The organism is Bacillus cereus group sp. N12 (genome assembly GCF_016483575.1).
Taxonomy (GTDB): domain Bacteria; phylum Bacillota; class Bacilli; order Bacillales; family Bacillaceae_G; genus Bacillus_A; species Bacillus_A toyonensis.
Genome location: NZ_JAEHBO010000031.1, coordinates 1 through 52,985, shown reverse-complemented (window position 1 = coordinate 52,985; position 52,985 = coordinate 1). Strand labels below are relative to the sequence as shown.

The window sequence follows — 52,985 nt, the reverse complement described above, 5'->3', positions numbered from 1 at the left end:
AGCCATCCAAACTATGAAGCAGCATTAGAAGCAGCTAAATCTGCAAAGTAATAGGAAGGAAATGACCTCTTATAAAGAGGTCGTTTTTTCTCATCTATTGCTGCGAATGGTAACGATAGATGAGAAAAAATGTTATATCATACATAACTTGAAAGGGAGCTCTTTACAGGAGGTCGCTTTTTCTTTTTGGAAAAAATCACTTTGTGGTATGATATAAGTTATGTGTAAAAGAGAGAAGGAGGAATGTACGTGAGTCAGACAGTGGAAACATTATTTTCTATTTTTGATTCTTCTACGGTAGTTTTACGTAAAGAATTAGATGTAACATATTTAGAGGCGCTTGTAGAAACAGGTGATAACTTGTTTGAAGGTGCGATTTTACAAGAGGAATTATCCGAATCAACAATTGAAAGGTTGAATCGTGAATATAGTACGTTTAATGAAGAAACATATAAAGGTGAAGAAATTCGTAAAGCATTTCAGCTAGCCATTTTAAAAGGAATGAAAGAGGGCGTACAAGCAAATCACGAAATGACGCCAGATGCAGTTGGAATGTTCATGAGCTACTTATTCCATAAATTTATGCAAGGCAAAACAGAAATTACTGTTTTAGATCCTGCAATTGGAACAGGTAATTTAATGACTACAGTATTTAATAGCGCTAAAGAAGAGCTAGCAATGAGTGGATTTGGTGTAGAAGTGGATGAAGTGCTAATTAAACTTGCTTTAGTAAATGCAAATTTACAAAAGCATGGAATCGAATTCTTCCATCAAGATGGACTAGCACCACTTTATATTGATCCAGTTGATGCAGTCGTTTCAGATTTACCAATTGGTTATTATCCAAACGAAATCAGTGCGAGTGAATATAAGTTAAAAGCAGATGAAGGAATGTCATATGCGCATCACTTATTTATTGAACAAAGTGTGAAACATACGAAAGAAGGCGGGTATTTATTCTTCTTAGTACCAAACTTTATTTTTGAAAGTGATCAAGCGCCGAAACTACATGCATTTATTAAAGAAACATGCTTTATTCAAGGTTTGTTACAGCTACCTGTTTCCATGTTTAAAAACGAGAAAAATGCAAAAAGTATATTTGTTCTCCAAAAGAAAGGCCAAGGTGTAACAATGCCGAAACAGGCACTACTAGTGGAATTACCTAAATTCTCTAATATGAAGGCTATGGAGAACATTATGGATCAATTAAATACTTGGTTTGCAACACAAAAGTAACACGATATATATGTAACAGGGTTAGTGATTAATGTAGTACAGTTGTATAGAATATGTCATATTTTTTAATATATACAAGATTTAACTGAATTTTTTTGAAATCTGTAATATATTTTTTTTCTTGGTGTTACAATTTTTTCACTTGAAATATATGTCGGACGATGTTTAAATTAAAATCGTGAGTATAAAATTTACTGATGATGAAACGTTTTCATAGTGAGTGAATTTAATTAGATAAAATCGAGCGGTTTGTGGAATGATCCACACAACTACCAAGAGAAAAAGGGGCGAAAGACTAGATGTCAAAAATCATCGCGATTAACGCAGGAAGCTCTTCCTTAAAATTCCAATTGTTTGAAATGCCAAGTGAAACAGTATTAACAAAAGGTTTAGTAGAACGTATCGGTTTAGAAGATAGTATCTTCACTATTACTGTAGATGGCGAAAAACAAAAAGAAATTACAAACATCCCAGATCACGCAGTAGCAGTTAACATGCTTCTTAGCAAATTAACTGAAAATGGAATCGTAAAATCTCTTGATGAGATTGGCGGTATCGGTCACCGTGTTGTACACGGCGGCGAAAAATTTGCGGATTCTGTTTTAATTACTGATGAAGTATTAGCGGAAATCGAAGAATTAAGCGATTTAGCACCACTTCACAACCCAGCAAACCTTGTTGGTATTAAAGCATTCCAAGAAGTATTACCAAACGTACCAGCAGTAGCAGTATTCGATACAGCATTCCACCAAACAATGCCGGAATCTGCATTCCTATACAGCTTACCGTATGAGTACTATGAGAAATTTGGTATCCGTAAATACGGTTTCCACGGAACTTCTCATAAATACGTAACTGAGCGTGCGGCTGAATTATTAGGTCGTCCAATTGAAAGCTTAAGCCTACTTTCTTGTCACTTAGGTAACGGTGCAAGTATCGCAGCAGTAGAAGGCGGTAAGTCTATCGATACTTCTATGGGCTTCACTCCACTTGCTGGTGTAACAATGGGTACACGTTCTGGTAACATTGACCCTGCGTTAATTCCATACATCATGGAAAAAACAGGCCAAACTGTAGAAGAAGTAGTTAACGTATTAAACAAGAAGAGTGGTATGTTAGGTCTTACTGGTTACTCTAGTGACCTACGTGACATCATTGCGAAAGAAGAAGAAGGCGACCACCGTGCGAAAGTAGCACTTGACGTGTTCGTAAGCCGTATCCATAAATACATTGGTTCTTACACAGCTCGTATGAAAGGCGTTGACGCTATCATCTTTACAGCTGGTGTAGGTGAAAACAGTGCAATTATTCGTGAGCGCGTATTAGAAGGCCTTGAGTACATGGGCGTATACTTCGACGCAAAACGCAATAACGTATTCGGTGAAGAAGCATTCATCAGCTTCCCTCACTCTCCAGTAAAAATTATCGTAATTCCAACTGACGAAGAAGTTATGATTGCTCGTGACGTACTACGTCTTGGAGATATTGGTTAATATATGAAAAGAAAGACGAGATCCTATAGGATTTCGTCTTTTTTCTTTTTAATATATTTTAAAATTCCATCTGGATATAATAATTTTTCCTTCTGAATGAATGCAGTAATGGGAACCCATTTTGCATATGACGCTGTTTGCTCATCTTGTATATTCACTATTTCCATTTCATATAGTGATCTGTCTAATAAACGCAAAGAATATAGTTGAATAATCTCATGACCAATTTCCTCATCTAGATGAAAGATGTTTTCTAAGCAACCTAAATAATCGATAATTTCTACTTCTGTATGAAGCTCTTCATTAAACTCTCGAATAACTGTTTCATCTGATTTTTCTCCGAGTTCAATTGATCCACCAAGAGGACGGTAATAGGTTTCATTGTCTATATTATATTCTTGTAGTAGAAGTCGATTGTGATGTATAACAATACCAAAGGATTTTGCACGTGGGTACATGAATATGATCGCTCCTTATTCATTTATATGTGGATAATTATAAGTTGAAATATAGAGAAAATCACCTTTTTATTCACGTTGTTGAGCTAATTGTAATACCGTCTAATAGTTCTTTCCAAAATGCTTCATTGTACTGGTATATATCCATCACTGGGCATTTTATAACGCAAATGTTTTGTAATCCCCAATCTTCTTCAGTGATAGTTGGTACATCGGCAGGAAGTAATAAAAGGACGGAGAAGTTATACTTGACCATTTGAGATAAAATTTGTTCAAGAAAAAGTGCTTCTTCATATGTTCCCCCGGTTCGAATAAACAATATGGATTCTTCCATTTCTACTGTAGTTAGAAAACGATTAATCCGATGCTCATAATTTAATTTAATATCTGTATAAGAAGGCCAAGAAGTTGGTGTATTTACATCTGTTTTAAAGTCATGGCAGGAGTCAATTTCATAAATGTTGTCTCGTAGTCTTAATTTCGCATCATCATCCCAAAATGAGATGAAGGACAAATTTTCTAATTCTAAAAAACGGTGAAAGCGATTTTGTAATAATAAATTTACTTTCTCTAATGAAGGACTTAGCATAAAATCAATAACGCCAAAAAATGGGGATAATCCTAGTTGATATAAAGCCCAAGCAGGCCAGCAGTTTTGTCCTAAGCTAAATACAGCATTATACTTTTGTTTTATATTGGATAGATTCATGTGATTCATCTCATCCTTTTTGCTAATATTTTATGTCATTAAAAAATGGTATGTGAATGGAGATAGACAAGCATATTTGCAAAGAATAAGCAGAAATATGTTACAATAGAAAAAAATCGAACGAGGTGGTTGTTACGATGCGATCGAAGCGAGAACAAGCCATTTTAGACAATATAAAGGAATGGGAAGCGCAATTAGTTGAGCAAGAAGCGACCGATTTTCAAAAAGTGTTTGATAAATGGTTACATACTACAGTTGCGAAATTACCTGAGAAAAAACGAAAAGAATTCTTTACGAAAGCAGATGGATGGCTTTTTCATTTGCATGCACTGATTCAAAGTTCACAATCACAATTAGATGCACGTAATCGTATTTTAGGAACATCAAGATTATTTAATGAATCAATTGAACAACTTGAAGATTTGAAAGCATTATCTATTGATCAGTTAACATACATAGCAGAGCAACAAACAGCACGTCATCGTCTATATTCATTCGTGCAAGGCGGAGCAACGGGTGCTGGAGGATTATTATTATTGACAGCTGATTTTCCGGTTATGATTGCGTTAAATGTGAAGGCTGTCCAACTTATTGCAACATCGTTTGGGCATGATGTGAACAAGCCTTATGAAATGATGCTGGCGTTAAAGGTGTTTCATGCGTCATTATTGCCAGGAAGACTTCAGCAATACGCTTGGTACAACTTGCTACGAGAGCTGGAGCAAGAAGATTCGTTCTTTTATGAAGGAGACGAAGCAGTGTTACAAACAGCCTCTACCGAAGTTTTGTTAAAGCAAATTTTGAAAACATTTTCAATTTATGCTCTTCGTCGTAAATTATTCCAAGGTATCCCAGTCATCGGAATGGCAATCGGATCTACAGTAAATTATCGTTTAACAAGAAATGTTACTGAATTTGCCAATCGATTTTATCAAGTGCGCCACATAATGGAGAAAGAAAAAAAATCATAAAAAAAGCGAGAGGCCGAAGCCTTTCGCTTTTTTAATTTGTTGCATGTTTTTTGGTCATTGGAATAGATACTGGTTGCTTTTCTGCTGATTTTTCTGCTTTTGGATAATAAATTAAATCCAATGTTTTTGCCTGTACGGCAATTGAAAGAATAGTAAAAGCAATTTCTGTCCAATTTAAATAATATAATGAAAGCGCAAGAACAATCGCGTCAAAGACGAAGAAAATTTGCCCAATTGTAAAACGAGTTCGTTTACTTAATACAATTGTTAAAATATCGTCTCCACCGGTTGCACCGCCAAATCGCAATATAAAACCGAGTCCAATACCAGCTAAAGCACCGCCAACTATTGCAGCTATAAATAAATTGTTTGATAAATCTACCGTAAATGGAGAATAATTTTCCATAAGGGAATAAAATACTCCGAATGAAATTGAACCTAAAAATGAATAGCCAATCATTTTTTTACCTAAAAATGAAGCGCACAGTAAAATAATTGGGATATCCATTATTACAGTTGAAATAGATGGTGAAATATCATAAAAATTTTGGATGAATAGTGCAATACCTACAAATCCACCTTCTGTTAAGTGGTTTTGGAAGTGAATGTGATATAGCGCTGCCGCTAAAATAAATGAACCGATTAAAACCATAAAAACTTCTTTAATAATTTGTCGACTTTGGATGTTCCTCATCGTTATTCCTTCTTTCCGTAGTTAGTAGTCCTTTTTGTGTTGTAAACTAACTACGAGCTCACATGTAGCTTTCAGTTAGTTTACGAAAAAACTAACTACGCTATATGTCGCTGAAGAAATAACGAATAATCCTCTCGTCCATCAATTCTCCCTACCTTCGTTTTAGTTTAAGTCTTAAAACGACTAAACAAAACGTGGAGTAGGATTCGTCATTTAGCAATCCTGCTCTTCTTTGTTTTGTTTAGCTAATAACAATTAAGTCCTAAACAAAACGCTACGTGTAAGAAGAGTCTTTTTTTTGCCAAATTATCCTTCGGGCAATCATAATTTCCCCACTCTCGTATTTTTTTCGCTAGACTAAAGTATCTGAGCTGAAAAATACGCTACGTGTATGATTCGTCAATACGATGCCACATGCTCCTTCGAGCGATCATGATATCAAAATCCCTTCCTTCAAGATTTATATTATTATATCATACTTTCAAAAAATGTATGCGGATGGAAACCGACAATAAACGGAGGGAATCTACAAAAATTGTTATGTTTAAATATTTTTGTAGAAAAGCCTAAGTTATTTTGTAGGATTGGACAGTTTTTAGAAGTTTGTCCAATAAGTAAGCAAAGATGGTTTTTTATTCAGTTGTATTGTTTTCGTCACCTTTATCTTTAAAAAATGCATCCCAGCTAATCACACTTAAAAATGTTAAAGCGATAATAATGAAAGCTCGCATCATTTTGAGGCCTCCTTTTGTACATAGTATATGAATATCTTACTTTGTAATGTGTCATTTTTTTATATATTATATTAATATAGATAGATGAAAGGGAGAGTGGAGATATGCTAAAAGACATGTTTAAAAGAAGAGAATTAAAATGCGTTTCATGTCAGAAAAAGATTGAATATGAAGAAGAGCTAGTTGCTTTTGTGAAGTTGCCGAAAGAAAGAAGTATATTAGTAGGTCCGTTTGATGTATGTTTAGCAAAAACGGCGCAAGAAATATATTGCAAAGCTTGTTACGACAAAAAAGCATGACCCAAAGTGAATGAGGGGCATGCTTTTTTCATTGGTGTGCTTTTCCCTCAGATACATTTTGAGTGAGGCGATACCAAAGCCAAAGGTCGTTAATAATAGAGGCTAAATCAGCTATTTCAGAATTAAGCCTACAGGAGATTTCAAAATTATCTTCGTTATTTAAACGATGTTGTTTTTGATTAATGTAATGTTCAAGCTCTTTTATACGATCAGGTATTTTTCCGCGAATTTGCTCCCATTTTAATAAAATACCATGCTGTGTTTTTTCAGAGATGTCTTCCCATTCTTCTTGTATGTTTGGCACTGCAATTCCTAGATGTTCATTGTATATAAAATACTTTTCCATAGACACACCTCCAATTTCCTGCCTCTATTTTACATAAAAAAAGAAAGAAATTCGACGAAATTGTTTGAAAAAAAATTATGAATTCCCCTTGATTCATTTTATGAAAGGTGTTAAAGTTTGAATTATTATAAGAAATAATGAATATTTATTCTTTAGGGGGATGTAAAATGGAGAAGAAAAAAGTTGTATTAGCATATTCCGGAGGTCTTGATACTTCCGTTGCAATTAAATGGTTACAAGAGAAGAATTATGATATTATCGCGCTTTGTTTAGATTTAGGGGAAGGAAAAGACTTAGCGTTTGTAAAAGAAAAAGCACTTTCAGTAGGTGCAATTAAATCGTATATGATTGATGTTCAAGAAGAATTCGCGAATGAATATGCATTGATGGCGATGCAAGCACACACGTTATACGAAGGGAAATATCCTCTTGTCTCTGCATTATCTCGTCCACTTATTGCGAAAAAATTAGTAGAAATCGCAGAACAAGAAGGCGCAACTGCAGTTGCACACGGATGTACAGGGAAAGGGAATGACCAAGTTCGTTTTGAAGTTTCTATTCAAGCATTGAATCCATATTTAGAAGTGATTGCGCCTGTACGTGAATGGAAGTGGTCACGTGAAGAAGAAATTGCATATGCAAAAGAAAACGATGTACCAATTCCAATTAATTTAGATAGCCCATTCTCAATCGATCAAAACTTATGGGGACGCAGCAACGAATGTGGAATTTTAGAAGATCCATGGGCAGCGCCGCCAGAAGATGCATACGAAATGACATTAGCATTAGAAGATACACCGAATAAACCAGAGTTTGTAGAAATTGGATTTGAAGCAGGAGTACCGACGACTTTAAATGGCACTTCATATTCACTGTCAGAACTAATTAAAACGTTAAATGCCCTTGCTGGAAAACATGGCGTTGGACGTATCGATCACGTAGAAAATCGTCTTGTCGGTATTAAATCTCGTGAAGTATACGAATGCCCAGCAGCAATGACGTTAATTACAGCGCATAAAGAGTTGGAAGATTTAACACACGTGAAAGAAGTAGCACATTTTAAACCGGTGATTGAACAGAAAATAACGGAACTTATTTATAATGGCTTATGGTTCTCTCCTTTAAAACAAGCGCTTCATGCATTTTTACAAGAAACGCAAAAGCATGTAACAGGTACAGTGCGTGTGAAATTATTTAAAGGTCATGCGATTGTAGAAGGGCGTAAATCTGAATACTCGTTATATGATGAGAAATTAGCTACGTATACTGCCCAGGATGAATTTAATCATGATGCAGCAGTTGGATTCATTTCATTATTCGGTTTACCGACGAAAGTATACAGTCAAGTGAATCAAAAGAAGGTGGAAGCGTGAGCAAACTTTGGGGCGGACGTTTTACAGAAGAAGCGGAAGCGTGGGTTGAAGAGTTTGGAGCGTCCATCTCCTTCGATCAACAATTAGTCAATCAAGATATAAATGGGAGTATTGCACACGTAACGATGCTAGCAAAGCAAGGGATCGTTACGAAAGAAGAAGCAGAGAAAATAAAGGTAGGTCTTCAGTATTTATTAAAAGAAGCAAAAGAGAATAAGCTTCAATTCTCAGTAGAAGCAGAAGATATTCACTTAAACATTGAAAAAATGTTAATTGAACAAATTGGCGAAGTAGGAGGGAAACTTCATACAGGCCGAAGCCGTAACGATCAAGTAGCGACTGATATGCATTTATATTTAAAAGAAAAAGTAGAACATATTATTAAAGCTACAAAACAATTGCAGACTGTTCTCGTTCATCAAGCGGAAAATAATATTGAAACGATTATGCCTGGCTATACGCATTTGCAGCGTGCCCAGCCAATTTCATTTGCACATCATATTCTCGCGTACTTTTGGATGTTAGAGCGTGATGTGAACCGTTATGAAGATTCATTAAAGCGTATTAACATTTCACCATTAGGGGCAGGAGCATTAGCTGGGACAACATTCCCGATTGACCGAGAATATAGTGCGGAGCTTCTTGGATTTAATGGAATCTATGAAAATAGTTTAGATGCAGTAAGCGATCGTGATTTCATACTGGAGTTCCTAAGTAACTCATCTATGCTCATGATGCACTTATCACGCTTCTGCGAAGAACTTATTTTATGGAGTAGCCAAGAGTTTCAATTTATTGAAATGAGCGATCAATACGCAACGGGAAGCAGCATTATGCCGCAAAAGAAAAATCCAGATATGGCGGAACTAATCCGCGGTAAAACAGGCAGAGTATACGGTAATTTATTTAGTTTACTTACAGTCATGAAAGGATTACCGCTCGCTTACAATAAAGATTTACAAGAAGATAAAGAAGGAATGTTTGATACAGTAAAAACAGTAGAAGGCTGCCTTCACATTATGGCAGGCATGCTGGAAACGATGACTGTAAACAAAGAAAAAATGGGGCAAGCTGTAACGCAAGATTTCTCTAATGCAACAGAAATTGCTGACTACTTAGCGAACAAAGGATTACCATTTCGTCAAGCTCATGAAATTGTTGGAAAGCTAGTGCTACACTGCACACAAAAAGGAATTTATTTAGTAGATGTACCACTTGCAACGTATAAAGAAATGAGCTCGTTGTTTGAAGAAGATTTGTATGAAGTTCTTTCGCCATATGCCGCTGTAAAGCGTCGTAACAGTGCTGGCGGGACAGGGTTTGAGCAAATTGAAAAAGCTTTGGAGAAGGCGAAAGGGTTAGTTGGAGAGTTTGTAGGAATTAAATGATGTATGAGATAGAAGGTAAGGTGCTTTTTATAGAAAGTACCTTACCTTTTTGTATTTAGATTTTTACAGGAGTATTTATCATTCCATAATCATAAAATGATGTTTCTCATGTATGGCTAATAGTTGAATAGATTGAATCAAATTAGGATAGTGAGCAATTGGATCTAAAAATACGATATGCCCTGCAATATTTTCTTCTATATTTTGAATGAGTTTTTTTATTTCATTTGTTTCACGTGTAAGTAATTCTTCTAATTGAGTTACATTCATAGATTGATAGACTTTTTTTGAAGGGGTTAAAATCCAAGGTGCTTTCATTCCTTTGCCATGCTTTTCTTTATATTCGGCATAAATGTCATGTATGTCAGTTGCAAATGGGGTGTTTCTTCTGAGCTTGGCATAAGGGATAAGAGTGAAAGAGAATTTAATCGCTACTTTTAGCATTTTTGCAATTAAATATAGGTGATAAAAATGCTCTCCAATAGACCATTTTCCATTCTTTTGCTGATACCACAGTTGTTCTTGAGATAGTGAATGGAGATGAGGAAGGAATTCGTTCCTTTGTACATGTAATGTATGAAAATGTTTTGAGATATTTTCAGATTTCATATTTTGACACCCTCCACATTTTTCCTAATTATAGCATTTTTCGTGTGGATGTAAGTAGGCCTAGAGCAATTTGCTCTAGGCCTACAATGTATCGATTAATCATACTTATGTCGATCTTCCGTAATTCGAATATACTCAATATCCATTAAATCTCGTAGTAATGCACCATTACTTAGTTCAATTCCGTGTGTCTCTTTAAAATGTGCACGAATCGTCTCTAACATTTCAATTTCTTTTCCATTCACATCTAAAATAATACGTTCAGAATCATCCATGTAGCATCCTCCTTTTTTACACATATATATTTTGTCCGTCTATTTCTAAAAAATGTATGTTAACCTAAAGTTAGGAAATAAGAAAGGGATGAAAAATGAGACGTATTTATTTTATAGGGCTAATTTTGTACACATTAATTGTATTACATGTTGCATTCCCAAATATCTTTTCATTTGAGGATGTAGAAACAGTACACGTTGCGATATTTATTTTTGCTCTATTTGTAGTAGATTGCTTTATTTCTATATGGCTTTCGAAAAGAAAACATGTACAAGATAAAAAAGAAATGGAACGGAAAAAGAGAAAACGTTCATTTTGGATGATGACGTACTGTTTGTCTTTAGTATTTACTGCTGCCTTTTTTAGTGAGTATATTCCATTAGAAAGATTAAATATTGGTTTTGGAGCGTTCGTATTTGCATACTATTTTTTCATGCATTTTCTTCCTTATATGAAAGAGAAGCGAGGAGGAGAGGAAGATCCTCTTGTAGAAGAAGCGAGAGAACGCGAGTATAAGAGAATAGAAGAAGATATACAAAAACTCGGAGAACAAAAATGGTATTTGAAATCAAAAATCATATATGTTTTTTGTTTCATTACGCCGCCAATCGGTTATTTGTATGTTTTCTTTCTTCGTAAAAAAATGACAGAAGATGCAAAGCAATCTTATTTAACGGTAGCTACGATCATGATGGCGCTGTGGTCCTTAAAATTTCTTCCGCCTTATGTATTAGCAATTACTGTTGTTATTGTGGCTTGTCTTGTATTTATAGTAAAATATATGAAATGAAAAACACCAAGCCCATCTGGACTTGGTGTTTTATTTATACATTAAAGATCACCTTGCTCCTCATCACCACGAACAACAAGGACATCGCATTTCGCATAGCGAATAATATGTTCAGAGACGCTACCGATTAAGAAACGCTCAACAGCATTTAAACCAGTCGCACCACACATAATTAAATCTACTTTATGGTTTGGAGCGATTTCTTTTGAAATTTTAGATTTAGGATTACCAAATTCTAATACAGTTTCAATTTTTTCAAGGCCAGCTTCAAGCGCAGTTTTTTTGTAGTCTTCTAATAAGTCTTCTGCAAATAGATTTGCACGTTCAGCAATTGCGCGGCTATAAGCTTCTACTGCTGAGTATGCTTTTACATCAACGATATGAGCAATTGTTAATGTTGCATTGTTTCGTTTTGCGACTTGAATTGCTTTTTTAAAGGCTTTTTCTGCTTCTTTAGAACCGTCCACCGCGATTAAAATATTTGTATATGTATTATTCATAGTAAATTCCTCCCAATCATTTTTATTACCTTTTACAACTTTATTATAAAACAAATTTTGGTAATGTGCTTGTCGGAAACGTTACAGAATTTTGAAAACTTTATTTTAATTCATTTTAGTTGTAATTGGTGCGAGAACTTGTTACATATGAACTATAGCAATTTAAAAGGGGGCAGTTTTGTGAGACATGCGCTCATTACAGCCGGTACGAAAGGTTTAGGAAAGCAAGTAACAGAAAAATTATTGGCTAAAGGCTATTCAGTAACAGTAACATATCATAGCGATATAACGGCTATGGAAACGATGAAAGAAACATATAAAAATATGGAAGAGCGTCTACAATTCGTGCAAGCGGATGTCACGAAAAAGGAAGATTTACATAAAATAGTAGAAGAAGCGATGAGCCGTTTTGGCAAAATTGACTTTTTAATTAATAATGCTGGTCCATATGTATTTGAACGGAAAAAGTTAGTCGATTATGAAGAAGAAGAATGGAATGAAATGATTCAGGGCAATTTAACAGCGGTATTTCATTTATTAAAACTTGTCGTTCCGGTCATGAGAAAACAGAACTTTGGCCGTATTATTAATTACGGATTTCAAGGGGCAGATAGTGCACCGGGATGGATTTATCGCTCAGCTTTCGCGGCAGCAAAAGTAGGACTTGTTTCATTAACGAAAACAGTTGCTTACGAAGAAGCGGAATACGGTATTACTGCGAACATGGTATGTCCTGGTGATATTATTGGTGAAATGAAAGAGGCGACAATTCAAGAAGCACGCCAGCTGAAAAGTCATAACACACCAATTGGTAGATCTGGAACAGGTGAAGATATCGCAAGAACGATTTCGTTTTTATGTGAGGATGATTCCGATATGATTACCGGTACAATTATTGAAGTGACTGGTGCAGTGGATGTTATTCATAGACATCGATAGAACAAAATAAAATGGAGTTTTAAATAATTGGACAGTTTATCCTTCATACTGAGAGATGCGGATAATACTGTCCTTTCATGTAATATTAAATCTATCGGAAAACTTGTGTTATTTTTTTGTCAAATATTGAGATATTATGTTAGAATATAAGGGCGTAGAAAGCGCTTTAAAAAATGATTCAGGGGTCATTTCATAACTCAAGGGGGAACTAATAATGCGTATCGGTATTCCAACAGAAATTAAAAACAATGAAAACCGTGTGGCAATGACGCCAGCGGGAGCAGTACATTTAGTACAAAATGGTCATGAAGTTTTTGTTCAAAAAGGAGCAGGTTTAGGATCTGGCTTTACAGATGAAGAATATGTACAAGCTGGTGCGAAACTTGTTGAAACTGCTGAAGAAGCATGGAACCAAGATATGGTTATGAAGGTAAAAGAGCCAGTTGCAAGTGAATACGGTAATTTCCGCGAAGGTTTAATTTTATTCACATACTTACACTTAGCTCCAGAACCAGAATTAACGAAAGCATTAATTGATAACAAAGTGGTATCAATTGCATACGAAACAGTACAATTAGACAATCGTTCTTTACCATTACTTGCACCTATGAGTGAAGTAGCTGGTCGTATGTCTGCACAAATCGGTGCACAGTTCCTTGAGAAAAACAAAGGTGGTAAAGGTATTTTACTTGCAGGCGTTCCAGGGGTGAAACGCGGAAAAGTAACGGTTATCGGTGGTGGTCAAGCTGGTACAAACGCAGCGAAGATTGCAGTAGGTTTAGGTGCAGATGTAACAATCATCGACTTAAGTGCAGAACGTCTTCGTCAATTAGATGACATTTTCGGTAACCAAGTAAAAACGTTAATGTCTAATCCTTACAACATTGCAGAAGCAGTAAGAGAATCTGATCTTGTTATTGGTGCGGTATTAATTCCAGGTGCAAAAGCGCCAAAACTTGTAACAGAAGAAATGATTCAATCAATGGAACCAGGTTCTGTCGTTGTAGATATTGCGATTGACCAAGGTGGTATTTTCGAAACAACTGACCGTATTACAACTCATGACAACCCAACTTACGAAAAACATGGCGTTGTTCATTATGCAGTTGCAAATATGCCAGGTGCGGTTCCACGTACATCAACTCTTGCATTAACAAACGTAACAGTACCATATGCAGTACAAATTGCTAACAAAGGCTATAAAGACGCTTGCTTAGGCAATTCTGCATTACTAAAAGGTATTAACACATTAGATGGATATGTAACATTCGAAGCAGTTGCAGAAGCACACGGCTTACAATACGCTGATGCAAAAGAGCTTCTTGAAAAAGCTCCTGCTTTATCATAATAGAAATATATGTAGAGCCTTCCTTTTATTAGGAAGGCTTTTATTTAAGGGGAAAACATTGTACAATTAAAATAAGAAGAAATAAAGATGTAAATAGGAGGGGCAATATGGGGTATATTTATGATATTTTGTCAGTGGGTTTGCTTATAGCAGGAATTATTACAATGGTTGTAGGCAAAAAGAAAAATGATCTGAAATTAAGAGGGATTGGTATTGGGATTGTAACTGCAGTACTTATCATTGGATTACCAGATTTTGCAAAAGGTTACATGGAAGGTGTACTTTCTGCTGGAGATAGTGCATTTCCGATAAAATAGAAAGGATGATCTTTAATTTCTCTTATAGTTAGGAGAGATTGGAGGTCATTTTTTATTTGAATTTTCCATATGGAATTTTTTTCTTGTTAGTAAAATGCCTCTTATGCTAATTTAAAGATAAGTATATAAAGGGGTGTAAAGAGGGGGATTCTATGGAAAAGATAAATTTAATAGATTTAACAAAAGATATAAAAGATCAACATAAAAACTTCGTCGTTTCAAATATAAACAGTCATTGTTTACGAATCGCTGTATTTACTGGTGAATATGATTGGCACTATCATTCTAATTCGGATGAATTATTTATTGTGCTAGAGGGAGAATTACTTATTGATTTTGAAGATGGAGAAACAGCGGTTTTAAAGCCAAATGATTCTATCTTAATTCCAGCATGTACGATTCATAGAACGAGAGCATTCAAGAGAACTGTAAATCTTTGTTTTGAAAATATAGAGGCTGATACGATTATAGTGGAGCAATTATGAGGGAATTATCTGTAGCCCAGTATAGAAAAATACTTTCGATTTTAGAAAGTAATACAAGAACCACAACTTTTGCTTATGCAGTATGTGATCAAACGATAGATGGTAGGGTTTTTGCAAACGAGGAGTTAACAGCAGGACTAATTATCACAGCTAATGGCATTTATTATTTATTTGGTAATACGCAAGAGAAAAGTTATAACGAAGATGTATTTTCGTATATAAAAACGGCCATTGAAAAAACAGAGAAGAGATTTACATTGTTCACTTCAAGTGAAGGATGGGAAATGATGTTAGAAGAGCGTTTTAGTAATGTGCTTCGGAAAATCCCGCGAATGAAATTTCAAAGAGTAACCTTTGAAGAGAGAAAGCGAGATTGTAACAAAAATACATATGAAGTGAAGCGTATTGATAGAAGAGATATAGAGCGAAGCAGTGAATTTAAAGAGGAGTACTACAAAGAATATTGGGGATCAAAAGAAACGTTTTTGAATAGTGGTTTTGGATTTTGTATAGAACAAGGTGGGATAATTGTAGCTGAATGCGTCTCAATATTTAGCGGGAATGGTTTTGCTGAAATAGATATTGCAACACATGAAGCGCATCAAGGGAAAGGATTAGCTCAAGCTGTTGCAAAACGGTTCATTGAACATTGCATGCAAAATGATATTATACCGAGCTGGGATTGTTATGTAGACAATATTCCTTCACGAAAATTAGCTAGTAAATTAAGTTTTTATCATCCAATAGAATATAGTTTGTACGTAAGAAAACGGGGGAATAAAAATGAATGTAGAATTAACGAGATTTAAAGTTAAGCCTGGTAAGAGTCATCGAGTAGATGAATGGATGCAGCTTCTTAATGACAATATGAAAGAAGTCCTTTTGACATTAAACGACGAAAAGATGTATGTTGAGACAATTTTCCGGGAAATAAGAGATGGAGAAGAGTACTTATATTGGTATTCTGTGCAAGGAGAAGGCGGGGCTCTTGTCGAAAATTCTCATCATGAAATTGATAAAAAGCATGTAGCGTTTTGGTATGAGTGTATTGATGAAGAAGCACCGTCTGTTGATATGAAAACAGAAGTTGTTATGATTCAAGATGTTGTGAAGGAAGCGATGAAATAATAGAATAGTGTTTTTTGGAGAAGCACATTAAAATAGATGTGCTTTTTATTATGCAAAATTTTAAAAAAGAAAAGCTGTATTTAGATATTTTTCAGTGAAAATAAAGGGGGATTTCAAGAGCATTTTAGGACAAACTATAATGAAAAGACCTACCAATATACGGTGTAGTCGTAACAGGAAAAATAGAGGATTTACAAAGTTTACAAGGGTTACCGTATATTAAGGTTGCTGTTAGAGGTGTAACAGTTGAGAAATATCGATTACAAGTAATTAATGTGAATAATCAGAAAATTTATGTTATAATATGGGAAAAGGAGGTTTATATGAGGCAAATACATGGAGCAATTTATATTTACATAACAATGTTTTTCGTGGCGATATCCTATGGATTGGGGCACGTGTATTCGCATCCTATACTAACTTTTTTAAGCGGAGCATGTATGGCGTTTGCGCTTCTTGTCCACCTTTTCTCAGTTTGGATCGTAAAATTTCAATTAAATATTAGTGAAATAGAAGAAGGCACTTTTTAAAGGGCCTTCTTTTTTAGTAATATTGGCGAAGTCCTTGTAGTAATTTTTCAATTTCGTATTCAGTTTCCTTACATATAGATATTGTACGTAATCTGAAAAATAAGCTACGTAAGAAAGCTTTTATATTTCCGTATAGAAATTCGTATGATTCAATATGTAGCGTTGATTTTTGAACTTGTAATTGAGTTGCTAAATCACGAAGGGCTAATATGAGTACTTCTTCCTTTAGGCCATTTTGCAGCATTGCGACAATTGGATAAACGAGACGCTCATCTTCTTCGTATTTGTAATAGATGGAATGAACACAAACTTTGTTTAATAAAGTTTGTAATATTTCTTCGTAATATAAATTTTCCAGTTTAGGACTATTCACAAGCGCTTCAAATGTATCGGAAGCATGAGCGACACTATGCGCCCAGCCACGTTCTTGGACATAGCCTCGTAAGTCGTGCTCTTTGTTCATATATAAAATTAATTGATCTTTTACATTTAATATATCAGTCTGTGATAAGAAATTATGATTTGTATCTGCATCAATAATGAGCGCAATTAATAATGTCGTAAATGCACGGGTAAATACCGCATCTTCGTCATCCGAATGAATCTTATACAATAAATATTTATCACTGATGCTTTCTAATAATAGTTTCTGCAAGTGTGAGTGTGAAATATAGCCCTTCTTGATGAGATGATAAAAAGTAGAGTAAATAAGTTTATCCCTTAAATAACTATCAGTAACACCGATATGTTCAAGCATATTGGAACTTAAAGAATTGATATGAATTGTGTTGTCCAGTATGTAATTATTATTACGAATTTCTTCTAACTGTTGTTGTAACATATAAACCTCCTATTTTAGAAAATTCTGCATTTTAATAATATAATAAAAGGAAGAAATAGACAATAAAGTGAAACTTTAATCAGTGGGGGGTTCATCCCCCAACTAACTTCTTTGCTTTCACCGAATTTTGAGGTTGGGGTCTTACTGCCCGTTACTGCGGGATAAATAAGTGCTTTTGAATGGAGGGCATTATGAAGAGAGCATTATTCTTTTTTATAAGTATTTTCTTTTTAGGAAGTTGTTCGATTTCGTATGTTACTTTTTCTAGCGAGAGCAAAAGTTGGACGGGGCAATATAAAGGGCATATTAAGGATGACAGTGAAGATGGAATATTTACGTTTCAGTATAAGGGCGGAGATGGAAATACAGAATTTAAAAATTTGGAGATTTCTATTCATGGGACCTTTAGTACAATGACAGAAACGTCAGAAGTTCATAAAGGAGCAAGGATTGAAATGAAATCTTCTTGTGTAAGTTGTGCGCCTCTATCTAAAGATGAACCGATAGAGATTGTGATTAAATGGGATGATAAGTATGAAGAGAAGATGGTTTTAAAGCGGAAATAGCAAACATAGAGTGAGGGATAAAAATGAGTAGGAATATGAGAGTTTCTATGTATATATTTTTTAGTGTATTTCTAATCATATTATCAGCGTGTACTACAAAACAAGTAGAGGTAAAAAAAGTACCTGAAGAAGGGTATGTCATAGTAAGAAATGATGCGGTATTTTTTGTCGGTGATAAAACGTTTAATACAAAAGTAGAGTTGCAACATTATATAGAACAACAAATGAATAAAGAACATCCATCAGATATAGTGTTGAGCTTTAAGGAGAAAAACGCATCTGATCAATTAAAAACAGGAGATAAAATAAAAGTATGGTCTTCTCACATACTTGAAAGTTACCCAGGACAAATGATTGTAGAGAAATTTAAAGTAGTAGAAAAATAGAAAAAGGCAGCAATTAAGCTGCCTTTTTCTTATTTTACAAATTGTAATTCTTTCGGGAATTTCGTTAAAATTTCTGATCCGTCTTTTGTGATGTAAATATCATCTTCAATACGAACGCCACCTACGTTTGGTACGTAAATACCTGGTTCGATTGTGAAGACCATACCTTCTTTTAATAGAGAATCGTTGCCTTCTTTTACATCTGGATATTCGTGAACGCTAATTCCAAGTCCGTGACCAAGTCGGTGTGGGAAGAAGTCTCCGTAACCTGCATCCGCGATAACAGAACGAGCAGCATTATCAATTGCGCCAAGTGTAACGCCTGGTTTACATGCTTCAACTGCTTGTAGTTGTCCAGCAAGTACAGTGTTGTAAATGCGAGTTTGTTCTTCAGAAAGTTCACCGAATGCTACTGTACGTGTAATATCAGAGCAATAACCGTCAATAATTACGCCTAAATCAAATAGTACGAAATCGCCGCGCTTCATTTTGTTAGCACCTGGAATACCGTGTGGAAGAGCAGAGTTAGCACCTGCTAATACCATCGTATCAAATGACATTTTATGTATGCCTTTTGTTTTTAATTCGTGTTCAATAATTGCTAATACTTCTAGTTCGCTGCGGTTTTCTTTAATTGCATTTACCCCAACTTCAACAGCATAGTCTGCCATTTTAGCTGCTTCACGTAAAATAGAAAGTTCTTTTTCATCCTTAATTAAACGAAGCTCGCGAACTTTTTCCTCTGCTGATTTGAAAGCTGCATTTGGGAATAATTTTGTTAATTCTTCGTAACGTTCTACGTTTAAATGTTCTTTTTCAATTGCAACTGCATTTGCATTGATGCCACGGTCTTTAATTGCTTTTGCAATCATATCCCATGGTCTGTCAGTATCAGTAAATCCGATAATTTCATGTGCCCATCCAGCGTTACGTGCTTGGCCTTCTTCCATTTTAGGGCAAATTAAAATAGGCTCTTTTTCTTGGAATACAAACATACCAAGTAGTCTTTCGTGTGGTTCACAGTGGAAGTTTGTCATGTAGAAAACGTTTGGTGTAGAAGTTAAGAACGCGGCTTCTACGTTTTTTTCTTTTAGCCATTGCATTAAATTTTCTAATCTAGCATTCATCGATTGGCACCCCCGAGATATTTAATTACAAATATAACTTTACCTCGGAAGAAAGCGTTATGACAAGTAAATAGATGTTAGAAAAGACAGGGAATTGAAAAATCATGTAGAATAAAAAGTGAGAATGTGAATAGGGGAGGAATGTAATAATGAAAGTATCTTATCATGGGCATTCAGTTGTAAAGATTGAAACGAATGGAAAAGTGATTTTAATTGATCCATTTTTAACGGGAAATCCGAAAACAGATTTAAAGGCTGAAGATGTAAAAGTAGATGCAATTCTTTTATCGCACGGTCATGGTGATCATGTTGGAGATACAGTAGAGCTTGCGAAGAAAAATAATGCAGTTGTTGTGGCGCCATTTGAACTAGCGACATTTTTAAGTTGGCAAGGTGTAGAAACACATCCGATGCATATTGGTGGTTCACATGAATTTGACTTCGGAAAAGTGAAGTTTACACAAGCATTCCACGGCTCTAGTTATATTGATGAAGAAAATAAGACGATTACATATACAGGTATGCCAGCGGGTATTTTATTTACAGCAGAAGAGAAAACGGTTTACCATGCAGGGGATACGGCTCTATTCTCTGATATGAAGTTAATTGGGGAACTGAATGATATAGATATAGCGTTTTTACCAATTGGTGATAATTTCACAATGGGACCAGAAGATGCTGTTTTAGCAGCAAAATGGATTCATGCGAAAACTGTTGTACCGATGCATTACAATACGTTCCCAGTTATTGAACAGGATCCATATCAATTTGTAGAAAAACTACAAAATTGTACAGGGAAAGTATTAGAAGTTGGAGAAAGTATTACGCTATAAAACAGATACCCTTCATTTGAAAAGACAAGTGAAGGGCTTTTTATGCGTGTAGTACAGCTTTTAAAGTCTGTATTTGTTTAGTTGACTCTTCTCTTTTTGAACGCGGCTGTTCAGGAGTTTCATTCAAATCCATTGCAACTTTTTTCCCATCTACACAAGCTAAAAATACTGCGCCTATAACCTCTAAAATTTTTTTCATCATGTATTCGCTCCTTTGTTTCATTTCTTGTCTTAATTGTATATGGAAGTGTGTGGACGAACTATCGAACGAGATGACAATAGCATTACATTGTTGTAATGGAATGACTAGTGGAATGTAAGGGTCATTTTGTTATAAAAAAAATAGTACAGATATACAAAGAGAGAGTGTAACAGTTTTGAAAATATAGTATACTGGGAATACAACACATGAAGAATTTAGGGAAAAGAAAGTATGGTGAAACCATTTGGCTACCAAACATAATCAAATTTTAGAACATATTAATAGCCTACCGGTAGGGCATAAAATTTCTGTAAGGCAAATTGCGAAAGATTTGAGTGTAAGTGAAGGGACAGCTTACCGTGCGATTAAAGATGCAGAAAATAAAGGATATGTTAGTACAATTGAACGTGTCGGAACAATTCGAATTGAACAAAAGAAGAAAGAAAATATCGAAAAACTAACATATGCAGAAGTCGTTAACATTGTCGATGGTCAAGTACTTGGAGGCAGAGAAGGACTACATAAAACATTAAATAAATTCGTAATCGGGGCTATGAAATTAGAAGCGATGATGCGCTATACAGAAGCGGGGAACTTGCTTATCATCGGGAACCGTACGAATGCACATCAATTAGCATTAGAAACAGGGGCCGCTGTATTAATTACAGGTGGATTTGATACAGAAGAGCATGTGAAAAAGTTAGCAGACGAATTGAAGTTGCCAATTATTTCGAGTAGCTATGATACATTTACGGTCGCAACGTTAATTAACCGCGCAATTTATGATCAACTTATTAAGAAAGAAATTGTACTCGTTGAAGATATTTTAACACCGATTGAAGAAACACTATATTTAAAGCCTAGTGATATCGTGCAGAAATGGCATGAGTACAATGAAGAGACGATGCATGGACGTTATCCAATTGTGGATGAAAATAAAAAGGTGTTAGGTATCGTAACTTCGAAAGATATGATTGGTGTTGCGAAAGATACACCAATTGATAAAGTGATGACGAAACACCCTATTACGGTAAATGGAAAGATGTCTGTCGCAGCTGCAGCGCGTATGATGGTATGGGAAGGTATTGAATTACTTCCTGTTGTGGAAGATGGAAATAAATTGCAAGGTATCATTAGTCGTCAAGATGTACTTCAGGCATTACAGATGATTCAGCGTCAACCACAAGTTGGTGAAACGATTGATGATATTGTAACGAATCAATTTATGACGCCGAAAGAAGCAAAAAATGAGCATTTGTATCAATTTTCAGTGACACCACAAATGACGAATTCAATCGGAACATTATCTTACGGTGTATTTACAACAATTGTGACAGAAGCAACAAACCGTGTCATTCGTGCTCAGAAGAAGAGTGATTCAATTGTTGAGAACTTAACAATTTATTTTGTAAAGCCGGTTCAGATTGATAATGTTGTATCCGTTCATCCGAAAGTATTAGAAATTGGCCGTAAATTTGGTAAGGTTGATGTAGAAGTACACCATGAAGGTAATGTTGTTGGAAAAGCATTACTTATGGTGCAATTGATTGATAAATAAAAAGATGGAACAAATCGTTTTGATTTGTTCCATCTTTTTTTATGTAGAGAGTGATTTATATAATATTAAATGACAGAATATTAATTTATTTAGATGGTAGACTATGTTACAATTATATTGTAAGAAAATGGATTTTGAGGAGGCGGTATGCAATATGTCATCAGAAATAATCTTCTTTGGTGGTATCGCACTATTTTACTTTCTTGTAATGATACCGATCCAATATTTATATTTACAAGGTTTACATGAAAAAAGGAAACGTACAGGATTATCTCAGCGAGAACTATATGAAAAAATGTCTTTTGAAGAGGAACAATTACATTTTCATGTGCAAGGTAACCTATTTAATATACCTTCTGCGTTTGTTGCATATATGATTTTAAAAAGTAGAGGATGTAAAAAAGCATCACAATGGTGATGCTTTTTTACGTTGCTTCATAAGCTTCTGCTTCTTTAACTGCTAATGGAAAGAAATGTTTATATTGGCGAAATCCATTAAATGCACTCGCACTACCAAATAGAACGAATAAAACACCGACGATCATACGAGCGGTTGAAAGTTCTAAAAAGAATTGGTTTATCCCGAAGAATAAGACGAATGAACCGAGTGCCATTGCGGATTTTCCTGAGAGCCAACCTTTTTCCATTGGGCGGTTTGTACGAAAGTATTTTGTTTTGTAGAAGAGGTACAACATAAATGAGACGATAATACAGAAGACTAATACTGGCATAATGCACACTCCCATCGCTTTGTGAAAAATTATAGTGAAGAAAAAAGAAATATCTAAACTTTCTAATTTTTATTATAAAGCAATTGTTCGCATGTATGAAATACTTTCCGTTATAATGGAGGATAAAGTGAAGAAGTTGAATAAAAAGGAGATTATACATATGCATGAGCAAATTTTAGGAGCAATTAAAGAATTTGAGACAATTATTATTCATCGTCATGTGCGTCCGGATCCAGATGCGTTAGGTTCACAAGGTGGTCTTGGTACGATTTTGCAAGAATCGTTTCCAGAGAAAAATATTTATACGGTTGGGTACAATGAACCGTCACTAGCATACTTACGAGTAATGGATAATATTGAAGATAGCGTATACGAAAATGCACTTGTTATCGTTTGTGATACTGCGAACCAAGAACGTGTTGACGATCAACGCTATACAAAAGGGAAGATGTTAATCAAAATTGATCATCATCCAAATGAAGATCCGTACGGAGATATTACGTGGGTAGATACGACAGCAAGTTCTACAAGTGAAATGATTTATGAGTTTTATAACTATGGAAAAGATAAAGGATTAAAAATAACAAAAGAAGCAGCTCGCCTTATTTTAGCAGGGATTGTTGGGGATACAGGTCGTTTCTTATTCCCGAATACAACAGCAAAAACACTCCTTTACGTAAGTGAGCTTGTTGATATGGGTGTGAAATTCACAGATTTATACAATGAAATGTATAAGACAAAAGAAAAAATCGCTCGTTTAAATGGCTATATTTTACAAAACTTTACGATGGTAGAAGAAGGAGCAGCTTACATTAAATTAACGAAAGAAGTATTAGAAGAATTTGATGTACTTCCTTCTGAAGCATCTGGTGTTGTTGGAGCTCTTGGTAATATTGACGGATTAAAGGCATGGGTTCTATTTTTAGAGGAAGACGATGTAATTCGTGTTCGCCTTCGTTCAAAAGGGCCAGTTATAAATAAATTAGCAATGCAATATAACGGCGGAGGACATCCGATGGCTTCTGGTGCAAAAGCATCTTCTTGGGAAGAAGCGGATCGTCTGTTTGCTGATTTACGTGATATTTGTAAATAAGAGAGTATATGTTAAAACGAAAAGAAGGAGCGGCGCTTAAGCCCTCCTTCTTTATTTTTCTTTCTCTATATCAATACTAATTTCAAGTACAGTATCAAAAGAAATTGTATCGACTTTAAAGCGGTATATACGATCGTAATGTTTGTACGTTTTGTTTTCGATTGCTTTTTTGAGTAGGTCTTTATTTTTTGCGATACTTTGAATGTTTTTCGTTAAAAGATGCTGGAGGTCATTATGGATAGAAGTGGTCATATTTTCGAGTGTTAGATTGTCTAAATCATATTTTTCTCGATTTATTATTTTTATTTTAATCTCTTGAATTGTTAAGAGACGTTTATTTTCTGTGTTCAACTTTTCTTGATCTTCGAGAAGGACGTGGAGCTTTGCTTCTTGTTTTTCTATAATTTCTCTTTGTTCTGCTATTTTACTAGCTTGTTCTTCTTGAAAAACACCGTATATGTACAAAAAAATAAACCAGCTCAACACGCCTCCAACAGCAGCACCAGCTAAAACTAAGTACCATCTTTTTGCTGTATTGGCACTTGGCACTCTCATACATGTTCCTGCGTTAGCCATTTAATAATAATAAGACCTGTTTGCATACCGCCAGTTGCGAAAAAAATAAGGAGAATTTGTTTTACGATATCTTTCATATCTCCGCCAAAGAAACTTCTTTCAAAGCTATAAAAGGTATCGAATGTTCCGCCGATTGCTGCAACGAGTGCCCAAATTCTTAAATTTTGGGCGAATTGATTAATGTAAGTTAGAGCTGGTTTTCCGATAAGAAACGCACCAAATCCACCAATTAATGAACCGCCAAGTATAACCCCAAAGGCAATAAAATAACTAATAATAAGCAGAGAGAAAAAAGTATGTTCTCTTACATCCATCGTCATTCCCCTTTCTTCTTCATATATATGGACAAAGTATGAGAAGTATGTTTTGATTTCCGCTTTCCTCATCACCTATAATGAAAGTAGTCAAATAGGTAAAGAGAGGGTACAACAGTGAAGTTTGTGCATTTACAATGTCAAACCGTTTTTAGTTTATTAAAAAGTGCTTGTAAAATTGATGAGCTTGTAGTCAGGGCGAAAGAGCTTGGTTTTTCATCGTTGGCTATTACGGATGAAAATGTTATGTATGGCGTTATTCCGTTTTATAAAGCATGTAAGAAACATGGTATACAGCCTATTATCGGCTTAACAGCTTCTATTTTTAGTGAAGAAGAAGAAAAGTCTTATCCGCTCGTCTTACTTGCTGAAGATGAAATAGGCTATCAAAATTTATTAAAGATTTCTAGTAGCATTATGACGAAGTCAAAAGAGGGTATTCCGAAGAAGTGGCTTGCGCATTATGCGAAAGGATTAATTGCTATTTCACCAGGTAAAGATGGGGAAATTGAACAATTATTATTAGAAGACAAAGAGGATCAGGCGGAAGAAGTAGCTTGTACATATCAAAATATGTTCGATAATTTTTATATGAGTTTGCAGCATCATGCGATTCAAGATGAACTGCTCCTGCAAGAAAAATTACCTGAATTTATTAGTAAGGTAAATGTCCCAGTCGTTGCAACAAATGATGTGCGCTATATTAATCAAAGTGACGCGCTCGTTCACGAATGTTTACTATCAGTTGAAAGTGGAACGAAAATGACTGATCCAGACAGGCCGAGGCTCAAAACGGATCAATATTATTTAAAGTCATCGGATGAAATGGAAGCACTATTTTCTCACACGGAAGAGGCGATTTACAACACTGTAAAAATTGCAGAACGTTGTAAAGTAGAAATACCGTTTCATGTAAATCAATTACCGAAATTTCCTGTTCCATCTAACGAGACGAATGATATTTACTTACGCCGTGTTTGTGAAGAAGGCTTGCATAAACGTTATGGTACGCCAAAAGAAGTGCATATAAAGCGTTTGAATCATGAACTAAACGTCATTTCTAGTATGGGATTTAGTGATTATTTTCTCATCGTATGGGACTTTATGAAGTATGCACATGAAAATCATATTTTAACAGGACCAGGCCGTGGATCGGCAGCTGGCTCACTCGTTTCGTACGTATTAGAAATTACAGATATTGATCCGATTGAATACGATTTGTTATTTGAAAGATTTTTAAATCCCGAACGTGTGACCCTTCCGGACATTGATATCGATTTTCCAGATATAAGACGTGATGAGATGATCCGATATGTGAAAGATAAGTATGGTCAGCTCCGCGTGGCGCAAATTGTAACGTTTGGGACGCTTGCAGCGAAAGCAGCAATTAGAGATATTGCTCGTGTAATGGGGCTTCCGCCGCGAGACATTGACATATTTTCAAAACTTATTCCATCAAAGCTTGGTATAACGTTAAAAGATGCATATGAAGAATCACAATCACTCCGTGAGTTTATACAAGGGAATCTTCTTCATGAGCGTGTGTTTGAAATTGCAAAACGTGTAGAAGGCTTACCTCGTCATACGTCTATTCATGCCGCTGGCGTTATTATGAGTCAAGAACCGTTAACAGGTAGTGTAGCAATTCAAGAAGGACATAACGATGTTTATGTTACGCAATATCCTGCTGATGCATTAGAAGAACTCGGGTTGCTCAAGATGGACTTTTTAGGCTTACGTAATTTAACGTTACTTGAAAATATTATAAAGTTTATTGTGAAAAAAACGGGGAAAGAAATTGATATAAGGAATTTACCTCTCCAAGATGAAAAGACGTTCCAATTGCTAGGGAGAGGGGATACAACGGGGGTATTCCAGCTTGAATCAGGTGGTATGCGAAATGTACTTCGCGGATTAAAACCGAATGAGTTTGAAGACATTGTCGCTGTTAACTCGTTATACAGACCAGGACCGATGGAGCAAATCCCAACCTTTATTGAATCGAAGCACGGAAAAAGAAAAATTGAATATTTACATCCGGATTTAAAGCCGATTTTAGAAAGAACATACGGTGTAATTGTATACCAAGAACAAATTATGCAAATTGCATCGAAGTTAGCAGGGTTTTCGCTCGGAGAAGCGGATTTATTACGCCGAGCAGTGAGTAAAAAAAATCGTGATATTTTAGATCAGGAACGTCAGCATTTCGTGCAAGGTTGTTTGCGAAACGGATACGATGAGACATCAGCAGATAAAATTTACGATTTAATTGTAAGATTTGCGAATTACGGTTTTAACCGAAGTCACGCTGTAGCTTACAGTATGATCGGATATCAGCTTGCCTACTTAAAAGCGAATTATACGTTGGAATTTATGACAGCATTATTATCAAGTGCAATTGGAAATGAAGATAAGATTGTGCAGTATATACGAGAAACGAAGCGGAAAGGTTTCCACGTTTTGCCACCGTCACTTCAGAAGAGTGGTTACAACTTCCAAATAGAAGGGAATGCGATACGTTACAGCTTACTTTCAATTCGAAATATCGGAATGGCTACAGTGACGGCATTGTTAGAAGAACGAGAGAGCAAAATGTTTGAGGATTTATTTGAATTTTGTCTTCGTATGCCAGCGAAGTTTGTAACAGAACGAAATTTAGAGGCGTTCGTCTGGTCGGGATGTTTTGACGATTTTGGTATTTCGAGAACGAATTTATGGAAAAGCCTTAAAGGAGCGTTAGAGTACGCAAATCTTGCCCGTGATTTAGGGGATGCTGTTCCAAAATCAAAATATGTACAAGGAGAAGAGCTCTCTTTTATTGAACAGTTAAATAAAGAGAAGGAAGCACTTGGCTTTTATTTATCAAGCTATCCGACAGCGCAGTATGTGAAGTTAGCAAAAGAATTAGAAATTCCATCTCTCGCTCAGGCGATGCGAAATAAGAAAAAAGTACAAAGGGCTATCGTGTATATAACAAGTGTGAGAGTCATTCGTACGAAAAAATTGCAAAAGATGGCGTTTATTACATTCTGTGATCAAAATGATGAAATGGAAGCGGTTGTTTTCCCGGACACGTATATACATTTCTCAGACAAGTTACAAGAAGGGGCAATTGTTTTAGTTGACGGTACGATTGAGCTAAGAAATCATAAGCTGCAATGGATTGTAAACGGACTATATCCGTTAGAAGAAATGGATGTTTATGAAGAAAAGAAAGATGCATCTGTTTACGTGAAATTGCCGTCTCAGTATGAAAAAAAGCTTTTGAATCAGGTTACAAAAATATTGTTTGACTATTCGGGTTTTGCGAAAGTACTAATTTATTATGAAAAGGAACATAAAATGGTACAATTATCTCGAAGTTTATCGATTCATCCAAGTGAAAAATGCTTAGGAACACTTCGTGAAATTGTCGGGGAAGAGAATGTAGTTGTGAAAATATAATGGACAATTTCCCTACACTTCGATTATTATAGTAGTAGTGTTCGTGGTCAGACCACTTGGAGAAATTGATACCAGCTAGAATAATTTGAGGAGAGTGGATAGTTTGTCAACACTTCGTGAAGAAGCACTTCACATGCATAAAGTGCATCAAGGAAAATTAGAAACTGTATCAAAAGTAAAAGTAGAAAATGCAAAAGATTTAAGTCTTGCATATTCTCCAGGGGTTGCAGAGCCTTGTAAAGAAATTTATGACGATAAAAGTAAGGTATATGAATATACGATGAAGGGAAATATGGTAGCAGTTGTGACGGATGGAACGGCTGTACTCGGTCTTGGTAACATTGGACCTGAAGCATCTCTTCCAGTAATGGAAGGTAAAGCTGTATTATTCAAGAGCTTTGCTGGTGTAGATGCATTCCCAATCGCCTTAAATACAAACGATGTAGATAAAATTGTTGAAACTGTAAAATTAATGGAGCCAACTTTTGGCGGCGTTAACTTAGAAGATATCGCAGCACCAAACTGCTTCATTATTGAAGAACGTTTGAAGAAAGAAACAAATATTCCTATCTTCCATGATGATCAACACGGAACAGCTATCGTAACAGTAGCGGGCCTTGTGAATGCGCTGAAATTAGTTGGAAAGAAAATGTCTGACATTAAAGTTGTCGCAAATGGCGCAGGTGCAGCAGGTATTGCAATTATTAAACTTTTATATCGCTATGGAGTACGCGACATTATTATGTGTGACCGTAAAGGTGCAATCTATGATGGTCGTCCTACTGGTATGAATCCAGTGAAAGATGAAGTTGCAAAATATACAAATAAGAATCGTATAGAAGGTTCTTTAGCTGATGTTGTACAAGGTGCGGACGTATTCATTGGTGTATCTGCAGAAGGTGCATTAACAGAAGAGATGGTTCGTACTATGAATGACAATGCGATTATTTTTGCAATGGCGAATCCGGTTCCGGAAATTATGCCAGAATTGGCAAAAGCAGCGGGCGCAGCTGTTGTTGGAACAGGTCGTTCTGACTTCCCGAACCAAGTAAATAATGTACTAGCGTTCCCTGGTATTTTCCGCGGTGCACTTGACGTACATGCGACACAAATTAACGAAGAAATGAAGATGGCAGCTGTACAGGCTATTGCTGAGCTTGTAGCAGAAGATGAGTTGAATGCAGACTATATCATTCCGGCACCGTTTGACGCGCGTGTAGCGCCTCGAGTGGCAGCTTACGTTGCGAAAGCAGCAATGGAGACAGGAGTAGCTCGTCGTCAAGTAGATCCAAATGAAGTTGCTGAGAAAACAAAACAATTAGCGCTGATTGGTAAAGAATAAGCGAGGAATTTCCATTGACATCATCAAATACAAAAGTATATCTCGAAATTGTAAAAAAAATCCGTTCCATTATGGAAGAGGATGGATTGGTAGCAGGGGATCGTTTGCCGTCTGAGCGGGAGCTAAGTTCACGCTTAAACGTAGGACGCTCATCTGTAAGAGAAGCATTGCGTGCTTTAGAACTGGTAGGGTTAATTGAAACGAGACGTGGTGAAGGGACGTTTATTCGAAACTTTTACGATAACGGTCTTGTACAACTAATTGCTCCGTTTCTATTGCAAGATGAGAAAACAATTCGTGATTTATTACAAACAAAACGATTGCTTGAGAAAGATATGATTCGAATTGTATGTAATTTACCGAAAGAAACATTTTCTAAAGTGCTAAGTAGATTACAGAAAGTGCTTGAAGAAAATGAAAGTTCGATTCCAATGCTTCACCAAACGTTCTTTAAAACACTAATTGAACAAGTCGATAATTATTTACTATATCGCATTTGGATGATCGTAAATGATTACGTAGCAACTCTTTCTTGTAAAGTTTCAGGAGATTCTATCGATATGTATAGAAAGCTTTATGCTACTTTGGAAGAAAAACAAGAAAATGATGCACTAAAAATTTACGATGAATTAGTAGAGAATATACAGTTTCACTCGTAATGTATAAAATTTGTCGAAATGACCATGACACGTTATGACAAACATTCTACCGCATAGCGGTTAAAGTTAAACGTAAAGAGAGAGGTTATTAGACAGATTGAGAAGATAAGGCTAACATCAAACATTGGTGTTAGCCCCATTTTCTTCTTACGCTAACCTTAGCTCTCAACGAAGGGGGTCAAATTGTGCTAAGAGATTTATTCGTGAAAAAGAAAAAGTATGCTGCAATACCTTCAGAACAAGTACGAAAAGATGTACCAGATGGCGTTATGACAAAATGTCCGAAATGTAAAAAAATCATGTATACGAAAGAACTTCTGAAAAATTTAAAAGTATGTGTGAACTGTGGATATCATCATCCTATGAATGCATGGGAGCGCCTTGATAGTATATTGGACGAAGGGTCATTCCGTGAGTATGACAAAGAAATGGTTTCATTAAATCCACTCGAGTTTCCGGGATATGAAGAGAAATTAGAGAACGATCGTAAGAAGACTGAATTGAATGAAGCGGTTGTAACTGGTGAAGGAACAATTGATGACATGCTTGTTGTTGTTGCAGTAATGGATTCTCGTTTTCGAATGGGGAGCATGGGCTCTGTTGTAGGAGAAAAAATTGCCCGTGCGGTTGAAAAGGCATACGACTTACAAGTTCCATTTATTATCTTTACTGCTTCGGGTGGTGCCCGTATGCAAGAAGGTATATTAAGTTTAATGCAAATGGCAAAAACAAGCGTAGCTTTGAAAAAGCATAGTAATGCAGGAGGGTTATTTATTTCTGTTATGACTCACCCAACGACGGGCGGGGTTTCAGCGAGTTTTGCTTCACTTGGTGATTATAATCTTGCAGAGCCAGGTGCACTTATCGGATTTGCTGGTAGACGTGTAATTGAACAAACAGTGCGTGAGAAACTACCGGAAGATTTCCAAACGGCAGAATTTTTACTAGACCATGGTCAATTAGATGCGGTTGTGCATCGTGATGATATGAAAGAATCACTTCGTAAGATTTTAGAAGTTCATCAAGGAGGGGAAATGGCTGTATGGCAGAGCTAGAATTTGAAAAACCAGTTGTTGAGCTAAGAAATAAGATCCGTGAACTGAAAGACTATACGAAAAACAGCCAGATGGACTTCAGTGAGGAGATTCGTATTTTGGAAGACAAGCTAGAAAATTTAGAGGAAGATATATACGGCAATATGAAAGTATGGGACCGTGTGCAAATTGCTCGTCATGCAGAACGACCGACAACGCTCGATTATATTGAGCACTTATTTACTGATTTTTTTGAATGTCATGGAGATCGCCTATTTGGCGATGATGCAGCGATTGTCGGCGGCATTGCGAAATATAAGGGGATGCCTGTAACTGTAATTGGGCATCAGCGCGGAAAAGATACGAAAGAAAATATTCGTCGTAATTTTGGGATGCCTCATCCAGAAGGATATCGAAAAGCACTGCGTCTCATGAAACAAGCGGAAAAGTTTAATCGTCCTATTATTTGTTTCATCGATACGAAGGGAGCTTATCCTGGTAAAGCAGCTGAAGAACGTGGACAAAGTGAAGCTATTGCCCGCAATCTATTTGAGATGGCAGGTTTAAAGGTACCAGTTATTTGTATCGTTATCGGTGAAGGCGGTAGTGGTGGTGCGCTAGGTCTTGGAGTAGGAGATTACATTCATATGCTAGAAAATTCCACTTATTCTGTTATTACACCAGAGGGTGCAGCGGCAATTCTTTGGAAAGATGCAGGAAAAGCGAAGGAAGCTGCAGAAGCAATGAAAATTACAGCAGCAGATTTGAAAGAATTAGGTGTAATTGATGAAATTATTCCAGAGGCAAAAGGTGGAGCTCACCGTAATCTTTTAAAACAGTCAGAAAATATAGACTTAATGATTAGAAAAACTTTTGAACAATTAAACGGAATTTCGAAAGATGAATTAATCGAAAAACGTTATGAAAAATATATGAAAATTGGGCAAGTTTCGTTTTCAAACGCTTCCATTGGGATAAAATAAGAAAAGCGTGCGTTCCTCTTCGCGAATGCACGTTTTTATTATGAAAAGACACATCTTCTCCATTGTGTTTTTATATTTTTTCGTGTTATTTTATTATAAGGCAAATAATCTTTATGAGGTGAGTACAAATGAAACGTATTGGTGTATTAACAAGTGGTGGAGATTCACCTGGTATGAATGCTGCCATTCGTGCAGTTGTTCGTAAAGCGATTTTCCATGATATTGAAGTATATGGTATTTACCATGGATACGCTGGATTAATTTCTGGTCACATTGAAAAATTAGAACTTGGTTCTGTTGGCGATATTATCCACCGCGGTGGTACGAAATTATATACAGCAAGATGTCCTGAGTTTAAAGACCCAGAAGTACGACTAAAAGGTATCGAGCAATTAAAGAAACACGGTATCGAAGGACTTGTTGTTATTGGTGGAGATGGCTCTTACCAAGGTGCTAAAAAATTAACTGAACAAGGATTCCCATGTGTTGGTGTACCAGGTACAATCGACAATGATATTCCTGGAACAGACTTCACAATTGGTTTCGATACAGCTTTAAATACTGTTATTGATGCAATTGATAAAATCCGTGACACAGCTACATCTCATGAACGTACATATGTTATCGAAGTAATGGGACGTCATGCTGGAGACATCGCATTATGGGCTGGTTTAGCTGATGGTGCAGAAACGATCTTAATTCCAGAAGAAGAGTATGACATGGATGATGTAATCGCTCGTCTAAAACGCGGTAGTGAACGTGGGAAAAAACACAGTATTATCATTGTAGCTGAAGGTGTTGGAAGTGCAATTGACATCGGTAAGCATATTGAAGAAGCAACAAACTTTGATACTCGTGTAACTGTATTAGGTCACGTACAACGTGGTGGATCACCAAGTGCACAAGACCGTGTATTAGCAAGTCGTCTTGGCGCAAGAGCAGTTGAGTTGTTAATTGCTGGTAAAGGTGGACGCTGTGTAGGTATTCAAGATAATAAACTTGTTGATCATGACATTATCGAGGCGTTAGCTCAAAAGCATACAATCGATAAAGATATGTATCAATTATCTAAAGAATTATCCATCTAATCGGCGTAATGTCAGATATTTGGGAACGGTTTCATAATTTTCGGAGGTGCAATATGCGTAAAACTAAAATTGTATGTACAATAGGTCCTGCTAGTGAAAGTATTGAGAAATTAGAACAATTAATGGAAGCGGGTATGAACGTTGCTCGTTTAAACTTCTCTCATGGTAGCCATGAAGAGCACGGCGCTCGTATTAAAAACATTCGTGAAGCTTCAAAGAAAACTGGTAAAACAGTTGGTATCTTACTTGATACAAAAGGTCCAGAAATCCGTACTCACGACTTCGTAGACGGACAAGCTGAACTTGTAACAGGTGCAGAAGTAGTTCTTTCTACTGAGCAAGTATTAGGTACTGCAGAGAAGTTCTCTGTATCTTATGCTGGTCTTTATGATGATGTAGACCCAGGTTCTCGCATTCTAATCGATGACGGTCTTATCGAGCTAGAAGTAATCGAAAAAGCTGACGGAAATATCCGTACAAAAGTTTTAAACAGTGGAACTGTAAAAAATAAAAAAGGTGTTAACGTACCAAACGTAAGCATTAAGCTTCCTGGTATCACTGAAAAAGACGTAAAAGATATCATCTTTGGTATCGAGCAAAAAGTTGATTTCATCGCAGCATCTTTCGTTCGTAAAGCATCTGACGTATTAGAAATCCGTGAATTACTAGAAGAGCATAATGCTCAATACATCCAAATCGTACCGAAAATCGAAAACCAAGAAGGTATCGACAATATCGATTCAATCTTAGAAGTTTCTGACGGTTTAATGGTAGCTCGTGGTGATATGGGTGTGGAAATTCCACCAGAAGAAGTACCTTTAGTGCAAAAACGTTTAATCAAAAAATGTAACGTATTAGGTAAACCAGTTATTACTGCAACGCAAATGTTAGATTCTATGCAACGTAACCCACGTCCAACTCGTGCGGAAGCAAGTGACGTAGCTAACGCAATCTTCGATGGTACGGATGCAATCATGCTTTCAGGTGAAACTGCTGCTGGTCAATATCCAGTAGAAGCGGTAACAATGATGGCTAACATTGCAGTACGTGTTGAAAAATCATTACAATACGAAGATATGTTCAAAAAACGTATTAAAGAGTTCACTCCAACAATTACAGATGCAATTAGCCAATCTGTTGCGCATACAGCACTTGCTCTTGATGTAGCTGCGATCGTAGCTCCAACAGAAAGTGGACATACTGCGAAAATGATCTCTAAATATCGTCCGAAATCTCCAATCGTAGCTGTAACATCTGACGAGCAAGTAGGACGTCGTCTTGCACTTGTTTGGGGTGTACAAGCATTTATGGCTGGGAAACGTGCAGCGTCTACTGACGAAATGTTAGATACTGCGATTCAAACAGGTATGGATGCAGGTCTAATCGGACTTGGAGACACTGTAGTAATCACTGCGGGTGTTCCAGTTGCTGAAACTGGTACAACAAACTTAATGAAAATCCATGTTGTTGGTGAAGAAGTTGCTAAGGGACAAGGAATCGGTCGTAAAGCTGCAAAAGGTAAAGTAGTTGTAGCAAAAACAGCTGCTGAAGCTGTAGCGAACGTAAACGAAGGTGATATCCTTGTTACAACAAGCACTGATAAAGATATGATTTCTGCAATCGAAAAAGCTGCTGCTTTAGTTGTAGAAGAAGGTGGCTTAACTAGCCATGCAGCTGTTGTAGGCGTATCAATCGGTATTCCTGTTATCGTTGGTGTAAACGGCGTAACAGCAACTTTAAAAAATGGCCAAGAAGTAACAGTTGATGCGGCACGCGGAATTGTTTATAATGGACATGCGGAAGTGCTATAAGAAGTAATACGGAGAGAAGGAGCGGAGTCCTTCTCTTTTTTTTACACAAAAACATGATAGAACTATTTTAAAACGTCTAAATTTGCTTTTACAAGCTGCTTGTTATGAAGTTTAATGTGAATGGATGTCTTACTTCTGTTTAGTCTATATGAGCGTTTTAGGGGTCTTTAAAGCGATTTGTGAAAGGGGTGCAGAACTGTGAAATGGTTGTTATTCTTGTTGATTTTAATACCGGCGGTTGAGATTACGGTATTAATTGGGTCGAGTCATGTAATAGGGTTATGGTCTACGTTCGCTATGATTGTATTTACTGGTGTTGTAGGTGTATATTTGGCGAAAAGGCAAGGGTTTAAAGTGCTTAGAGAGATTCAATCTAAGTTGAATAGAGGAGAAATGCCAGGCGAGGCAGTACTAGATGGTATTTTTGTATTTGTAGGAGGTATTCTTTTAGTGCTTCCTGGATATGTGACGGATGTAATGGGGTTTATTTTTGTTGTTCCTTTTACTAGGGCTTTATTGAAGCCGCTTGTTATGAAGTGGATGGAATGGAAGTTTAGAAAGAGATCTACTATTATTATTCAGAAGTAGTGCTTAGATTATAGCGATCTAAGCACTACTTTTTTTATTCTGCAAAAAGCCTGATTGGTACGGGTTAATAATTAGTGGGGGATGAACAAAGCCTGATTGATTAAAGTTTCACTTTATTGTGTAGGATATATATTTCTGATTGAACATGTAAATTGGATACTATTTGTTCTTAATGAATAGGATGTAGAAAAAATCCGCTATATTGAAGTTTTATTTTTGTGTATGAAGGATCGAGGAACGTAATGAAATCTGATAAAAGCAGGGAAATCGTTAGTTGAAGCCTTATCTTATACTGATTTGTATATTTATTCATTTACATAAAAAGTAATAAATGTAAGTAATAATTATAAAATAAATAGAATAAAAATGTATTTTAGGTTGAAAAATCCGTTTTTATATGCAAAAAAACAAGAGAATTATCCTTTTTTGGGCAATTCTCTTTTTGCATGTAGTTAGTATGAAAAAGAAGTACAAGGAATAATGAGTGGGAAATTGCACTCATTATTCCTTAAGTTTTTTGTGTGAATTAGAAATTATTGTTTTGAAGAGGGTGAACCTTTAATGTATTTCCACAAGTCATGGAAGACATGAGCTTTGTGTAATGTATTAAGTAGTACTAATGTGACTGGACCGATGATTAATCCTAAGAAACCGAAGAGCTTAAAGCCGATAAATAGAGCGACTAGTGTCGCTAATGGATCAAGACCAATATTAGATGAAAGCACTTTAGGTTCCATAATTTGTCTTTGGACAATCACGACGATGTATAGAATGAGAAGACCGATGGCGAATGCAGTGTCGCCAGTGAAAAATACGTATATAACCCAAGGGACGAAGACGGCTCCTGTCCCTAAGTATGGGAGTAAATCTACAACACCTGTAATAATCGCGATAGTAATGGCGTATGGTACGCGTAATATTAAAAGTCCGATTAGTACAATAACGGTTGTCATAGATACGAGTGTAAGTTGCGCTTTAACAAAACCGAACAAAGCTTTTCTTAAATCGACAAAAATAGTTTTTCCGTAGCCATGTACACGATTCGGTAGAAGTTTTCTTGCTTTTTGAGCAAGACGGTGCCAATCGTAACTAATGAAGAAAGTGGCTAATAAAATGAATACAAGAACAGTTAGAGTTGTTGGTAATGCACTAATGAAATTTGTTAATCCACTTATAATAGCTGTTAAAAGTTCTTTCATTTGTGTTGTTGCTTCAGTTCCTAAGTTTTGGATGTTTTGTGTAATTGTATAACGCTGCGGTTCTCCAAGATGATTAAATTTAGAAATTAAATCGTCATAGAGAGGCATAATATGATTAAGTGCAAATTGCTCTGCGAATTTAACGATATCCGGAAACTTTACTGTAACAAGTTGTAGTAAGTATGTTGTGGCAGATATTGCTTCTGTTACAAGGTATGTAACAAGCCCGACGATAGCTCCGAATACGAGAATTAAGCTAACGAGTACTGCTAGTGCGCGAGGGAATTGTAGTTTTTGATTAAGGAAATTGACGACAGGATTAATCAAATAAGCAAATGCAAAAGCGATAATAAAAGGATAGATAAGTCCTGACATGTATAGTAATACATAGAACCCAGCTACCGTTGCTACAATGACAAATATGAGTCGCAATATCATATATAGTAAGTTTCGGTTCAAAGATGTATACCTCCCATTCCAATTTGTATTAGCCTAATTCGTTCAACTTATAACGAGTAGCATTCACTGATTAAAGTTTCACTTTTATGTTATAGTGGAATGATGGATTTTCCCTGCTTTTTCAGTACATGAACGACTGTAAAAGCTTGTTGATGATGCTTCTACTATATGGTAAAAACTTCATTTTCTCTTCTTTTTATTTTACCTGTTTCTTGTTAGAAAAGAAAGGAGAGACCATCGTTTTCAAAAATGTATATATGCTTTGATTTTTTTGGGGTACAGTCTCGTTTTGTAAGTTAAAAATGCATACAAAAATGAAATTGTTGGCTTATTCTCATTGGCAAATAGACATCGATATGACATGTATAACGATAGGTTTAAAGGTATTTTTGTTTGGAAGCGAGTTCATTATTTTCAGAAAGGAAGTGCAAACATGATTAGTCAGTCAACGTTATTTTTATTCATACTACTTATTATAGGACTTATTGCTAAAAACCAATCGCTTACTGTAGCCATTGGAGTGTTATTCTTATTGAAGTTTACGTTTTTAGGAGATAAAGTCTTTCCTTATTTACAAACGAAAGGGATTAACCTTGGTGTAACAGTCATTACAATAGCAGTGCTCGTACCGATTGCGACAGGGGAAATAGGCTTTAAACAACTCGGAGAAGCAGCGAAATCATATTATGCATGGATTGCTTTAGCCTCAGGTGTGGCGGTCGCTTTGTTAGCGAAAGGCGGCGTACAATTATTGACGACGGACCCTCATATTACAACTGCGCTTGTTTTTGGGACGATTATAGCGGTTGCCTTATTTAATGGGGTGGCTGTAGGCCCGTTAATTGGGGCTGGAATTGCCTATGCAGTTATGAGTATTATACAAATGTTTAAATAAGGAATTTTATAGTAATATAAAATTTTTGAATTCTTTCTGTTCACAAAAGTCAGATAATTGTTTATAATAGAATTAGAAACTTTGAAAAGTTACATAACAGCAGAGACTTTACACCAGATAAAATAAAAACAACATAAAACAATTTTATAATGATATTGTTTTATGTTGTTTTTATCATAAAACTCTTCGGAATTCATTTTCCTCACTAACTTGTTGTTCTGAGCGTGAGGATTCGGGGAGACATTCACGCTCATGCTTTCCATGTAAGCAATGGACATTAAGAGGGGAACATCGCAACAAATGTGCATGATCGTGCATTTTGCTTGCCTAAAGAGTGAACGGGCGTTCATAATTCATAAGGGGAGCAAATAGATATAAGGAGCAAGGTTGGGAGAATTTTTCAGGAAAAGGAGAGAATGTCATGACTGTTATTCGAGGTTTAGAAGGGGTAGTAGCAACAACATCATCTGTGAGCTCTATTATTGATGATACATTAACTTATGTTGGGTATAATATTGATGATTTAGCTGAGAATGCTACATTTGAAGAAGTAGTGTACTTATTATGGCACCGTAAGCTTCCTAACGAACAAGAACTAGCGGAATTTAATGAAACTGTATCAGAATACTATAAAGTGCCAGGTGAAATTTTAACATATTTGAAACAAGTAGATTTAAAGATCGCACATCCTATGTCTGTTTTACGAACTGCAATTTCCATGCTATCATTATACGATGAGAGCGCTGAAATTATGGATGAAAAGTCCAATTATTTGAAAGCGGTTAAATTACAAGCTCAAGTGGGAACTTTAATTGCCGCTTATGCAAGAATCCGTAAAGGTTTAGATATTGTTGAACCGAGAAAAGATTTATCATTAGCTGCAAACTTCTTGTACATGTTAAATGATCGTGAGCCAAATGAAGTTGAAATTGAAGCTTTTGATAAGGCGCTTGTACTTCATGCAGATCATGAGTTAAACGCTTCTACATTTACTGCACGTGTTTGCGTAGCTACACTTTCAGATGTATATTCTGGTATTACTGCAGCAATCGGTGCGTTAAAAGGTCCTCTTCACGGCGGGGCAAATGAAAATGTAATGAAGATGTTAACTGAAATTGGCGAAGAAGAAAATGTAGAATCATATATTCATAATGCTCTTCAAAATAAAGTGAAAATCATGGGCTTTGGTCATCGTGTGTATGAGCAAGGTGATCCACGTGCAAAACATTTACGTGAGATGTCTAAGAGATTATGCGTGCTTTTAGGAGAAGAGAAATGGTATAATATGTCTATCAAAATTGAAGACATTGTAACAAAAGAAAAAGGTCTTCCACCAAATGTTGATTTCTATTCAGCTTCTGTATACCATTGTTTAGGAATTGACCATGACTTATTTACACCTATTTTTGCAATTAGCCGTATGTCAGGCTGGTTAGCTCATATTCTAGAACAATATGAAAACAACCGTTTAATCCGTCCGCGTGCTGATTATAATGGACCAACACATCAAGTATATGTTCCAATTGCACAACGATAAGCGAAAAACACTATTTCGATAGTAAAAATACGCTTTCAAAAGTCTGATTTTTTTGGGAAGATGTAATGATTAGAATATTTTAATTTGACTAACGGTTTGAACTGAGGGGTTATTCCCTCAGTTTCATACATATGAAATTTCAAACATGGGGGTTATCACATTGACGACAGGTGAAAAAATTACTGTAACTAATGGTGTTATGAATGTACCAAACAATCCGATTATTCCATTTATCGAAGGAGATGGAATTGGTCCTGATATTTGGGAAGCTGCATCTCGCGTACTAGAAGCAGCAGTAGAAAAAGCTTATGATGGTGAGAAGAAAATCGTTTGGAAAGAAGTGCTTGCAGGGGAAAAAGCATTCAACCAAACAGGCGAGTGGTTACCAGAAGAGACTTTAAATTTAATCCGTGAATATTTAATCGCAATTAAAGGTCCACTTACAACTCCAGTTGGCGGTGGTATTCGTTCTCTAAACGTAGCGCTTCGTCAAGAATTAGATTTATACGTATGTCTACGTCCAGTTCGTTATTTTGAAGGTGTTCCTTCACCTGTAAAACGTCCGGAAGATACTGATATGGTTATTTTCCGTGAAAATACAGAAGACATCTATGCTGGAATTGAATATGCACAAGGATCTCCAGAAGCAGAAAAAGTTCTTGCTTTCTTAAAAGAAGCAATGGGTGTTAATAAAATCCGCTTCCCAGAAACATCTGGTATTGGTATTAAACCAATTTCAGAAGAAGGGACAAAGCGTCTTGTTCGTGCTGCAATTCAATATGCAATTAACGAAAAACGCTCTTCTGTTACATTAGTTCATAAAGGAAACATTATGAAATTTACAGAAGGTGCTTTCAAAAACTGGGGTTATGAAGTTGCGGAACAAGAATTTGGCGATAAAGTATTTACTTGGGCTGAATATGATCGCATCGTTGAAAAAGATGGCAAAGATGCAGCGAATAAAGCGATGGCAGACGCAGAAGTGGCTGGAAAAATCATCGTAAAAGATTCTATTGCAGATATCTTCTTACAACAAATTTTAACTCGTCCACGTGAGTTCGATGTTGTTGCAACAATGAACTTAAATGGTGACTATATCTCTGATGCACTTGCTGCACAAGTAGGTGGAATTGGTATTGCACCTGGTGCAAACATTAACTATGTGACTGGACATGCTATCTTTGAAGCTACACATGGTACAGCTCCAAAATATGCAGGTTTAGACAAAGTAAACCCATCTTCTGTTCTTCTTTCTGGTGTATTATTACTAGAACATTTAGGATGGAATGAAGCTGCGAAATTAGTAACTGATTCAGTTGAGAAAACAATTGCATCAAAAGTAGTAACATACGACTTCGCTCGTCTAATGGAAGGCGCAACAGAAGTGAAATGTTCTGAATTTGCTAATGAGCTTATTAAAAACATGGATGTAGCGATAATCAAAAACGCATAATTAAAGTGGGGGGTAAATTATGACAATCAAACGCAAGAAAGTTTCAGTCATCGGTGCAGGATTTACAGGAGCAACAACAGCATTCTTATTAGCACAAAAAGAACTTGCAGATGTTGTATTAGTGGACATTCCACAACTGGAAAATCCAACAAAAGGGAAAGCGTTAGATATGTTAGAAGCGAGCCCAGTACAAGGTTTTGATGCTAACATTATTGGAACATCTGATTACGCAGATACTGCTGATTCTGACGTTGTCGTTATTACAGCAGGTATTGCACGTAAGCCTGGTATGAGCCGTGATGACTTAGTAGCAACGAACTCTAAAATTATGAAAAGTATTACGCGCGACATTGCAAAACATTCACCAAATGCAATTATTGTTGTGTTAACAAATCCAGTTGATGCAATGACATATTCTGTATTTAAAGAAGCGGGATTCCCGAAAGAGCGTGTTATCGGCCAATCGGGCGTATTAGATACAGCTCGTTTCCGTACATTCATTGCACAAGAATTAAATCTTTCTGTGAAAGACATTACAGGATTTGTTCTTGGTGGACACGGTGACGACATGGTACCTCTTGTACGTTATTCCTATGCGGGTGGCATTCCGTTAGAAACGTTAATTCCGAAAGAGCGTTTAGAGGCAATTGTAGAACGTACACGTAAAGGTGGCGGAGAGATTGTAGGCTTATTAGGAAATGGTAGTGCATATTACGCACCAGCGGCTTCTTTAGTTGAAATGACAGAAGCAATCTTAAAAGATCAACGCCGTGTATTACCGGCTATTGCGTATCTTGAAGGTGAATATGGTTATAGTGACCTTTACTTAGGGGTACCAGTAATTCTAGGTGGTAACGGAATTGAAAAAATTATTGAATTAGAACTTCTTGCAGAGGAAAAAGAAGCGTTAGATCGCTCTGTAGAATCTGTACGTAACGTTATGAAAGTTCTTGTTTAATAATTAAATATAAGCGGAAAAAGATTCGGGGCCCCGAATCTTTTTCTACTATTTAATGAAATGTTTTTTTGAAATAATATGAAAACGCTATCATTTGTAGTATCCTATAATGAAACTGTAGATTTATACTATACATTGCCCTCATCATAGTAAATTTCGGATAAGGTATCGCTTTTAGTAGGATAATAAGGTGAAAAAATCGGAGGGGGTTGTAACATGTTAAAGAAAAAAGTTCAAATTGGTCGTAAAATGGATGAAATTACAGTAGGAGAGAAACTATCTATCACTGAAAAAATTGAGGATAAAGATTTGTTATTGTATTTAGGGCTAACGAATGATGCCAATCCATTATATATTCAGCATGATTACGCATCCCAAACTCCGTATGAAAAGCCGATTGTACCAAGCATTATGCTAACGGGAATGATTACAACGGCGGTTACGAAATATTTACCAGGTCCAGGTAGTCATATTATTAGGAAGGACCTTACGTTCGTGAAGCATGTTCACCATTATGAAACGTTACAAATCCACTTTGAAGTTGTGGCTGTTTCTGAGGAGGCACATACAATTGATATGCTTGTATCTGCTCATGATGAAAAAGGAGAAACGGTTGTTAAAGGTTCATTAACGGTAACGCCACCTTTTAAATCTGTTTCCATTATGGAAAAAGCATTAGATAATTTTTAAAACATGAAAATATGAATAGCGCTAGCATACCTTTAATAAGGGAGCTAGCGCTATTTTTAGTTGAAGAATCCTTCAGCGAATCCTTCAGCGAAATCTGAACAACCCGTTTTAATCGTATCCCAGCTTGGAGCGTTAAAAGTAAGAATACATGTTACTACTAAAGTTAGAATAGGTAGTACTAGTCGCATAATAGAACCTCCATATAATTAATATTGATATATATTAATTATTATATTAAATTATCACATACTTTAATAACTGAAGTCAATTGAAGGAGGGATTTTTTAAGTGAGATGGAAAAGGGAAGACGTTATTTTTGAAACGATAAGAGAAGCTGAAGTGTGGGCAGACGGGATCGCGAATGAAATGTACGGAAGAGTATTTGATGGATATGAAACACCGGACTATAAAATAGCGTATGTTCTATCTTTTTTCTTAGCACAAAATCGAGAATTCAATGTTCATACGGAAGTAGAATGTAATGAGAATATAGAATTGTATAAAGTGTGGATAGTAACACGTTAATTGAGCCGAGTGTAATTGTTTTTAGAGATAACGAGAGCATAATCTGAATCCATGAATAGACAATTATATTGAGGGGGGACCTGTTTTCTAGTATGATGAGAATAACGGGGAAAATACTAGGATGAAGAAGGTTTCAAGTCTATAACTTGGAGGAAAAGAATGAACAATCGTATTTTAGTAGTTGATGATGAGGAATTTATCTTAACTTTAATTGAATTTAATTTACAACAAGCTGGTTTTGAAGTTATAACAGCGATGGACGGAGAAATGGCGCTTCAAAAAGCGACAACAGAACGTCCGGATTTAATTATATTAGATTTAATGCTTCCAAAAATGGATGGTATGGAAGTTTGTAAAGAATTACGATTGCAGCGTGTTATGACGCCGATTTTAATGTTAACGGCAAAAGATGATGAATTTGATAAGGTGCTAGGTCTTGAACTTGGGGCGGATGATTATATGACGAAGCCATTTAGTCCAAGAGAAGTTGTTGCTCGTGTGAAGGCGATTTTGCGTCGTACGAAATTACAGCAAGAAGAGCAAGTTGCAGAAGCGCCAGATGAAGATAGCATCCTAATTGCAGACCTTAAAATTTTACCGGAGTTTTATGAGGCTTATTTCCAAGGAAGAAAGCTTGAATTAACCCCAAAAGAATTTGAACTACTTGTTTATCTTGCGAAAAATAAAAGTCGCGTGTTGACGCGTGATCAATTATTAAGTGCTGTATGGAATTATGATTTTGCTGGTGATACACGAATTGTTGATGTTCATATTAGCCACTTGCGCGATAAAATTGAAAAAAATACGAAAAAACCGACGTACATTAAAACGATACGTGGTTTAGGATATAAATTAGAGGAGCCAAAAGGGGATGAATAAATTTCGTTCCAGGCTTCTTTTTACATTTGTTTCTCTTATTGTGTTTATTTTAGTTGGACTAGGTTTACTGTTAGAAACCGTGTTTGAAAACTATTATATAGATCATGCGAAAGAGAGAATGGTAAAAGAAACAGGATATGTTGCGGTATTAGCAGAAGAACAAGGTTTTGAGGATGTTTTAAAAAGGCCGTATGTATTTGAAAAGTTAGAAGAAAAAATACCAGCTTCTATTATATTTGTAGATGAAAAAAAGAAAGTTCAATATGGCAAAGGGCAACAATCTGCATTTAGTCAAGAGATGATTAAAGAACTTTCTGCCGAAACAGCGAAACAACGAAATAAAGTCATTACGAAAGAAACGGATCAGAAGAATGAATTTTATCATGCGGTGTTCGTTCAAGATGTAACAGGGAAACAAGGATACATTTTGGTGAAAAGTACAATTGAGCCTTTGAAAGATGTTCATCAAAAAACGTGGGGATTATTAATTATCGGATTTGTTATCGCTTGTCTTGTAGTCGTGTTTTTAGGTATGAAAATTACAGGGCAATATATTAGGCCAATTGAATCAGTTACGAAAGTTGCGATTGAATTAGCGAAGGGAAATTATAAAGCACGTGCTTATGAAAGTCATTCGGATGAAACAGGAATGCTGAGTAAAGCGATTAATATTTTAGCTCGTAATTTACAAGAGATGACACTCGAACAAGAAATGCAACAAGATCGTCTGCATACGTTAATCGAAAATATGGGAAGTGGAATGATTTTAATTGATAGCCGCGGTTATATAAACCTTGTAAACCGTTCTTATAAAGAGACTTTCCACGTAACAGATGAAGAGTATTTAGATCGCTTATATTATGAATCGTTCCATCATACAGAAATTATTGAGCTTGTGGAAGAAATCTTTATGACAGAAGTGAAAGTGCGTAAACAAATGCTATTGCCACTTGGAATTGAGCGAAAGCATTTCGAAGTATATGGAGCGCCGATTATCGGGACGAACCATGAATGGAAAGGGATTGTTCTCGTATTCCATGACATAACAGAGTTAAAGAGATTAGAACAAATGAGAAAAGACTTTTTAGCCAATGTTTCTCATGAACTAAAGACGCCAATTACTTCTATTAAAGGTTTTTCAGAAACGCTCTTGGATGGAGCGATGGATAATAAGAAATTCTGCGAACATTTCTTACACATTATTTTAAAAGAAAGTGAACGCATGCAGGGGTTAATTGAAGATTTATTAGATTTGTCAAAGATTGAGCAACAAGGGTTTAAATTAAATATGGAAACCGTTGATATGAAGGGACTTCTTGAAGATATTCATATGGTGCTTGACAATAAAGCAGGCGAAAAAGAAATCTCTTTACAAGTGAATGTATTAAAACGTGTCTCTGTCATTGGAGATCCTGGTCGTTTGAAACAAATCTTTATTAATTTAATTAATAATGCAATCGTATATACACCGGCTGGAGGCGTTGTTTCTGTTGAATTAGCAGAAGATAAATACAATGCTTATATAAAAGTATCTGATACTGGAATTGGTATTAGTAAAGATGAAATCCCACGTATTTTTGAACGTTTTTACCGAGTGGATAAAGCGAGAAGTAGAAATACTGGTGGTACAGGTCTTGGATTATCGATTGTAAAGCATTTAGTTGAGGCACATCACGGTACAATTACTGTGGATAGTGAAGTTGGGGAAGGGACAACATTTACAGTTGTTTTACCGAAATCGGCAACTGAAAAATAGGATGAAGGATATTTACAATATATTAACAATGGCTTAATTAAATATTAATAAAGCTCTGTTAATATAATACATGAAAACCCCTTCATCCAAGGAGTAATTTTGGACGAGAATAGTTATGCTGTTCTCGTCACTTCCCTTTATGCCAATATAAGTTTGATATATATGAAAGAAAAAAACCGTTATTTTTCTTCTCTCTATTAGTCATGTTAATATAGAGAGAGGAAAGGAACGGTTTTTTTCTATGTGAAAATCGTTTCAAATTTGTATGGGGAGGTTTCTGTTGTGGAAAAAAAAGTCGTATTAGTAGATGGTAATAATATCGCGTATCGTGCTTTCTTTGCACTACCGCTTTTAAATAACGACAAAGGTATACATACGAACGCAATTTACGGTTTTACAATGATGTTAATGAGAATATTAGAGGAAGAAAAGCCAACGCATATGCTTGTTGCGTTTGATGCAGGAAAAACGACATTCCGTCATAAAACGTATAGCGAGTATAAAGGAGGACGTCAAAAGACTCCACCTGAGTTATCAGAACAATTCCCGTTTATTCGTGAGATGCTTGATGCATTTAATGTACCGCGTTATGAACTAGAAAATTATGAAGCGGATGACATTATGGGGACGTTAGCGAAAGAAGCGAGTGAGCAAGGGTTTCATGTTAAGGTTATTTCAGGAGATAAAGATTTACTTCAACTTGTTTCTGATAATACGCTTGTATGTATACCTCGAAAAGGGATTACAGAAGTAGATGAATATACGAAAGAAGCTTTATTTGAGAAATACAGTTTATCACCAAAGCAAATTATTGATATGAAAGGTTTAATGGGGGACCAGTCAGATAATATTCCGGGTGTACCAGGAGTTGGTGAAAAAACTGCAATTAAATTGTTAACGCAATTTGAAACGGTTGAAGCAGTGTATGAAAATATCGATCAAGTAAGCGGGAAGAAATTAAAAGAAAAACTAGAAGCGAATAAAGAACAAGCTCTTATGAGTAAAGATCTTGCAACTATTATTACAGATGCGCCGATTACAGTGCATGTGGATGATATGGAGTATAAAGGATATGAAGCAAGTGATGTGATTCCAATGTTCGAGAATTTAGGATTTACATCTCTTTTGAATAAATTAGGTGTTACGCCAGAAGAAACAGCTCCAGCTGAATTAGATGATATTACATTTGATATTGTGGAAGAAGTTACAGAAGAAATGCTTCAGCAAGATAGTGCACTTATTGTAGAAGTACAAGAAGATAACTATCATAAAGCGGACATTCAAGGTTTTGGTATTCAAAATGAAAATGGTTGCTACTTTATTCAGACGGACATAGCACTTGCATCCGAGGCTTTCAAAGCATGGCTTGCAAATGGAGAAATGAGAAAGCATACATTTGATGCGAAGCGAGCTATCGTTGCACTCAAATGGAAGGGTATAGATATTCAAGGAATCGACTTTGATTTATTAATTGCTGCTTATTTACTTGATCCAGCTGATACGGATAAAGATTTCCGTACTGTAGCGAAAATGAAAGAAACGCATGCCGTGAAATCGGATGAAGAAGTTTATGGAAAAGGTGCGAAGCGTGCTGTTCCAGAGCTAGAAGTAGTAGCGGAGCATGTAGCTCGAAAAGTGCATGTATTATATGATGTAAAGCAAACGTTCTTGGAAGAATTAAAAAAGAACGAGCAATATGAATTGTTTACAGAGTTAGAATTACCACTTGCACGTGTACTAGCTGATATGGAAGTAAAAGGTGTAAAAGTTGATACGGAGCGCCTTCGTAATATGGGAGAAGAACTTGCGGGTAGATTAAAGGAAATGGAACAGGAAATTTATAAGCTTGCGGGAACAGAATTTAATATTAATTCACCGAAGCAACTTGGGGTTATTCTGTTTGAGAATTTAAACTTACCAGTTATTAAAAAGACGAAAACAGGTTATTCTACGTCAGCTGATGTACTAGATAAACTTATGAATCATCATGAAATTATTCCAAACATTTTACATTATCGTCAGTTAGGGAAATTAAATTCAACTTACATTGAAGGTTTACTAAAAGTTGTACATGAAGATTCATCGAAAATTCATACTCGCTTTAATCAAGTTTTAACACAAACAGGTCGATTAAGTTCAACAGATCCGAACTTGCAAAATATACCGATTCGATTAGAAGAAGGAAGAAAGATTCGTCAGGCATTTGTTCCATCAGAAGAAGGATGGATTATGTATGCGGCCGATTATTCACAAATTGAACTTCGTGTATTAGCTCATATTGCAAATGATAAAGGGCTAGTTGAAGCGTTCCAACATGATATGGATATTCATACGAAAACAGCTATGGACGTATTCGGTGTTGGAAAAGATGAAGTAACTTCGAATATGAGACGACAAGCGAAAGCTGTTAACTTCGGAATTGTGTATGGTATTAGTGATTACGGTCTTTCACAAAACTTAGGAATTACAAGAAAAGCAGCAGCGGAATTTATTGAAAAGTATTTAGAAAGTTTCCCTGGTGTACAAGAATACATGGATGACATCGTAAAAGATGCGAAACAAAAAGGGTATGTGGCTACCTTATTAAATCGTCGCCGTTACATTCCGGAAATTACGAGTCGTAATTTCAATTTACGTAGCTTTGCTGAGCGTACAGCTATGAATACACCAATTCAAGGTAGTGCTGCAGATATTATAAAGATAGCTATGATTATTATGGCAGATCGTTTAGAAGAAGAAGGATTACAAGCGCGTCTTCTTCTGCAAGTACACGATGAATTAATCTTTGAAGCACCAAAAGAAGAAATTGAAAAATTAGAGAAGCTTGTACCAGAAGTAATGGAGCATGCAATTGAACTCGCAGTTCCACTGAAAGTTGATTATTCTTACGGTCCAACTTGGTACGACGCAAAATAAGGAAGTGATGAAATGCCTGAATTACCAGAGGTTGAAAACGTCAGACGGACACTCGAACATCTTGTAACAGGAAAAACGATTGAAGATGTTATTGTTACGTATCCAAAAATAGTAAAACGACCAGATGATGCGGAAATCTTTAAAGAAATGCTCAGAGGCGAGAAAATTGAAACGATAAAGCGAAGAGGTAAGTTTTTGCTTTTATATGTAACCAATTATGTTATCGTTTCACATTTGCGTATGGAAGGAAAGTTTTTACTGCATCAAGAGGATGAGCCAATTGATAAGCATACGCACGTCCGTTTCTTATTTACAGATGGAACTGAATTACATTATAAAGATGTGAGAAAATTTGGTACGATGCATCTCTTTAAAAAAGGTGAAGAGTTGAATCAAATGCCTCTTGTTGACTTAGGTCCAGAGCCATTTGATGCTGAATTGACACCACAGTATTTACAAGAAAAATTGCAAAAGACAAATCGTAAAATAAAAGTCGTATTATTAGATCAGCGTCTTTTAGTAGGGCTTGGAAATATATATGTAGATGAAGTTTTATTCCGTTCTCATATCCATCCAGAGCGAGAAGCTGCATCTTTAACGCAAGAAGAAATCGAAAGAATTTACGAAGCAATTGTTACAACGCTAGGCGAAGCAGTGAAGCGAGGCGGAAGCACAATTAGAACGTATATGAATTCGCAAGGGCAAATTGGTTCATTCCAAGAACTTTTAAATGTGTATGGGAAAAAGGGAGAACCATGTGTAACTTGTGGCACGATATTAGAAAAAACAGTTGTTGGCGGAAGAGGGACGCATTATTGCCCAATTTGTCAGCCTAGAATATAGAAAAGAGATAACATCGGATAGGCATTTGTCATATACATACAGCAGAGCTATGTATAAGGGAGGAGCTTACCGATGTACCTTTATTTATCTCTTATTTTATTAGCTTTTACATTAAGCTTAGATAGCTGTAGTGTAGGGCTGACATATGGTTTGAGAAGCGTAAGAATTCCACTAAGATCAATTATAATTATCGGAATCTGTTCAGCGGCTGTTATGCTTGTTTCAATGGGAATTGGACATATGATTGCGAAAATATTTTCACCTGTTATCGCAACGCGTATCGGTGGGCTTGTTCTTATTGGAATAGGGATTTGGGTATTATATCAATTTTTTCGAAGTGATAAAAAGGAAGAACCGAAGCAAGAAGAGAAGGTTTGGAAACTAGAAATTGCTTCACTTGGGTTAGTAATTCAAATTTTACGGAAACCGACTGTTGCAGATTTTGATAAATCGGGAACTATTTCTGCAGGAGAAGCGCTACTTCTTGGTATCGCACTTTCCGTGGATTCGTTTGGTGCTGGAATTGGTGCATCTTTATTAGGTTATGCACCCGCTATGATGGCAATATTAGTTGCAGTTATGAGTTCTTTATTTTTGTTTATTGGAATGAAGCTGGGTACAGTTTTATCAAATATGAAATGGTTACAAAAATTTACATTCCTGCCTGGGGTATTACTCATTATTATTGGAATTTGGAAAATGTAAGTATGGGCGTGGAACATTAGTTTCGCGCCTTTTATTATGAGGAGGAGAAGTATTATGACAGTGGTAATTGGATTAACGGGAGGAATTGCAAGCGGAAAAAGTACGGTATCAGAAATGTTTCGTGGGCTAAGTATACCGGTTATTGACGCAGATGTTATTGCAAGAGAAGTTGTAGAACGAGGAAAACCAGCATATAACAAAATAGTAGAAGTATTTGGAACGGAAGTGTTACAAAAAGATGGAGAACTGGATCGGCCGAAATTAGGAAATGTTGTTTTCTATAATGAAGAAAAACGATTGCAGTTAAATAAAATTGTTCATCCTGCAGTACGTGAGGAAATGAATGCACAAAAGGAAATGTACATAAAAGAAAGTATGCAAGCGGTTGTGTTAGATATCCCTCTTTTGTTTGAAAGTAAATTAACAAGTCTCGTTGATCGTGTTTTAGTTGTAGCTGTCACGCCTGATACGCAATTAAAACGTTTAATGGAGCGAAATAATTTTTCGGAAGAAGAAGCAAAAGCACGTATACAATCGCAAATGCCGTTAGAAGAAAAAGTGAAGCATGCGGATGAAGTAATAAATAATGATGGCACAATTATGGGAACGAAAACACAATTACAGGAAATTTTAAAGAAATGGAACATTATTGACTAAAAAATTGTGAAATTAATGAAAATGCTTAGTGACATATCCCCTTTTTGTGTTATACTATTATTGGGATTGGAGATAAATAGTATAACGCATTCAAGGGGGATAACATATTATGACTCGTGTGGCAATTAATGGATTTGGACGTATTGGGAGAATGGTATTTCGTCAGGCAATAAAAGAAAGCGCATTCGAAATTGTAGCAATCAATGCAAGCTATCCATCTGAAACGTTAGCACATTTAATTAAATATGATACAGTTCACGGCAAGTTTGACGGAACAGTAGAAGCATTTGAAGATCACTTATTAGTTGATGGGAAAATGATTCGCCTTTTAAACAACCGCGATCCAAAGGAATTGCCTTGGACAGATCTAGGTGTTGAAGTTGTAATTGAAGCAACTGGTAAATTTAATTCAAAAGAAAAAGCAATTCTTCACGTTGAAGCTGGAGCGAAAAAAGTTATTTTAACAGCGCCTGGTAAAAATGAAGATGTAACAATTGTAGTTGGTGTGAACGAAGACCAATTAGATATTACAAAACATACCGTTATTTCAAATGCATCTTGTACAACAAACTGTTTAGCGCCTGTTGTGAAGGTGTTAGATGAGCAGTTTGGAATTGAAAACGGTTTAATGACGACTGTTCACGCTTATACAAATGACCAAAAAAATATTGATAACCCACATAAAGATTTAAGAAGAGCACGTGCTTGCGGACAATCAATCATTCCGACAACGACAGGTGCTGCGAAAGCGCTAGCAAAAGTTCTTCCGCATTTAAACGGAAAACTTCATGGTATGGCACTTCGTGTACCAACACCAAACGTGTCTCTTGTTGACTTAGTAGTAGATGTAAAACGTGATGTGACAGTTGAAGCTATTAACGATGCATTCAAAACTGTTGCAAACGGTGCGTTAAAAGGTATTGTAGAATTTAGCGAAGAGCCTTTAGTATCTATTGACTTTAATACAAATACACACTCAGCTATTATTGATGGCTTATCTACAATGGTAATGGGTGATCGTAAAGTAAAAGTACTTGCTTGGTATGATAACGAGTGGGGCTACTCTCGTCGTGTTGTAGATCTTGTAACGTTAGTTGTTGACGAATTAGCGAAACAAAAAAATGTGCAACATATTTAAGTGAATAAGGGAGAGGGCAAGTGAATATTGCCCTCTCTTTTTTTATTTTTTTCTGAAAAGGAAAAAAATTATATGAGTATATTTTGGAAAGTGGACATACCACGAAGCGTTGTTATTACTGTATTTGTGAATCATTTCTTTTTTTTAGGGAAAAGTAAAGAGGAAAATATGACAGAAAATCGAAAAAACTGTTGTTGCAAAATGAAAATAAACAAAGTATACTAACACTCGTAAACTTAAGAGCTGAGGTACGTAGTCACTACTTAAAGGGTTAGGACCTCTCTGGACTAACTTTCCCCCGTGGTAGTGGAGCAAGCCAAATTGCAAATTAGTTTTCAATTCGAACAGTTAGAATAAATTTACAAGGGGGAACTGTAGAATGGATACTATGGATACGATGGGTCGTCACGTGATCGCTGAACTTTGGGATTGCGATTTCGACAAGCTTAATGACATGCCGTATATTGAACAATTATTTGTGGATGCAGCACTAAGAGCTGGTGCTGAAGTGCGTGAGGTTGCTTTCCATAAATTTGCACCACAAGGTGTAAGTGGAGTAGTAATTATCTCGGAATC

Annotated in this window: 57 protein-coding genes and 1 pseudogene; 43 read left to right on the top strand and 15 right to left on the bottom strand. The window is 36.0% G+C overall.

Annotation, left to right across the window (positions count from 1 at the left end; all coding sequences use genetic code 11):
- Positions 1-249: 249 nt before the first annotated feature.
- Positions 250-1,236: a class I SAM-dependent methyltransferase gene (locus JDS92_RS15845; protein WP_141555940.1), complete on the top strand. Its 987-nt coding sequence runs from the start codon at positions 250-252 to the stop codon at positions 1,234-1,236.
- Positions 1,237-1,535: 299 nt separating this feature from the next.
- A complete protein-coding gene (gene ackA / locus JDS92_RS15840) occupies positions 1,536-2,729 on the top strand; it encodes an acetate kinase (protein ID WP_000034585.1) in 1,194 nt (397 codons plus the stop codon).
- A 23-nt stretch (positions 2,730-2,752) separates the two neighbouring features.
- Here ackA and JDS92_RS15835 read toward each other — a convergent pair whose 3' ends face one another.
- Entirely contained in the window at positions 2,753-3,187 is a 435-nt protein-coding gene (locus JDS92_RS15835; protein ID WP_000283516.1) for an NUDIX hydrolase, read from the bottom strand.
- A 73-nt stretch (positions 3,188-3,260) separates the two neighbouring features.
- A complete protein-coding gene (locus JDS92_RS15830; RefSeq protein WP_097959242.1) occupies positions 3,261-3,896 on the bottom strand; it encodes a DUF1796 family putative cysteine peptidase in 636 nt (211 codons plus the stop codon).
- Positions 3,897-4,033: 137 nt separating this feature from the next.
- On the opposite strand from JDS92_RS15830, the gene JDS92_RS15825 reads away from it, so the two are divergent.
- Positions 4,034-4,867, top strand: a complete 834-nt coding sequence (locus JDS92_RS15825; RefSeq protein WP_001256857.1) for an EcsC family protein — start codon at positions 4,034-4,036, stop codon at positions 4,865-4,867.
- A gap of 31 nt (positions 4,868-4,898) precedes the next feature.
- Here JDS92_RS15825 and JDS92_RS15820 read toward each other — a convergent pair whose 3' ends face one another.
- Positions 4,899-5,561, bottom strand: coding sequence for a YitT family protein (locus tag JDS92_RS15820; RefSeq protein ID WP_097959243.1), 663 nt, complete (start codon positions 5,559-5,561; stop codon positions 4,899-4,901).
- Between the two features lie 838 nt (positions 5,562-6,399).
- On the opposite strand from JDS92_RS15820, the gene JDS92_RS15815 reads away from it, so the two are divergent.
- The gene (locus tag JDS92_RS15815) at positions 6,400-6,594 is read left to right on the top strand and encodes a hypothetical protein (RefSeq protein WP_000910296.1); all 195 of its coding nucleotides are present in this window, start codon (positions 6,400-6,402) and stop codon (positions 6,592-6,594) included.
- Between the two features lie 28 nt (positions 6,595-6,622).
- On the opposite strand, the gene JDS92_RS15810 is transcribed toward JDS92_RS15815, so the two are convergent.
- Positions 6,623-6,940, bottom strand: a complete 318-nt coding sequence (locus JDS92_RS15810) for a hypothetical protein (RefSeq protein WP_000417202.1) — start codon at positions 6,938-6,940, stop codon at positions 6,623-6,625.
- A 167-nt stretch (positions 6,941-7,107) separates the two neighbouring features.
- Here JDS92_RS15810 and JDS92_RS15805 point away from each other — a divergent pair, with 167 nt between their 5' ends.
- On the top strand, positions 7,108-8,313 hold the full coding sequence (locus JDS92_RS15805) for an argininosuccinate synthase (RefSeq protein WP_000412319.1): 1,206 nt from the start codon (positions 7,108-7,110) through the stop codon (positions 8,311-8,313).
- Positions 8,310-9,701, top strand: a complete 1,392-nt coding sequence (gene argH / locus JDS92_RS15800; protein ID WP_199632137.1) for an argininosuccinate lyase — start codon at positions 8,310-8,312, stop codon at positions 9,699-9,701. The genes JDS92_RS15805 and argH overlap by 4 nt, the downstream gene beginning before the upstream one ends.
- A gap of 78 nt (positions 9,702-9,779) precedes the next feature.
- Here argH and JDS92_RS15795 read toward each other — a convergent pair whose 3' ends face one another.
- Both JDS92_RS15795 and JDS92_RS15790 read right to left on the bottom strand, forming a co-directional pair.
- Positions 9,780-10,310 carry a DinB family protein gene (locus JDS92_RS15795; RefSeq protein WP_199632136.1) on the bottom strand — a complete coding sequence of 177 codons (531 nt, stop codon included), beginning with the start codon at positions 10,308-10,310 and terminating at the stop codon, positions 9,780-9,782.
- 95 nt (positions 10,311-10,405) lie between these two features.
- Positions 10,406-10,585, bottom strand: a complete 180-nt coding sequence (locus tag JDS92_RS15790; protein ID WP_052943339.1) for a hypothetical protein — start codon at positions 10,583-10,585, stop codon at positions 10,406-10,408.
- Positions 10,586-10,680: 95 nt separating this feature from the next.
- Between JDS92_RS15790 and JDS92_RS15785 the strand changes: the two genes are divergently transcribed.
- Positions 10,681-11,376: a hypothetical protein gene (locus JDS92_RS15785; RefSeq protein ID WP_199632135.1), complete on the top strand. Its 696-nt coding sequence runs from the start codon at positions 10,681-10,683 to the stop codon at positions 11,374-11,376.
- Between the two features lie 41 nt (positions 11,377-11,417).
- Here JDS92_RS15785 and JDS92_RS15780 read toward each other — a convergent pair whose 3' ends face one another.
- Positions 11,418-11,876, bottom strand: a complete 459-nt coding sequence (locus tag JDS92_RS15780; RefSeq protein ID WP_001066672.1) for a universal stress protein — start codon at positions 11,874-11,876, stop codon at positions 11,418-11,420.
- Between the two features lie 147 nt (positions 11,877-12,023).
- Between JDS92_RS15780 and JDS92_RS15775 the strand changes: the two genes are divergently transcribed.
- From JDS92_RS15775 to JDS92_RS15740, 8 genes and pseudogenes are all read left to right on the top strand, one after another.
- Positions 12,024-12,815, top strand: coding sequence for an SDR family oxidoreductase (locus tag JDS92_RS15775; RefSeq protein WP_002039744.1), 792 nt, complete (start codon positions 12,024-12,026; stop codon positions 12,813-12,815).
- A gap of 214 nt (positions 12,816-13,029) precedes the next feature.
- Complete coding sequence (gene ald / locus JDS92_RS15770; RefSeq protein ID WP_001219395.1) at positions 13,030-14,163, top strand: alanine dehydrogenase; 1,134 nt, start codon at positions 13,030-13,032, stop codon at positions 14,161-14,163.
- 107 nt (positions 14,164-14,270) lie between these two features.
- Entirely contained in the window at positions 14,271-14,480 is a 210-nt protein-coding gene (locus JDS92_RS15765; protein WP_000540692.1) for a hypothetical protein, read from the top strand.
- Positions 14,481-14,632: 152 nt separating this feature from the next.
- The gene (locus JDS92_RS15760; protein WP_098911627.1) at positions 14,633-14,965 is read left to right on the top strand and encodes a cupin domain-containing protein; all 333 of its coding nucleotides are present in this window, start codon (positions 14,633-14,635) and stop codon (positions 14,963-14,965) included.
- Positions 14,962-15,774 (top strand): GNAT family N-acetyltransferase, encoded by an 813-nt coding sequence (locus JDS92_RS15755; RefSeq protein WP_199632134.1) that lies wholly within the window; start codon positions 14,962-14,964, stop codon positions 15,772-15,774. Before JDS92_RS15760 ends, JDS92_RS15755 begins: the two co-directional genes overlap by 4 nt.
- Positions 15,749-16,093: a DUF6176 family protein gene (locus tag JDS92_RS15750; protein ID WP_052943344.1), complete on the top strand. Its 345-nt coding sequence runs from the start codon at positions 15,749-15,751 to the stop codon at positions 16,091-16,093. Before JDS92_RS15755 ends, JDS92_RS15750 begins: the two co-directional genes overlap by 26 nt.
- Positions 16,094-16,236: 143 nt before the next feature.
- A pseudogene (locus JDS92_RS31705) lies at positions 16,237-16,350 on the top strand (anti sigma factor C-terminal domain-containing protein); the annotation flags it as partial.
- 66 nt (positions 16,351-16,416) lie between these two features.
- Complete coding sequence (locus JDS92_RS15740; protein ID WP_001248905.1) at positions 16,417-16,623, top strand: hypothetical protein; 207 nt, start codon at positions 16,417-16,419, stop codon at positions 16,621-16,623.
- Between the two features lie 13 nt (positions 16,624-16,636).
- Here JDS92_RS15740 and JDS92_RS15735 read toward each other — a convergent pair whose 3' ends face one another.
- On the bottom strand, positions 16,637-17,464 hold the full coding sequence (locus JDS92_RS15735; protein WP_000941467.1) for a DUF2785 domain-containing protein: 828 nt from the start codon (positions 17,462-17,464) through the stop codon (positions 16,637-16,639).
- Positions 17,465-17,655: 191 nt separating this feature from the next.
- Here JDS92_RS15735 and JDS92_RS15730 point away from each other — a divergent pair, with 191 nt between their 5' ends.
- Together JDS92_RS15730 and JDS92_RS15725 are read left to right on the top strand one after the other, a co-directional pair.
- Positions 17,656-18,030: a hypothetical protein gene (locus tag JDS92_RS15730; RefSeq protein ID WP_000816705.1), complete on the top strand. Its 375-nt coding sequence runs from the start codon at positions 17,656-17,658 to the stop codon at positions 18,028-18,030.
- Between the two features lie 23 nt (positions 18,031-18,053).
- Positions 18,054-18,416, top strand: a complete 363-nt coding sequence (locus tag JDS92_RS15725; protein ID WP_199632133.1) for a DUF3221 domain-containing protein — start codon at positions 18,054-18,056, stop codon at positions 18,414-18,416.
- Between the two features lie 29 nt (positions 18,417-18,445).
- On the opposite strand, the gene pepQ is transcribed toward JDS92_RS15725, so the two are convergent.
- Positions 18,446-19,543 (bottom strand): Xaa-Pro dipeptidase, encoded by a 1,098-nt coding sequence (gene pepQ / locus JDS92_RS15720; protein ID WP_000994035.1) that lies wholly within the window; start codon positions 19,541-19,543, stop codon positions 18,446-18,448.
- A gap of 149 nt (positions 19,544-19,692) precedes the next feature.
- On the opposite strand from pepQ, the gene JDS92_RS15715 reads away from it, so the two are divergent.
- Positions 19,693-20,376, top strand: a complete 684-nt coding sequence (locus JDS92_RS15715; RefSeq protein WP_000868935.1) for a metal-dependent hydrolase — start codon at positions 19,693-19,695, stop codon at positions 20,374-20,376.
- Positions 20,377-20,416: 40 nt separating this feature from the next.
- Here JDS92_RS15715 and JDS92_RS15710 read toward each other — a convergent pair whose 3' ends face one another.
- The gene (locus JDS92_RS15710; protein ID WP_000976100.1) at positions 20,417-20,578 is read right to left on the bottom strand and encodes a hypothetical protein; all 162 of its coding nucleotides are present in this window, start codon (positions 20,576-20,578) and stop codon (positions 20,417-20,419) included.
- 244 nt (positions 20,579-20,822) lie between these two features.
- Between JDS92_RS15710 and JDS92_RS15705 the strand changes: the two genes are divergently transcribed.
- On the top strand, positions 20,823-22,136 hold the full coding sequence (locus tag JDS92_RS15705) for a DRTGG domain-containing protein (RefSeq protein ID WP_000201581.1): 1,314 nt from the start codon (positions 20,823-20,825) through the stop codon (positions 22,134-22,136).
- A gap of 154 nt (positions 22,137-22,290) precedes the next feature.
- A complete protein-coding gene (locus JDS92_RS15700) occupies positions 22,291-22,554 on the top strand; it encodes a DUF3949 domain-containing protein (RefSeq protein WP_199632132.1) in 264 nt (87 codons plus the stop codon).
- Positions 22,555-22,561: 7 nt separating this feature from the next.
- Here the strand turns inward: JDS92_RS15700 and JDS92_RS15695 are convergent, their stop codons facing one another.
- Positions 22,562-22,867, bottom strand: a complete 306-nt coding sequence (locus tag JDS92_RS15695) for a YtpI family protein (protein ID WP_001144779.1) — start codon at positions 22,865-22,867, stop codon at positions 22,562-22,564.
- 160 nt (positions 22,868-23,027) lie between these two features.
- Between JDS92_RS15695 and JDS92_RS15690 the strand changes: the two genes are divergently transcribed.
- On the top strand, positions 23,028-23,960 hold the full coding sequence (locus JDS92_RS15690; protein ID WP_000545153.1) for a DHH family phosphoesterase: 933 nt from the start codon (positions 23,028-23,030) through the stop codon (positions 23,958-23,960).
- A 51-nt stretch (positions 23,961-24,011) separates the two neighbouring features.
- Here JDS92_RS15690 and ytrI read toward each other — a convergent pair whose 3' ends face one another.
- Positions 24,012-24,515, bottom strand: a complete 504-nt coding sequence (gene ytrI, locus JDS92_RS15685) for a sporulation membrane protein YtrI (protein ID WP_001265733.1) — start codon at positions 24,513-24,515, stop codon at positions 24,012-24,014.
- A complete protein-coding gene (locus tag JDS92_RS15680; RefSeq protein WP_002034291.1) occupies positions 24,512-24,925 on the bottom strand; it encodes a YtrH family sporulation protein in 414 nt (137 codons plus the stop codon). Before JDS92_RS15680 ends, ytrI begins: the two co-directional genes overlap by 4 nt.
- 42 nt (positions 24,926-24,967) lie before the next feature.
- On the opposite strand from JDS92_RS15680, the gene dnaE reads away from it, so the two are divergent.
- The 8 genes from dnaE (at position 24,968) to JDS92_RS15640 (ending at position 35,799) form a co-directional block, all read left to right on the top strand.
- A complete protein-coding gene (gene dnaE, locus JDS92_RS15675) occupies positions 24,968-28,294 on the top strand; it encodes a DNA polymerase III subunit alpha (RefSeq protein WP_097959251.1) in 3,327 nt (1,108 codons plus the stop codon).
- Positions 28,295-28,427: 133 nt separating this feature from the next.
- On the top strand, positions 28,428-29,636 hold the full coding sequence (ystJ, locus tag JDS92_RS15670) for an NADP-dependent malic enzyme (protein WP_162148121.1): 1,209 nt from the start codon (positions 28,428-28,430) through the stop codon (positions 29,634-29,636).
- Positions 29,637-29,650: 14 nt separating this feature from the next.
- Positions 29,651-30,295 (top strand): FadR/GntR family transcriptional regulator, encoded by a 645-nt coding sequence (locus JDS92_RS15665; protein ID WP_000204451.1) that lies wholly within the window; start codon positions 29,651-29,653, stop codon positions 30,293-30,295.
- Between the two features lie 185 nt (positions 30,296-30,480).
- Complete coding sequence (gene accD, locus JDS92_RS15660) at positions 30,481-31,350, top strand: acetyl-CoA carboxylase, carboxyltransferase subunit beta (RefSeq protein WP_000942864.1); 870 nt, start codon at positions 30,481-30,483, stop codon at positions 31,348-31,350.
- Positions 31,338-32,312 carry an acetyl-CoA carboxylase carboxyl transferase subunit alpha gene (gene accA / locus JDS92_RS15655; protein ID WP_199632131.1) on the top strand — a complete coding sequence of 325 codons (975 nt, stop codon included), beginning with the start codon at positions 31,338-31,340 and terminating at the stop codon, positions 32,310-32,312. The genes accD and accA overlap by 13 nt, the downstream gene beginning before the upstream one ends.
- Positions 32,313-32,440: 128 nt before the next feature.
- A complete protein-coding gene (gene pfkA / locus JDS92_RS15650) occupies positions 32,441-33,400 on the top strand; it encodes a 6-phosphofructokinase (RefSeq protein WP_000821156.1) in 960 nt (319 codons plus the stop codon).
- A gap of 53 nt (positions 33,401-33,453) precedes the next feature.
- Positions 33,454-35,211 (top strand): pyruvate kinase, encoded by a 1,758-nt coding sequence (pyk, locus tag JDS92_RS15645; protein WP_001232683.1) that lies wholly within the window; start codon positions 33,454-33,456, stop codon positions 35,209-35,211.
- A 198-nt stretch (positions 35,212-35,409) separates the two neighbouring features.
- On the top strand, positions 35,410-35,799 hold the full coding sequence (locus JDS92_RS15640) for an FxsA family protein (protein WP_000871649.1): 390 nt from the start codon (positions 35,410-35,412) through the stop codon (positions 35,797-35,799).
- Positions 35,800-36,332: 533 nt separating this feature from the next.
- Here the strand turns inward: JDS92_RS15640 and ytvI are convergent.
- Positions 36,333-37,457, bottom strand: a complete 1,125-nt coding sequence (gene ytvI / locus JDS92_RS15635) for a sporulation integral membrane protein YtvI (protein WP_001081386.1) — start codon at positions 37,455-37,457, stop codon at positions 36,333-36,335.
- 433 nt (positions 37,458-37,890) lie between these two features.
- Between ytvI and JDS92_RS15630 the strand changes: the two genes are divergently transcribed.
- The 5 genes from JDS92_RS15630 to JDS92_RS15610 all read left to right on the top strand — a co-directional run bounded on the left by JDS92_RS15630 (position 37,891) and on the right by JDS92_RS15610 (position 42,990).
- On the top strand, positions 37,891-38,352 hold the full coding sequence (locus tag JDS92_RS15630) for a DUF441 domain-containing protein (RefSeq protein WP_000625507.1): 462 nt from the start codon (positions 37,891-37,893) through the stop codon (positions 38,350-38,352).
- A gap of 421 nt (positions 38,353-38,773) precedes the next feature.
- Complete coding sequence (citZ, locus tag JDS92_RS15625) at positions 38,774-39,889, top strand: citrate synthase (RefSeq protein WP_000216095.1); 1,116 nt, start codon at positions 38,774-38,776, stop codon at positions 39,887-39,889.
- Between the two features lie 160 nt (positions 39,890-40,049).
- Complete coding sequence (icd, locus tag JDS92_RS15620; RefSeq protein ID WP_000206907.1) at positions 40,050-41,342, top strand: NADP-dependent isocitrate dehydrogenase; 1,293 nt, start codon at positions 40,050-40,052, stop codon at positions 41,340-41,342.
- A 19-nt stretch (positions 41,343-41,361) separates the two neighbouring features.
- On the top strand, positions 41,362-42,300 hold the full coding sequence (mdh, locus tag JDS92_RS15615) for a malate dehydrogenase (protein WP_000153235.1): 939 nt from the start codon (positions 41,362-41,364) through the stop codon (positions 42,298-42,300).
- A 216-nt stretch (positions 42,301-42,516) separates the two neighbouring features.
- On the top strand, positions 42,517-42,990 hold the full coding sequence (locus JDS92_RS15610; RefSeq protein ID WP_000914174.1) for a MaoC family dehydratase: 474 nt from the start codon (positions 42,517-42,519) through the stop codon (positions 42,988-42,990).
- Between the two features lie 56 nt (positions 42,991-43,046).
- Here JDS92_RS15610 and JDS92_RS31250 read toward each other — a convergent pair whose 3' ends face one another.
- The gene (locus JDS92_RS31250; protein WP_001241585.1) at positions 43,047-43,178 is read right to left on the bottom strand and encodes a hypothetical protein; all 132 of its coding nucleotides are present in this window, start codon (positions 43,176-43,178) and stop codon (positions 43,047-43,049) included.
- A 100-nt stretch (positions 43,179-43,278) separates the two neighbouring features.
- Here JDS92_RS31250 and JDS92_RS15605 point away from each other — a divergent pair, with 100 nt between their 5' ends.
- The 9 genes from JDS92_RS15605 to JDS92_RS15565 form a co-directional block, all read left to right on the top strand.
- Positions 43,279-43,515, top strand: a complete 237-nt coding sequence (locus JDS92_RS15605; protein WP_001267376.1) for a hypothetical protein — start codon at positions 43,279-43,281, stop codon at positions 43,513-43,515.
- Between the two features lie 159 nt (positions 43,516-43,674).
- On the top strand, positions 43,675-44,394 hold the full coding sequence (phoP, locus tag JDS92_RS15600) for a two-component system response regulator PhoP (protein WP_001065218.1): 720 nt from the start codon (positions 43,675-43,677) through the stop codon (positions 44,392-44,394).
- Positions 44,387-46,150, top strand: a complete 1,764-nt coding sequence (gene phoR, locus JDS92_RS15595; RefSeq protein ID WP_001032138.1) for a sensory box histidine kinase PhoR — start codon at positions 44,387-44,389, stop codon at positions 46,148-46,150. The genes phoP and phoR overlap by 8 nt, the downstream gene beginning before the upstream one ends.
- Positions 46,151-46,432: 282 nt before the next feature.
- Positions 46,433-49,066 carry a DNA polymerase I gene (gene polA / locus JDS92_RS15590; RefSeq protein ID WP_087951183.1) on the top strand — a complete coding sequence of 878 codons (2,634 nt, stop codon included), beginning with the start codon at positions 46,433-46,435 and terminating at the stop codon, positions 49,064-49,066.
- Between the two features lie 12 nt (positions 49,067-49,078).
- Complete coding sequence (mutM, locus tag JDS92_RS15585) at positions 49,079-49,909, top strand: DNA-formamidopyrimidine glycosylase (protein WP_199632130.1); 831 nt, start codon at positions 49,079-49,081, stop codon at positions 49,907-49,909.
- A 72-nt stretch (positions 49,910-49,981) separates the two neighbouring features.
- On the top strand, positions 49,982-50,614 hold the full coding sequence (ytaF, locus tag JDS92_RS15580; RefSeq protein WP_000281731.1) for a sporulation membrane protein YtaF: 633 nt from the start codon (positions 49,982-49,984) through the stop codon (positions 50,612-50,614).
- Between the two features lie 54 nt (positions 50,615-50,668).
- Positions 50,669-51,271 carry a dephospho-CoA kinase gene (gene coaE / locus JDS92_RS15575; protein WP_199632129.1) on the top strand — a complete coding sequence of 201 codons (603 nt, stop codon included), beginning with the start codon at positions 50,669-50,671 and terminating at the stop codon, positions 51,269-51,271.
- 109 nt (positions 51,272-51,380) lie between these two features.
- Positions 51,381-52,409: a glyceraldehyde-3-phosphate dehydrogenase gene (locus tag JDS92_RS15570; protein WP_000198973.1), complete on the top strand. Its 1,029-nt coding sequence runs from the start codon at positions 51,381-51,383 to the stop codon at positions 52,407-52,409.
- A 388-nt stretch (positions 52,410-52,797) separates the two neighbouring features.
- Positions 52,798-52,985, top strand: a 188-nt coding sequence (locus JDS92_RS15565) for an S-adenosylmethionine decarboxylase family protein (RefSeq protein ID WP_374191310.1), incomplete at its 3' end; no start/stop codon positions are given.

Bases quoted from the DNA above. Each gene is read 5' to 3' on its own strand.
- pfkA (WP_000821156.1), top strand. From the start codon at position 32,441: ATGAAACGTATTGGTGTATTAACAAGTGGTGGAGATTCACCTGGTATG.
- JDS92_RS15570 (WP_000198973.1), top strand. From the start codon at position 51,381: ATGACTCGTGTGGCAATTAATGGATTTGGACGTATTGGGAGAATGGTA.
- JDS92_RS31250 (WP_001241585.1), bottom strand. From the start codon at position 43,178: ATGCGACTAGTACTACCTATTCTAACTTTAGTAGTAACATGTATTCTT.
- accA (WP_199632131.1), top strand. From the start codon at position 31,338: ATGGCAGAGCTAGAATTTGAAAAACCAGTTGTTGAGCTAAGAAATAAG.
- JDS92_RS15750 (WP_052943344.1), top strand. From the start codon at position 15,749: ATGAATGTAGAATTAACGAGATTTAAAGTTAAGCCTGGTAAGAGTCAT.
- JDS92_RS15805 (WP_000412319.1), top strand. From the start codon at position 7,108: ATGGAGAAGAAAAAAGTTGTATTAGCATATTCCGGAGGTCTTGATACT.
- JDS92_RS15830 (WP_097959242.1), bottom strand. From the start codon at position 3,896: ATGAATCTATCCAATATAAAACAAAAGTATAATGCTGTATTTAGCTTA.
- JDS92_RS15815 (WP_000910296.1), top strand. From the start codon at position 6,400: ATGCTAAAAGACATGTTTAAAAGAAGAGAATTAAAATGCGTTTCATGT.
- phoR (WP_001032138.1), top strand. From the start codon at position 44,387: ATGAATAAATTTCGTTCCAGGCTTCTTTTTACATTTGTTTCTCTTATT.
- JDS92_RS15695 (WP_001144779.1), bottom strand. From the start codon at position 22,867: ATGCCAGTATTAGTCTTCTGTATTATCGTCTCATTTATGTTGTACCTC.
- mutM (WP_199632130.1), top strand. From the start codon at position 49,079: ATGCCTGAATTACCAGAGGTTGAAAACGTCAGACGGACACTCGAACAT.
- ytrI (WP_001265733.1), bottom strand. From the start codon at position 24,515: ATGAGAGTGCCAAGTGCCAATACAGCAAAAAGATGGTACTTAGTTTTA.
- JDS92_RS15810 (WP_000417202.1), bottom strand. From the start codon at position 6,940: ATGGAAAAGTATTTTATATACAATGAACATCTAGGAATTGCAGTGCCA.
- mdh (WP_000153235.1), top strand. From the start codon at position 41,362: ATGACAATCAAACGCAAGAAAGTTTCAGTCATCGGTGCAGGATTTACA.
- ald (WP_001219395.1), top strand. From the start codon at position 13,030: ATGCGTATCGGTATTCCAACAGAAATTAAAAACAATGAAAACCGTGTG.
- JDS92_RS15610 (WP_000914174.1), top strand. From the start codon at position 42,517: ATGTTAAAGAAAAAAGTTCAAATTGGTCGTAAAATGGATGAAATTACA.
- coaE (WP_199632129.1), top strand. From the start codon at position 50,669: ATGACAGTGGTAATTGGATTAACGGGAGGAATTGCAAGCGGAAAAAGT.
- JDS92_RS15820 (WP_097959243.1), bottom strand. From the start codon at position 5,561: ATGAGGAACATCCAAAGTCGACAAATTATTAAAGAAGTTTTTATGGTT.
- phoP (WP_001065218.1), top strand. From the start codon at position 43,675: ATGAACAATCGTATTTTAGTAGTTGATGATGAGGAATTTATCTTAACT.
- JDS92_RS15765 (WP_000540692.1), top strand. From the start codon at position 14,271: ATGGGGTATATTTATGATATTTTGTCAGTGGGTTTGCTTATAGCAGGA.
- JDS92_RS15780 (WP_001066672.1), bottom strand. From the start codon at position 11,876: ATGAATAATACATATACAAATATTTTAATCGCGGTGGACGGTTCTAAA.
- citZ (WP_000216095.1), top strand. From the start codon at position 38,774: ATGACTGTTATTCGAGGTTTAGAAGGGGTAGTAGCAACAACATCATCT.
- ytaF (WP_000281731.1), top strand. From the start codon at position 49,982: ATGTACCTTTATTTATCTCTTATTTTATTAGCTTTTACATTAAGCTTA.
- JDS92_RS15755 (WP_199632134.1), top strand. From the start codon at position 14,962: ATGAGGGAATTATCTGTAGCCCAGTATAGAAAAATACTTTCGATTTTA.
- JDS92_RS15825 (WP_001256857.1), top strand. From the start codon at position 4,034: ATGCGATCGAAGCGAGAACAAGCCATTTTAGACAATATAAAGGAATGG.
- ackA (WP_000034585.1), top strand. From the start codon at position 1,536: ATGTCAAAAATCATCGCGATTAACGCAGGAAGCTCTTCCTTAAAATTC.
- JDS92_RS15710 (WP_000976100.1), bottom strand. From the start codon at position 20,578: ATGATGAAAAAAATTTTAGAGGTTATAGGCGCAGTATTTTTAGCTTGT.
- JDS92_RS15740 (WP_001248905.1), top strand. From the start codon at position 16,417: ATGAGGCAAATACATGGAGCAATTTATATTTACATAACAATGTTTTTC.
- ystJ (WP_162148121.1), top strand. From the start codon at position 28,428: ATGCATAAAGTGCATCAAGGAAAATTAGAAACTGTATCAAAAGTAAAA.
- JDS92_RS15795 (WP_199632136.1), bottom strand. From the start codon at position 10,310: ATGAAATCTGAAAATATCTCAAAACATTTTCATACATTACATGTACAA.
- JDS92_RS15785 (WP_199632135.1), top strand. From the start codon at position 10,681: ATGAGACGTATTTATTTTATAGGGCTAATTTTGTACACATTAATTGTA.
- JDS92_RS15730 (WP_000816705.1), top strand. From the start codon at position 17,656: ATGAAGAGAGCATTATTCTTTTTTATAAGTATTTTCTTTTTAGGAAGT.
- JDS92_RS15790 (WP_052943339.1), bottom strand. From the start codon at position 10,585: ATGGATGATTCTGAACGTATTATTTTAGATGTGAATGGAAAAGAAATT.
- JDS92_RS15690 (WP_000545153.1), top strand. From the start codon at position 23,028: ATGCATGAGCAAATTTTAGGAGCAATTAAAGAATTTGAGACAATTATT.
- JDS92_RS15630 (WP_000625507.1), top strand. From the start codon at position 37,891: ATGATTAGTCAGTCAACGTTATTTTTATTCATACTACTTATTATAGGA.
- pyk (WP_001232683.1), top strand. From the start codon at position 33,454: ATGCGTAAAACTAAAATTGTATGTACAATAGGTCCTGCTAGTGAAAGT.
- JDS92_RS15725 (WP_199632133.1), top strand. From the start codon at position 18,054: ATGAGTAGGAATATGAGAGTTTCTATGTATATATTTTTTAGTGTATTT.
- JDS92_RS15735 (WP_000941467.1), bottom strand. From the start codon at position 17,464: ATGTTACAACAACAGTTAGAAGAAATTCGTAATAATAATTACATACTG.
- JDS92_RS15715 (WP_000868935.1), top strand. From the start codon at position 19,693: ATGAAAGTATCTTATCATGGGCATTCAGTTGTAAAGATTGAAACGAAT.
- JDS92_RS15835 (WP_000283516.1), bottom strand. From the start codon at position 3,187: ATGTACCCACGTGCAAAATCCTTTGGTATTGTTATACATCACAATCGA.
- pepQ (WP_000994035.1), bottom strand. From the start codon at position 19,543: ATGAATGCTAGATTAGAAAATTTAATGCAATGGCTAAAAGAAAAAAAC.
- JDS92_RS15775 (WP_002039744.1), top strand. From the start codon at position 12,024: ATGAACTATAGCAATTTAAAAGGGGGCAGTTTTGTGAGACATGCGCTC.
- JDS92_RS15760 (WP_098911627.1), top strand. From the start codon at position 14,633: ATGGAAAAGATAAATTTAATAGATTTAACAAAAGATATAAAAGATCAA.
- JDS92_RS15700 (WP_199632132.1), top strand. From the start codon at position 22,291: ATGTCATCAGAAATAATCTTCTTTGGTGGTATCGCACTATTTTACTTT.